The organism is Tenacibaculum sp. ZH5_bin.1 (assembly GCF_042865525.1).
In the GTDB taxonomy this organism is placed as follows: Bacteria; Bacteroidota; Bacteroidia; order Flavobacteriales; family Flavobacteriaceae; genus Polaribacter; species Polaribacter mesophilus.
On record NZ_JBEGIO010000005.1, the window covers coordinates 1 to 57,671 of the forward strand.

The 57,671-nt window shown below is 31.4% G+C and carries 49 protein-coding genes and 1 pseudogene (1 of these 50 running past the window's edge); 29 read left to right on the forward strand and 21 right to left on the reverse strand.

The genetic code is table 11. The features are described from left to right. Together ABHQ57_RS12650 and ABHQ57_RS12655 are read right to left on the reverse strand one after the other, a co-directional pair. A pseudogene (locus ABHQ57_RS12650) lies at nucleotides 1-3,209 on the reverse strand (hypothetical protein); the annotation flags it as partial. A gap of 43 nt (nucleotides 3,210-3,252) precedes the next feature. Next, nucleotides 3,253-3,729 (reverse strand): hypothetical protein, encoded by a 477-nt coding sequence (locus ABHQ57_RS12655; RefSeq protein WP_073183544.1) that lies wholly within the window; start codon nucleotides 3,727-3,729, stop codon nucleotides 3,253-3,255. A gap of 373 nt (nucleotides 3,730-4,102) precedes the next feature. On the opposite strand from ABHQ57_RS12655, the gene mnmE reads away from it, so the two are divergent. Next, nucleotides 4,103-5,497, forward strand: coding sequence for a tRNA uridine-5-carboxymethylaminomethyl(34) synthesis GTPase MnmE (mnmE, locus tag ABHQ57_RS12660; protein ID WP_167713720.1), 1,395 nt, complete (start codon nucleotides 4,103-4,105; stop codon nucleotides 5,495-5,497). A gap of 30 nt (nucleotides 5,498-5,527) precedes the next feature. Here mnmE and ABHQ57_RS12665 read toward each other — a convergent pair whose 3' ends face one another. Beyond that, entirely contained in the window at nucleotides 5,528-6,367 is an 840-nt protein-coding gene (locus ABHQ57_RS12665; RefSeq protein WP_159491276.1) for an AraC family transcriptional regulator, read from the reverse strand. 99 nt (nucleotides 6,368-6,466) lie between these two features. Here ABHQ57_RS12665 and ABHQ57_RS12670 point away from each other — a divergent pair, with 99 nt between their 5' ends. The 5 genes from ABHQ57_RS12670 to ABHQ57_RS12690 all read left to right on the forward strand — a co-directional run bounded on the left by ABHQ57_RS12670 (nucleotide 6,467) and on the right by ABHQ57_RS12690 (nucleotide 9,780). Further along, the gene (locus ABHQ57_RS12670; protein ID WP_167713719.1) at nucleotides 6,467-7,450 is read left to right on the forward strand and encodes a polysaccharide deacetylase family protein; all 984 of its coding nucleotides are present in this window, start codon (nucleotides 6,467-6,469) and stop codon (nucleotides 7,448-7,450) included. A 10-nt stretch (nucleotides 7,451-7,460) separates the two neighbouring features. Continuing rightward, nucleotides 7,461-7,625 carry a hypothetical protein gene (locus ABHQ57_RS12675; RefSeq protein WP_167713718.1) on the forward strand — a complete coding sequence of 55 codons (165 nt, stop codon included), beginning with the start codon at nucleotides 7,461-7,463 and terminating at the stop codon, nucleotides 7,623-7,625. Between the two features lie 9 nt (nucleotides 7,626-7,634). Then, nucleotides 7,635-8,147: a GNAT family N-acetyltransferase gene (locus ABHQ57_RS12680; RefSeq protein ID WP_167713717.1), complete on the forward strand. Its 513-nt coding sequence runs from the start codon at nucleotides 7,635-7,637 to the stop codon at nucleotides 8,145-8,147. Between the two features lie 10 nt (nucleotides 8,148-8,157). Beyond that, nucleotides 8,158-8,544, forward strand: coding sequence for a cupin domain-containing protein (locus tag ABHQ57_RS12685; protein WP_167713716.1), 387 nt, complete (start codon nucleotides 8,158-8,160; stop codon nucleotides 8,542-8,544). A gap of 99 nt (nucleotides 8,545-8,643) precedes the next feature. Further along, on the forward strand, nucleotides 8,644-9,780 hold the full coding sequence (locus tag ABHQ57_RS12690) for an alkene reductase (protein ID WP_167713715.1): 1,137 nt from the start codon (nucleotides 8,644-8,646) through the stop codon (nucleotides 9,778-9,780). A gap of 111 nt (nucleotides 9,781-9,891) precedes the next feature. On the opposite strand, the gene ABHQ57_RS12695 is transcribed toward ABHQ57_RS12690, so the two are convergent. Beyond that, entirely contained in the window at nucleotides 9,892-10,359 is a 468-nt protein-coding gene (locus tag ABHQ57_RS12695) for a 2Fe-2S iron-sulfur cluster-binding protein (protein WP_159616550.1), read from the reverse strand. A gap of 101 nt (nucleotides 10,360-10,460) precedes the next feature. Here ABHQ57_RS12695 and ABHQ57_RS12700 point away from each other — a divergent pair, with 101 nt between their 5' ends. The 5 genes from ABHQ57_RS12700 (at nucleotide 10,461) to ABHQ57_RS12720 (ending at nucleotide 13,987) form a co-directional block, all read left to right on the forward strand. Further along, entirely contained in the window at nucleotides 10,461-11,093 is a 633-nt protein-coding gene (locus tag ABHQ57_RS12700) for a hypothetical protein (RefSeq protein ID WP_167713714.1), read from the forward strand. Nucleotides 11,094-11,126: 33 nt separating this feature from the next. Then, nucleotides 11,127-11,924: a hypothetical protein gene (locus ABHQ57_RS12705; RefSeq protein WP_167713713.1), complete on the forward strand. Its 798-nt coding sequence runs from the start codon at nucleotides 11,127-11,129 to the stop codon at nucleotides 11,922-11,924. A gap of 24 nt (nucleotides 11,925-11,948) precedes the next feature. After that, on the forward strand, nucleotides 11,949-12,944 hold the full coding sequence (locus ABHQ57_RS12710; protein ID WP_167713712.1) for a metal-dependent hydrolase: 996 nt from the start codon (nucleotides 11,949-11,951) through the stop codon (nucleotides 12,942-12,944). A gap of 63 nt (nucleotides 12,945-13,007) precedes the next feature. Next, the gene (locus ABHQ57_RS12715) at nucleotides 13,008-13,559 is read left to right on the forward strand and encodes a hypothetical protein (RefSeq protein WP_047789155.1); all 552 of its coding nucleotides are present in this window, start codon (nucleotides 13,008-13,010) and stop codon (nucleotides 13,557-13,559) included. Beyond that, complete coding sequence (locus tag ABHQ57_RS12720) at nucleotides 13,559-13,987, forward strand: hypothetical protein (RefSeq protein WP_047788954.1); 429 nt, start codon at nucleotides 13,559-13,561, stop codon at nucleotides 13,985-13,987. The genes ABHQ57_RS12715 and ABHQ57_RS12720 overlap by 1 nt, the downstream gene beginning before the upstream one ends. 2 nt (nucleotides 13,988-13,989) lie before the next feature. Here the strand turns inward: ABHQ57_RS12720 and manA are convergent, their stop codons facing one another. Continuing rightward, nucleotides 13,990-15,216: a mannose-6-phosphate isomerase, class I gene (gene manA, locus ABHQ57_RS12725; protein WP_159491294.1), complete on the reverse strand. Its 1,227-nt coding sequence runs from the start codon at nucleotides 15,214-15,216 to the stop codon at nucleotides 13,990-13,992. 49 nt (nucleotides 15,217-15,265) lie between these two features. After that, on the reverse strand, nucleotides 15,266-16,474 hold the full coding sequence (locus ABHQ57_RS12730) for a response regulator (protein ID WP_073183557.1): 1,209 nt from the start codon (nucleotides 16,472-16,474) through the stop codon (nucleotides 15,266-15,268). A gap of 180 nt (nucleotides 16,475-16,654) precedes the next feature. Between ABHQ57_RS12730 and ABHQ57_RS12735 the strand changes: the two genes are divergently transcribed. The 3 genes from ABHQ57_RS12735 to ABHQ57_RS12745 are packed head-to-tail and all read left to right on the forward strand — an operon-like array spanning nucleotide 16,655 to nucleotide 22,469. After that, entirely contained in the window at nucleotides 16,655-19,744 is a 3,090-nt protein-coding gene (locus ABHQ57_RS12735; protein ID WP_167713710.1) for a hypothetical protein, read from the forward strand. Between the two features lie 2 nt (nucleotides 19,745-19,746). Beyond that, nucleotides 19,747-20,958, forward strand: coding sequence for an Ig-like domain-containing protein (locus ABHQ57_RS12740; protein ID WP_047788958.1), 1,212 nt, complete (start codon nucleotides 19,747-19,749; stop codon nucleotides 20,956-20,958). After that, complete coding sequence (locus tag ABHQ57_RS12745; RefSeq protein ID WP_167713709.1) at nucleotides 20,952-22,469, forward strand: cellulase family glycosylhydrolase; 1,518 nt, start codon at nucleotides 20,952-20,954, stop codon at nucleotides 22,467-22,469. Before ABHQ57_RS12740 ends, ABHQ57_RS12745 begins: the two co-directional genes overlap by 7 nt. Here ABHQ57_RS12745 and ABHQ57_RS12750 read toward each other — a convergent pair. From ABHQ57_RS12750 to ABHQ57_RS12760, 3 genes are all read right to left on the reverse strand, one after another. After that, entirely contained in the window at nucleotides 22,459-23,676 is a 1,218-nt protein-coding gene (locus tag ABHQ57_RS12750; protein ID WP_047788960.1) for a glycosyltransferase, read from the reverse strand. The genes ABHQ57_RS12745 and ABHQ57_RS12750 overlap by 11 nt on opposite strands. A 96-nt stretch (nucleotides 23,677-23,772) precedes the next feature. After that, nucleotides 23,773-25,029, reverse strand: coding sequence for an oligosaccharide flippase family protein (locus tag ABHQ57_RS12755; RefSeq protein WP_167713708.1), 1,257 nt, complete (start codon nucleotides 25,027-25,029; stop codon nucleotides 23,773-23,775). A gap of 19 nt (nucleotides 25,030-25,048) precedes the next feature. Further along, entirely contained in the window at nucleotides 25,049-25,327 is a 279-nt protein-coding gene (locus ABHQ57_RS12760) for an STAS domain-containing protein (protein ID WP_159491304.1), read from the reverse strand. A gap of 206 nt (nucleotides 25,328-25,533) precedes the next feature. Between ABHQ57_RS12760 and ABHQ57_RS12765 the strand changes: the two genes are divergently transcribed. Next, the gene (locus ABHQ57_RS12765; protein ID WP_389863881.1) at nucleotides 25,534-27,540 is read left to right on the forward strand and encodes a tetratricopeptide repeat protein; all 2,007 of its coding nucleotides are present in this window, start codon (nucleotides 25,534-25,536) and stop codon (nucleotides 27,538-27,540) included. A gap of 4 nt (nucleotides 27,541-27,544) precedes the next feature. Here the strand turns inward: ABHQ57_RS12765 and ABHQ57_RS12770 are convergent, their stop codons facing one another. From ABHQ57_RS12770 to ABHQ57_RS12795, 6 genes are all read right to left on the reverse strand, one after another. Next, nucleotides 27,545-30,139 carry a T9SS type A sorting domain-containing protein gene (locus tag ABHQ57_RS12770; RefSeq protein ID WP_167713706.1) on the reverse strand — a complete coding sequence of 865 codons (2,595 nt, stop codon included), beginning with the start codon at nucleotides 30,137-30,139 and terminating at the stop codon, nucleotides 27,545-27,547. A gap of 114 nt (nucleotides 30,140-30,253) precedes the next feature. Next, on the reverse strand, nucleotides 30,254-30,961 hold the full coding sequence (locus ABHQ57_RS12775) for a LytTR family DNA-binding domain-containing protein (protein WP_047788965.1): 708 nt from the start codon (nucleotides 30,959-30,961) through the stop codon (nucleotides 30,254-30,256). Between the two features lie 5 nt (nucleotides 30,962-30,966). After that, a complete protein-coding gene (locus ABHQ57_RS12780) occupies nucleotides 30,967-31,284 on the reverse strand; it encodes an Hpt domain-containing protein (RefSeq protein WP_047788966.1) in 318 nt (105 codons plus the stop codon). Nucleotides 31,285-31,513: 229 nt separating this feature from the next. After that, nucleotides 31,514-33,604, reverse strand: a complete 2,091-nt coding sequence (locus ABHQ57_RS12785; RefSeq protein WP_389863884.1) for a PAS domain S-box protein — start codon at nucleotides 33,602-33,604, stop codon at nucleotides 31,514-31,516. Further along, nucleotides 33,604-34,143: a heme NO-binding domain-containing protein gene (locus tag ABHQ57_RS12790; RefSeq protein WP_047788968.1), complete on the reverse strand. Its 540-nt coding sequence runs from the start codon at nucleotides 34,141-34,143 to the stop codon at nucleotides 33,604-33,606. The genes ABHQ57_RS12785 and ABHQ57_RS12790 overlap by 1 nt, the downstream gene beginning before the upstream one ends. Further along, the gene (locus ABHQ57_RS12795) at nucleotides 34,143-34,553 is read right to left on the reverse strand and encodes a response regulator (protein WP_047788969.1); all 411 of its coding nucleotides are present in this window, start codon (nucleotides 34,551-34,553) and stop codon (nucleotides 34,143-34,145) included. The genes ABHQ57_RS12790 and ABHQ57_RS12795 overlap by 1 nt, the downstream gene beginning before the upstream one ends. A 258-nt stretch (nucleotides 34,554-34,811) precedes the next feature. Here ABHQ57_RS12795 and ABHQ57_RS12800 point away from each other — a divergent pair, with 258 nt between their 5' ends. From ABHQ57_RS12800 to ABHQ57_RS12810, 3 genes are read left to right on the forward strand one after another with little or no spacing between them, the layout of a single operon-like run. Then, nucleotides 34,812-37,160 carry an FdhF/YdeP family oxidoreductase gene (locus ABHQ57_RS12800; RefSeq protein WP_389863887.1) on the forward strand — a complete coding sequence of 783 codons (2,349 nt, stop codon included), beginning with the start codon at nucleotides 34,812-34,814 and terminating at the stop codon, nucleotides 37,158-37,160. 47 nt (nucleotides 37,161-37,207) lie between these two features. Beyond that, nucleotides 37,208-37,567 carry a hypothetical protein gene (locus tag ABHQ57_RS12805; RefSeq protein ID WP_073183572.1) on the forward strand — a complete coding sequence of 120 codons (360 nt, stop codon included), beginning with the start codon at nucleotides 37,208-37,210 and terminating at the stop codon, nucleotides 37,565-37,567. 6 nt (nucleotides 37,568-37,573) lie between these two features. Then, the gene (locus ABHQ57_RS12810; protein WP_159491314.1) at nucleotides 37,574-37,939 is read left to right on the forward strand and encodes a YchJ family protein; all 366 of its coding nucleotides are present in this window, start codon (nucleotides 37,574-37,576) and stop codon (nucleotides 37,937-37,939) included. Nucleotides 37,940-38,054: 115 nt separating this feature from the next. Here ABHQ57_RS12810 and ilvA read toward each other — a convergent pair whose 3' ends face one another. The 6 genes from ilvA to ABHQ57_RS12840 all read right to left on the reverse strand — a co-directional run bounded on the left by ilvA (nucleotide 38,055) and on the right by ABHQ57_RS12840 (nucleotide 45,852). Beyond that, nucleotides 38,055-39,320, reverse strand: coding sequence for a threonine ammonia-lyase IlvA (ilvA, locus tag ABHQ57_RS12815; RefSeq protein ID WP_253680023.1), 1,266 nt, complete (start codon nucleotides 39,318-39,320; stop codon nucleotides 38,055-38,057). A 4-nt stretch (nucleotides 39,321-39,324) separates the two neighbouring features. Then, nucleotides 39,325-40,827 (reverse strand): ketol-acid reductoisomerase, encoded by a 1,503-nt coding sequence (ilvC, locus tag ABHQ57_RS12820; RefSeq protein WP_389863891.1) that lies wholly within the window; start codon nucleotides 40,825-40,827, stop codon nucleotides 39,325-39,327. Nucleotides 40,828-40,851: 24 nt separating this feature from the next. Further along, nucleotides 40,852-41,379: an acetolactate synthase small subunit gene (gene ilvN / locus ABHQ57_RS12825; protein ID WP_047788975.1), complete on the reverse strand. Its 528-nt coding sequence runs from the start codon at nucleotides 41,377-41,379 to the stop codon at nucleotides 40,852-40,854. A gap of 6 nt (nucleotides 41,380-41,385) precedes the next feature. Continuing rightward, on the reverse strand, nucleotides 41,386-43,119 hold the full coding sequence (ilvB, locus tag ABHQ57_RS12830; protein WP_389863894.1) for a biosynthetic-type acetolactate synthase large subunit: 1,734 nt from the start codon (nucleotides 43,117-43,119) through the stop codon (nucleotides 41,386-41,388). Between the two features lie 167 nt (nucleotides 43,120-43,286). Further along, complete coding sequence (ilvD, locus tag ABHQ57_RS12835; RefSeq protein ID WP_167713700.1) at nucleotides 43,287-44,963, reverse strand: dihydroxy-acid dehydratase; 1,677 nt, start codon at nucleotides 44,961-44,963, stop codon at nucleotides 43,287-43,289. 1 nt (nucleotide 44,964) lies between these two features. Next, nucleotides 44,965-45,852, reverse strand: coding sequence for a branched-chain amino acid transaminase (locus tag ABHQ57_RS12840; RefSeq protein ID WP_167713699.1), 888 nt, complete (start codon nucleotides 45,850-45,852; stop codon nucleotides 44,965-44,967). 903 nt (nucleotides 45,853-46,755) lie between these two features. On the opposite strand from ABHQ57_RS12840, the gene ABHQ57_RS12845 reads away from it, so the two are divergent. The 11 genes from ABHQ57_RS12845 to ABHQ57_RS12895 form a co-directional block, all read left to right on the forward strand. After that, the gene (locus ABHQ57_RS12845) at nucleotides 46,756-47,367 is read left to right on the forward strand and encodes a GNAT family N-acetyltransferase (protein ID WP_167713698.1); all 612 of its coding nucleotides are present in this window, start codon (nucleotides 46,756-46,758) and stop codon (nucleotides 47,365-47,367) included. Further along, nucleotides 47,364-48,542 (forward strand): argininosuccinate synthase, encoded by a 1,179-nt coding sequence (locus ABHQ57_RS12850; protein ID WP_167713697.1) that lies wholly within the window; start codon nucleotides 47,364-47,366, stop codon nucleotides 48,540-48,542. Before ABHQ57_RS12845 ends, ABHQ57_RS12850 begins: the two co-directional genes overlap by 4 nt. A 139-nt stretch (nucleotides 48,543-48,681) precedes the next feature. Then, the gene (gene argC / locus ABHQ57_RS12855; protein ID WP_167713696.1) at nucleotides 48,682-49,659 is read left to right on the forward strand and encodes an N-acetyl-gamma-glutamyl-phosphate reductase; all 978 of its coding nucleotides are present in this window, start codon (nucleotides 48,682-48,684) and stop codon (nucleotides 49,657-49,659) included. A 10-nt stretch (nucleotides 49,660-49,669) separates the two neighbouring features. Beyond that, nucleotides 49,670-50,467, forward strand: a complete 798-nt coding sequence (proC, locus tag ABHQ57_RS12860; RefSeq protein WP_167713695.1) for a pyrroline-5-carboxylate reductase — start codon at nucleotides 49,670-49,672, stop codon at nucleotides 50,465-50,467. Continuing rightward, nucleotides 50,467-51,594, forward strand: a complete 1,128-nt coding sequence (locus ABHQ57_RS12865; RefSeq protein WP_167713694.1) for an aspartate aminotransferase family protein — start codon at nucleotides 50,467-50,469, stop codon at nucleotides 51,592-51,594. Before proC ends, ABHQ57_RS12865 begins: the two co-directional genes overlap by 1 nt. Then, entirely contained in the window at nucleotides 51,591-52,529 is a 939-nt protein-coding gene (locus ABHQ57_RS12870; RefSeq protein WP_167713693.1) for an acetylornithine carbamoyltransferase, read from the forward strand. Before ABHQ57_RS12865 ends, ABHQ57_RS12870 begins: the two co-directional genes overlap by 4 nt. A 142-nt stretch (nucleotides 52,530-52,671) precedes the next feature. Further along, nucleotides 52,672-53,451 (forward strand): acetylglutamate kinase, encoded by a 780-nt coding sequence (gene argB / locus ABHQ57_RS12875; protein WP_167713692.1) that lies wholly within the window; start codon nucleotides 52,672-52,674, stop codon nucleotides 53,449-53,451. Further along, nucleotides 53,448-54,506 carry a M20 family metallo-hydrolase gene (locus ABHQ57_RS12880; RefSeq protein WP_167713691.1) on the forward strand — a complete coding sequence of 353 codons (1,059 nt, stop codon included), beginning with the start codon at nucleotides 53,448-53,450 and terminating at the stop codon, nucleotides 54,504-54,506. The genes argB and ABHQ57_RS12880 overlap by 4 nt, the downstream gene beginning before the upstream one ends. Before the next feature lie 424 nt (nucleotides 54,507-54,930). Next, nucleotides 54,931-56,202 (forward strand): argininosuccinate lyase, encoded by a 1,272-nt coding sequence (gene argH / locus ABHQ57_RS12885; RefSeq protein ID WP_167713690.1) that lies wholly within the window; start codon nucleotides 54,931-54,933, stop codon nucleotides 56,200-56,202. A 194-nt stretch (nucleotides 56,203-56,396) separates the two neighbouring features. Further along, nucleotides 56,397-56,852, forward strand: coding sequence for a hypothetical protein (locus ABHQ57_RS12890; RefSeq protein ID WP_167713689.1), 456 nt, complete (start codon nucleotides 56,397-56,399; stop codon nucleotides 56,850-56,852). Nucleotides 56,853-57,067: 215 nt separating this feature from the next. Beyond that, nucleotides 57,068-57,671 carry the 5' portion of a hypothetical protein gene (locus tag ABHQ57_RS12895; protein ID WP_073183611.1) on the forward strand. It continues 374 nt past the right edge of the window, so only the first 604 of its 978 coding nucleotides appear in the window; it begins with the start codon at nucleotides 57,068-57,070; its stop codon lies off the right edge, out of view.

Genomic DNA, 57,671 nt, shown 5'->3' on the forward strand with positions numbered 1-57,671 from the left:
TGGGTATGACTTACCGTGTTACCACAGTTGTCGGTTGATTCCCATTGGCGTACAATCTCTCCACAGCCGTCTACTACGGTATTGCTTACTTCAGTAAAGACTACATCTACTACGCTATCGCAATTATCTGTTGCTGTGATGGTTGGTACTGATGGGATGGCTTCACAGTCGACACTTACATCAGCAGGTTCTGCTGATAATACAGGCGCAGTGGTATCGGTTACTGTAATGGTTTGGGTATGACTTACCGTGTTACCACAGTTGTCGGTTGATTCCCAATGGCGTACAATCTCTCCACAACCGTCTACTACTGTATTGCTTACTTCAGTGAATACTACATCTACTACGCTATCACAATTATCGGTTGCTGTGATGGTTGGTACTGATGGGATGGCTTCACAGTCGACACTTACATCAACTGGTGTTGCTGATAATACGGGCGCAGTGGTATCGGTTACTGTAATGGTTTGGGTATGGCTTACCGTGTTACCACAGTTATCGGTTGATTCCCATTGGCGTACAATTTCTCCACAGCCGTCTACTACCGTATTGCTTACTTCAGTGAATACTACGTCAACTACGCTATCACAGTTATCGGTTGCTGTGATGGTTGGTACTGATGGGATAGCTTCACAGTCGACACTTACATCGGCTGGTGTTGCTGATAATACGGGGTCAGTGGTATCGGTTACTGTAATGGTTTGGGTATGACTTACGGTGTTACCACAGTTGTCGGTTGATTCCCATTGACGTACAATCTCTCCACAGCCGTCTACTACTGTATTGTTTACTTCGGTAAAGACTACGTCTACTACGCTATCGCAATTATCGGTTGCTGTGATGGTTGGTACTGATGGGATGGCTTCACAGTCGACACTTACATCGGCTGGTGTTGCTGATAATACGGGTGCAGTGGTATCGGTTACTGTAATGGTTTGGGTATGACTTACGGTGTTGCCACAGTTATCGGTTGATTCCCATTGACGTACAATTTCTCCACAGCCGTCTACTACTGTATTGCTTACTTCGGTAAAGATTACGTCTACTACAGTATCACAGTTATCGGTTGCTGTGATGGTTGGTACTGATGGGATGGCTTCACAGTCGACACTTACATCGGCTGGTGTTGCTGATAATACAGGTGCTGTGGTATCGGTTACTGTAATGGTTTGGGTATGACTTACGGTGTTGCCACAGTTATCGGTTGATTCCCATTGACGTACAATTTCTCCACAGCCGTCTACTACTGTATTGTTTACTTCGGTAAAGACTACGTCTACTACGCTATCGCAATTATCGGTTGCTGTGATGGTTGGTACTGATGGGATGGCTTCACAGTCGACACTTACATCGGCTGGTGTTGCTGATAATACGGGTGCAGTGGTATCGGTTACTGTAATGGTTTGGGTAAATTGTCCACTTGTTCTTCCACAACTATCTGTAAATGTCCAAATATTAGTATATGTTCCTATAACAGGACAATTAGTTGTTGAAGCCTCAAAACTTCCAGGTATTTTGGTTATTGTTAAATCACAACTTGCTTCTGGGGTAAGTAATTGCGCCGTAGCTAGGGCAGCACTATCTTCACAAGACACTGTTCTATCTAATGAATCAACTGTAGTTGTCCAATTAGCCTCGTCAGGTTGGTTAATACTTATCTCATTAGGTAAATTATCTCCTATACCACAAGAATCAACTGATTTAGAACTTAAAGTTGTTTGTGTACTATTATTTTCTTCTCCTGCATAAGTTGCTATTAATTGCATTTGAAATTTATCGGAACACATTTCTTCTAGAAAATAACACTGTTCTTTTACTTTCACCTGAAAACTTAAACTATATGGTGTACCTCCAACATCTGTAATTCCATCAATAGCATCAAAGGTTAATAATCTAGTTGTTGTATTATAGCTATAAGTAACCCCAAAAGGTAACCCTATTATTGGTTCTATTAAATCTACTTCTTGAGGTATTGTTGTTTCTATTGTTAAGTCTTTTACATTGTCATTACCATTGTTTTCTATATTGACTGAAAAACTAACAGTGTCTTCTACACTACTAGTATTTGTTGAGCTTGATAATATTAATGGCGCTAAATCTGGTTTCCAAACATCTACAGACAATCCTATTAAAAAGAGTCCGTATGTTTCTTGGTTTGATGTTAATCTTATTGTCGCAGAAGTTTGATTGTTAGCTATTATACTATTTCCTGGATTACTAAGAGCAAATACATCTGCATCAAATCCTAAAGTATTAGTACTAGCTGGATTTCTATCTATAAAGTTACTTCCATTTTTAGCTATTCTACTATTAAAAAAATTACTTGAACTCCTTAAACTATATGATAAATCTACCCAATTGTTACTAGTATTTTTTATTTGCAACCTGTCTCCTGATAAATCTCTATCTCCTTCTAAGGCACCTATTACTACATCTACATCTACATCTCCTGTTGGTACTGTTTGAAAACCACTAAATCCAATTTCAAAATTATTAACACTACTTGTAACATGTGCGTAACCATCAAAAAGCGATATATTTTTTGCTGGTAAAGTAGGGCTTTCATATACAAATACTATTTGCCAACCTCCAGAAGTTCCTGTATTTCCTCCACCATGTGAAGTCAAACTTCCTTCCTTTGCCCTAACATTAGCTACTTGATAAGTTCCATAGGGTGTTGCCAAAGCTTTTACTTCACTTGTGATATCCTTAAAACAAATGTATGGATCATTAACAAAGTGACCTATCTCGTCTCTTCCTCTATAAATAACATCATCAGCAGTTATAGTTGTATAACCTAAACTTCCTGGTAATTGCAATTTTACTTTATTATAATCCCAATTGGGTTCATCTGAAGAATTGTCTTCCTCTTTATCAGCTGCTGCCCAGTATAAATATGCTTTCTTTATACTTAAACAACTAACTGTTGGCTCTGGGTTAGATAAGTTTGCGCTACTTGAATTGAATGTACTTGCATCACTATCTATATCAACAAAAACGTTATTACTAAAGTCATGGTTTCCGTCGCTTCCTATATAGCTCGTTGTTTTATTTCTTGATAAAACATTATTTGCTATTAATGTTACATTTCCTTTAACTGCTTCTGAAAATCTAGGTTGGAATCCTTTTTTTATTTGGGCTTCTAATTTTCCGCCAGCAACGAGAAAAACCACTATAAAAAATAAAGTAAAACTAGTAATTTTTTTCATGTCCTCTAAGTTTTTCTAATAACAACAATCTTATGCTAATCGTCTAATTGTCATTACTCTGATTTGGTATATATGTTTTTATATTAATCTTGCTAGAGGGAGCTTTTTTCTGTAATGACACTTGCTCTTGAAGGTCATTTACCAGGAGTTCTATACAATTCCAACTTCCTAATTTGATATTGTATGGTTTAGTTATTTTTAAATAAAGTATTTTACTTCTTTTAGATAGTACTTTTAATGCTTTTATAAGAGGTTTCTTTTTTTCATCTAATAATGAATACTCTAATATCGTTTCTATTTTTTCTTGATTTTTGCACGGTACATTGTTTATGGAAAAACGATATTCTTTTTCTACTATGCTATTATTGCTAATCTTTAGTTTATGCACATGCACTCTTTCATAATCTGGTTTATCACTATAGGAAACTACCGATAACTCTGTTAAATTTTGTGAACAAAGACTTAAACCGCTACCTAAAAAGAATAAATACAGTAGTTTTTGAATAATATTTTTTCTCATATTATTTGTTTTTATAATTATTATACTACATATACAAGCAATAAAAGTTGTATATCTAACTTTAAAAGTGGGGGTAACTGTAATTTTGGGGGCAGGGTAATTAAGAGGTACGCATTTCAGAGTATTATATAAGTATAACACATAAAGAATGTACAATAAGATTTTTCGAGGAAGCCAATACTAAATGGAATAGTATTATTTTTGAGGGATTAACGTTTTTTAAGTTCTAAAAAACAGTTATACCAAAAGTAGCATTTATTTTCAGGTTTAAAAAATGAAAAGTTAAAAAAGGGGTTTTTCCCCATACTTGTTTAGTAAAAATATGTTGTTGATATTTTATAATACTTCATACTAAATTAGGTAATTTTGCGATATGATACAAAACGATACAATTATTGCTTTAGCAACACCAGCAGGGGTTGGTGCTATTGCTATTATTAGACTTTCTGGAGAAAATTCTATAAAAATTGTGGATTCATTTTTCTCTTCTGTAAAGAAAAATAAATCATTATTAAATCAAAAATCTCATACCTTACATTTAGGTCATATTGTGAATAATGGAGTTGTTATTGATCAAGTTTTAGTATCTATTTTTAAAAATCCGCACTCATATACAGGTGAAGATGTAGTAGAAATTTCGTGTCATGGTTCTAGTTTTATTCAACAAGAAATCATTCAACTTTTCTTACAAAATGGTTGTAGAATGGCTGATAACGGTGAGTTTACAATGCGTGCCTTTTTAAATGGTAAAATGGATTTATCGCAAGCGGAAGCTGTGGCTGATGTGATTGCTTCAAACTCTGCTGCTTCTCATCAAATGGCAATTCAGCAAATGCGTGGAGGAATTACCAATGAACTAAAAGAATTAAGAGGACAACTACTTGATTTTGCTGCTTTAATTGAGTTAGAACTCGATTTTTCTGGTGAAGACGTAGAGTTTGCTGATAGAACCAAGTTTAAAGAATTAGTAGCTAAAATATCGGCAGTTTTAAAACGTTTAATAGATTCTTTTGCCTTTGGGAATGCTATGAAAAATGGAATACCTGTAGCTATTATTGGTGAACCAAATGTTGGAAAGTCTACTCTATTAAATGCTTTGCTTAATGAAGAAAAGGCTATCGTATCTGATATTGCTGGTACAACTCGTGATGCTATTGAAGATGAATTAATTATTGATGGTGTTGTTTTTCGTTTTATCGATACCGCTGGAATTAGAGAAACTGAAGATGTTGTTGAAAACATCGGTATCAAAAAAGCATATGAAAAAGCAGATAACGCACAATTAATTATATTTTTAATTGACTCCAATAAGTATATACATTCTAAAGACTTATTCTTAGAGGAAATTGAGACTATAAAGCAACGTTTTCCTAACAAACGTTTATTGGTAATCGCCAATAAAATAGACACCTTGTCATGCCACGATTCATCTATTTTACAATCAGAAATTGAAAATTTAATTTTACTTTCTGCAAAACAAAATATTGGAGTTGACGAGTTAAAACAAGAACTTATTTCATTAGTCAATACTGGAGCTTTGAGTAATAATGAAACAATTGTTACTAACTCTCGTCATTTTGAAGCGTTGACTTTAGCTTTGGAAAGTATCAATTCTGTTAAAAATGGTATTGAGTTAGATATTTCTTCTGATTTATTTGCCATAGATATTCGTGAGTGCTTACGTCATTTAGGAAATATTACTGGTGAATATGATGTAGATAAGGATATTTTAGGTCACATTTTCGGAAACTTCTGTATTGGGAAGTAAGAAACGAAACTCTTCAACAAAATATTGAATTTAAATATATTCGCTCGGATTTTTACCCGTGTACTTTTTAAATGTTTTATTAAAATGACTTGAGTCTGTAAAACCTGTTTTCTCAGCAATTTCACCTATGCTTAAACTACTTTGTTTTAACAAGCTTTCTGCCATTTTTATTTTGGTTTCCATTATATAACGCTGTAAGGATATACCTGTATGTTTCTTTACAAAAATACCAACATAGTTTGGTGACAAATGAAACGTTTCTGCAATAACATCAACCTTTATAAGTTCTTTATTTTGTACATTTTGTCGTATATACGTCAATATTAAATCTGCCTTATTCTTATCGTAAACATGTCCACTATTTTTTAATGTAGACTTTAAGTTTCTCGACAATATAATTAACAAAGCTCCAAACAATTCAGATAATACATTACGACTGTAAGTTAACGGACTATGCAATTCACTTTTTATCAAATGATAAAGTCTAAAAAGTTGCTCTTTATCTGTTTCGCAACTAATTACACTTTTAGCTACAATGTTTCGATGAAAAATTACTGCCTCTAAATTCTTTCTCCAATAAGTACTTGTAGAAAATGTAGCCTTTTCTAAAAACATCTGTTCTGTAAATTTTAGCACTCCAAATTTTGTTGGCTCACCAATAATAAACTCATGTTCATCCTTTGGAGTTAAAAAAAATAAATCTCCCTCTTTATAATCAATAACACTTTCGTTTAAAACATGTTTTCCGCTTCCTTTTAAAACAAAAGTCAACTCAAAAAAATGGTGCTTATGTCTTGGGTAGCCCCACTCCTTCTCTGCATCAAACTCAAATACATCTAAGTTCTTGGTAATATAAAAACGTTGTGTCATTAGAATGTTTTTATACAAATATACAATGTATTCATACAACAGCATAACTTAAAATAGCTGCTAATTTTGCAGTCACAACAGTTAATTAAACAATATAAAATGAAAAATAATAGCATTATAGCATTGGTTATCATAGCGGTAAGCTTAACATTAAATGCTTGTAAAAAAGAGCAAAAGAATACACGTAAAATAAGTTCTACTTCAACAAAAACTGTAGCAAAAAAAAGCTATTGGCCTAACGGAGCACAATTAGTCATTTCTTTTTCAATGCAGTTTGAAACAGGAGGACAACCTGAAGGAGCTGAAAGTCCTTTTTCAGGAAACTCATTACCTAAAGGAAATCCTGATTTGCCTGCTGAAAGCTGGTTTCGCTATGGAGCAAGAGAAGGAATGTGGCGAATGATGGATTTATGGGATAAACACAATATAAAAGTAACCTCTCATGTTGTAGGCGAAGCTGCAATAAAATACCCTGAAATAGCTAAGGCTATGGCTAGTAAAGGACATGAAATAGCTGCTCACGGAATTGCTTGGGACGATCAGTGGAATTTAAGTTACGAAGAAGAACTTGCCTTTGTTAAAAAAGGAATTGACACAGTAGAAGCAATTACAGGAAAAAGAGGTCGTGGATACAATGCTAACTGGTTACGCCGAAGCCCCAACACTCTTAAGGTTTTACAAGAACTTGACTTTTTATATCATATTGATGATGTAAGTCGTGATGAGCCTTTCATTACTAAAGTAAGAGGTAAAAACTTTGTTGTAATGCCTTATACGTTGCGTAACAACGACATTGTAAATATTGCTGGTAAAAACTGGTCGCCAGATCAATTCTTATTCCAACTAAAAACAGAATTCAATCAACTTTATAAAGAAGGAGTCTCTAAAAGAAGAATGATGAGTGTGAGTTTACACGATAGAATTGGAGGTGCTCCAGCAGTAGTTAATGTTGTAAATCAATTCATTGAATATGCAAAACAACATGAAGGTGTAGTGTTTATGCGTAAAGATGATATTGCTAAAATGGTAATAAACGATCCTAATACACCAATTGATAACGCCGAATTAAAATTTAACAAATAAGAATACCAACATGAAACATGCAATCTATTTATACCTTCTACTTAGTACACTAACAATTATTAATGCGCAAAACAAATTACCTTTCCAGTTAGAAAAAGATTGGGAATTAAAAGGCTTCAAGAATACTGAAAGTGCAGTTTTTGATAAAACAAACCAAGTAACATTCCGTAAATAATCAAAATAAATGAGTTCACAATATCAAACTGAGAGGTTAATCATACGACCGACAAATACTGAAGATACCGACTTTATTTTCAACTTATTTAATACTCCAAAATGGATTGAAAACATTGGAGATAGAAACATAACTTCTACTACTCATGCAAAGCAATATATTGAAACAGTTATGCTTAAACAACTCAAGCAATTAGGATACTCTAGCTATACTGTAATTAGACAATCTGATAATGAAAAAATAGGAACTGTGGGACTTTATGATCGTGAAGGAGTTGATGGAATTGATTTTGGCTTTGCTTTTTTACCCCAATTTGAAGGTAAAGGATATGCCTTTGAAAGTGCTTCAAAAATAAAAGAAGTAGCTATAAATGAATTCAGAATTCAAAACCTAGTGGCTATTACACGTCCTAGTAATACTGGCTCTCAAAAGTTACTCAATAAATTAGGTTTCATCTTTAAAAAAGACATCATTCTTCCTAAGCATGAGTTTAAAGAATGGTTATTATATGCTATAAACTAATACCTTCCTTATGAAAGTAGAAACAATAAACACAGCTGGTAATTGGTCTGTACATTGGACAGAATCCTTAAAAAAGTCTATTCAATTAGGAGCTAATAGTCATAAAATTGGACAACAATTATTATTAGAAAATAAACATGTTAAAATATGGCATATTGAATTGGAACCCGGAAAAAGTCTTCCGTTTCATAAACATGATAAACCTTATTTTTATGTTTGTCATACAAGGGGTAACTCTCGTTCTTATTTTTCTAATGGTTCTATAATTGAAACATCCTATAAACCTAATGATATTAAGTACTTTAATAACTTAAGCACTAAAAACTACTTTATACATAATCTAGAAAACATAGGTACTACCACCCTACATTTTACAACTGTAGAGTTTGTGGAATAAGACAATGTATTTTCACAAGTAAAACATGAAATTATACAACAAAAACATCTTCAAACCGTAGTAAATTTATACTATTAAACAATTAAAACTTTGTAAATCATGGCTTTTAAAAAGTTATATCAACACTATAATAAAAATGGCTTGACATTAAAAAATAGATTTTTAATGGCTCCCATGACACGTTCTAGAAGCTCACAGCCTGGTGATATTCCTAATGAACTAATGGCTGAATATTACGGACAGAGAACTTCAGCAGGAATAATTATATCTGAAGCTACTCAAGTTTCATTGCAAGGAAAAGGCTACGCTAAAACACCCGGAATTTACACACAAGAACAAGTTGAAGGTTGGAAATTAATTACTGATGAAGTCCATAAAAAAGGAAGTAAAATATTTTTACAACTATGGCATGTTGGTCGCGTATCTAGTTCTAAAGTAAACGGATTACAACCTATTGCTCCTTCTAAAAAGACAGCCAAAGACACCAATGTTTATATTTTTAATGGAGCCCCTAATGGTGATGCTACTTTTGTTACTGTAGAAGAACCTAGGGCAATGACAAAAGCAGACATTAATCAAGTAATTGAAGAATTTAAAACAGGAGCTAAAAATGCTATTGAAGCAGGTTTTGATGGTGTTGAAATTCACGGAGCCAATGGATACTTAATTGACCAATTTTTAAGAAGTAATTCTAACCAACGAACCGACGAATATGGGGGAACTAAAGATAATAGAGTTCGATTACTAACCGAAATCACTCAAGCAGTTGCTCAGGAAATTGGTCATGAAAAAACCGGAGTTCGCCTCTCCCCTTTTATTAGTTTTAAAGACATGAACGATCCTGAAATATTAGACACTATAATGATTGCGACTCAAGAACTTGAAAACATTGGAATTACTTATTTACATCTATGTGAAGCAGATTGGGATGATGCTCCTGAAATTCCTAATGAATTTAGAGAGAACCTACGTAAAACATTTAGCAAAACTATTATTGCTACAGGAAATAAAACACCTGAACAAGGAGAAGATTTATTAGAAAAAGGACTGGTTGATTTAATTGGGTTTGGACGCAATTTTTTAACGAACCCCGATTATCCGATAAGAGTAAAACTAAATGCTCCATTAAACAAAATTACTAATACTAATACGTTATTTGGTGGTGGGGATGCTAGAGGATATACAGATTATCCTTTTTTAAAACAAGGAAGCATGGATACTATTGAAGAAAAATAAAGCCTGAAGCTACCAGCTCCCTAGCCTGGAGTTGGGGCTTACCCAAAACTTTATAAGTAGTAATTATACACAATACTTTGTTTTCTATTTGTTCGAAACTATTGTATAAAATTATTCAAAAACAATTTCTATATCTTGTGTTAAGGGAAGACTTTGACAACTTAAAATATATCCTTCTTTAACATCTTCTTCAGATAAAGTAAGATTCTTTTTCATAAAAACTTCTCCTTTGTTCAATTTACACATACAGCTAGAACATACTCCTCCTTCACATGAATATGGAGGATTATAATTATTATCTAACATGGCGCGTAATATAGTTTTACCCTTTGGAATATGTATGTTTATTTCTTCTCCATCTAAACTAGCAGTTAAATGAGCATTATCGATGACTTCTGTAGTTTCTTCTAATCTTCCTCCTCCAAAGCTTTCAATAAGAATTCGAGTATCTGGAACATCCATACTCTGTAATACTTTTTGAGTATTTTCTATCATAGTACCAGATCCACAGATAAAATATTCTGCATTCTGCGCATAGGGAGAAATTATATTACTTTCTGTATCTGGAAGTAGATTCATTTTTTTTCAAATTTACAACGGTTAACTACGCTTATAAAACAGATTACTTTCTACTTACACTTGTTTATACTTTTACAAGCAATTAAATTAAAAAACAAAAGATGGGATTATACATTACTAGCGGAGCACTTGCTAGCTTTAAAGAAATGGATGAAGAAGCTTTTAAACATTATTCTTCAGTATTTAAAGATGTTAACAAACTACTAGAATTAAATGGGCTTACACCTTACGAAGAACCAACTGAATTAGAAGGTGGTTCTTTAGAACTTGGTGGGTTTTCTTACGATTTTATTCATCACTTAAGGCGTTTTTATGCTTATTGTGCCGAATATGAAGATTGGACTCCTATTCCATTTAGCCCTAACAGTGAGCCTTGTGAAGATTCTATTATAGATGATCATGCATCAGGCCTTACTTGTCATCTTATATGTCATTCAGATTGTACAGGTTTTTATGTTCCTGTAGATTTTATCGATATTGTTTTTGATAATGATGAAATTCCTATTGATGGTGCAATGATTGGTTCGTCATACACTCTATTTAAGGAATTAAAATTTATAGCAAATAAGCTTAATATTCAACTAGATGAAGACGATACTATTGTAAATATTGAAGCTGTAAATAAATCAATAAACGCAGAAGAAGATTTTTGGAAAGAAAAACTAGTTTGGTGTGAGTTGTTCAAAGCTGCAAAACATAGTATTCACAACAAAGCAGCTATAGTTTTTCATTAAAAACATCAACAATTAATAAAACACATCTCATAAATGGAAAGAGAGATTATAATACAGTTACAAGAAAAAAAATATCAATCTTTAGGTAAACTTACCACAAGTAAAATTATTGATCTTTTTATTGAAAGCGAAAACGAAGCTTTACTCCATAAATTTCAAGGTCAATTTTATCCGTATCGTCATTATGATATTAATGCAACACTAACAAAAGCTTTAAAAGGAATAGACAAGCAAAAAATTATTGATGCTTATTTTCACGCCTCTAGATTAGGTATTATTACAAAAGTAAAAGAAAACAATTACCCTCTTTTCTTAAAAGGAATTGAAAAAACACTATCGTCTCTTGGTGAGGGATATAATATTAATGTTTTAAGACCTAGTACGGTATATGTACTCTTTGGAGTGAACTCACTAAATGATATAGAAAACCTATACAATACAAAGTATAGCGAGTTTTTAGAAAACTTAAAATTTGTTATCAAGGTGAACTCATATACTAGCTATCCTAGTTTACGAAAAAAACTAAAAGCATCTCTTTTTTTAGAGAATGAAATACTCTTAAAAAGAGCTCAAAAAATAACGCCTTTCTTTAATGAGTTCAATTTTGAAACAGCGGGAGCTTTAGTATTACTATTAACAGACCCTTCAATAAAATCGAAGCAAGTTCTTTTAGAGTGTCATAAAAGAGAGTTATCTAGAGAAACTGTTTGGGTTCTTGGTAGTTTTTATAAAGATTTTAAAACTTCCGAAGCAAACAAGTTACTTCTTAACGATTTATACAATAAATATCCTACAAAATGGATTAACGAATATTATAACACTATTTACTAACCGTTTTATAAGTATTTTTGCCTAATGGATTCACTCACACAAATTGTTCTTGGGGCAGCTGTTGGAGAAGCTGTATTAGGTAAAAAAGTAGGAAACAAAGCAATGCTTTATGGTGCCATCGCTGGTACTATTCCAGACTTAGATGTTTATGTTGGTAAGCTTTTTGACACTGTTACTGCTCTAGAAATACACAGAGGTTTTACACATTCTGTATTTTTTGCAATTGTTTTCGGGTGGATTTTTGGTTGGCTTATCTCTTTATATGAAAAAAATGCCTCCACTAAAGAATGGGCTCTACTTATGTTTTGGGGATTTATAACACATCCAATTCTAGACGCACATACCACTTGGGGAACTCAACTTTTTTGGCCACTCGATTTGCGGTTAGCTTTTAAAAATATATTTGTTATTGACCCTTTATACACATTACCTTTCTTAGTATTTCTACTAATGGCAATGTTTCAACGTAAAGGGACAGCTAAAAGAACAAAGTATAACAATTTAGGACTAATTATTAGTAGCTCTTACATGGCAATTACTCTTGTTATTAAAGGAATCACTTATACTAAATTTTCACACGCTTTAAAAGAACAAGGGATTTCTTATAAAGAAATAGAAACCAAACCTACGCCTTTTAACACCATTTTATGGTCTGCAAATGTTGAAACAGATGATGCTTATCTAATAGGTTATTATTCTTTTTTTGATACTAAACCAATTGAATTTTATTCCTACCCTAAAAATCATCATTTATTAGACGATTATAAAAATAATGTTTCAATAAAACGACTTATTAAAATTACCAAAGGTTGGTATACAATTTCAGAAAAGAATAATTTAATTTATTTAAATGATTTACGCTTTGGGTTATTAAGCGTAGCTCCTAATTTTCAGCAGTTTGCTTTTAGCTTTCAAATAACAAAAAAGCAAAATAAAATAGTTATAAACGAAGTACCTAGAAATCGTGAAAAAGCTAAACAATTATTAACAGATCTTTGGGTTAGAATTCAAGGAAATTAATTGATAAATCATAGTTTATACCGTAAATTTGCCATTATATTATAATTGCAGAATAACTCTGGTTTGAGACAAAAATATTTTCACTTTTTTTCTATCATTTTTTTAGTTCTTACTCAATTTGCATTTATTACTGCATTATTGTTTGAGCATAAAAATACTTTTACAATACTATCGTTAACAACACTTATTACTACACTTATAATTTATAGTTACATAAAGTTTTTTAAAATTAAAAGAGTAGATTTTGAGCCATTCTATGTAATAATTTTTGTTATAATTGGAGCTATACTTACAAGTTACTTACATCTTTTCACTAAATTAAATTCTGTTTTTGCAGCAACACTTATTGGTACAGTTGCTTCTTTTTTACCTGATTTAAATAAAAAGTCGAAGGTTTTACAAAATATTCCCAATGCTATGTATTGTGGTTGTTTTGTAGGAATGTCACAAAAAAACGTTGCTATTGATTATAGCCTTATAATTATTGCAGGTATCATAGCGGGTATTTTTTTTATACTCTCTAAAAACCTTTTTAATGGAGTTGGTGGTAAACTGGGTACTCTTGCCTTTGGTAGTGTAGTTATTTCATCGTTATTTCTTTTAATTCTTTCATAGTGCTTACCACCATATCAATATATTTAACAAGCATACTTGGGGCTTTTTTAACGTTTTTAGTAAGTACAAAATACAAACAGGGTCCTGTAAGAGCTTCTGCTCTACTCACTCTTTTTGTTGCTAGTACATGTTCTCTTTTTTCTGAGTTATTTTCTGAAGATATAGCCAATCAAATTCCTTGGGTATTTTTTGGTGCTTCTTTTGTTGGTATGACCTCTAGTAAACTTACTCGTAACTATACTTCAATTATTTTTGCAGGAATTGTTTTTGGATTTATCTATACGGTTAGTCCTACTTTTTTTAATGGTTATGGAGGCGCATTAGGTACAGCCGCTTGTATTTCTATATTAGTTGTTATTGGAATGAACAATCTTATCCGACTTTTAAAAGCTTCAAAAAAGAAAAAAGGCTTATTGAAAAAACTTTAATTTTAATAAGGTACTTTTGCCTTGTAAATTGTTGCTTTCTTTTTAGAAGTTATTTTATAAATACTTCCTGCTTTTAAGAGGGCTGATTGTCCCTTTTTTAAATTTAAAACAGATTTTGTTTCTACTATTTCTATCTCTCCATCAATGACTATTAAAATTTCTACTGATCTAGATTTTGCCTTGTATACTTGACTTTCTGCAATATTAATTTTACTCAATTCAAAATCTTTTGCTTCTGTCTCATACACTCTTTCTAAATTATCTTTTTTCAAACAACCATACAAAACTTCTGGATTTGTTTCTTCAAAAACAATATTCTTCAATAGCTCAGCAACATCTACATGTTTTTTTGTTAAACCTCCTCTTAAAACATTATCTGAATTAGCCATTAATTCTATATTTTGACCTTCTAAATAAGCATGGGGTACTCCCTCTTTTTGGAAAACAGCTTCTCCTTTATTTAATTTCATTATGTTAAAAAAGTATATAGAAAAAATTCCTCTATCTAGTTTTTTATTATTTGTAGATTCATCAACAACTTTTGCTGCCCAAAAGTCAGGACTATTTTTATCTAATTTTTTGTTCTTATATAATGGAGTAATTCTGTCTATTAAAGGTTTTAATATTTCATATACTTCTTCATTTGATTTTTCCATCACATTTTTATATAATCCAAAATATCCTTCTTCTTTAAATATATTAACTAACTTTTTAAATTCTGGTGTTTCTTCTAATCTTGTTATTAATTTACTTTTGGGTAAGAAACCGTGTAATAACCAAAATTCACTCAAAGCAACCATAATTTCCGGCTTGTGATTATCATCTTTATAGTTTCTGTAAGGTGCTGTTAATGGAATTCCTAAAATATTTTCTTCCTTAAATCCTTTTTCTGCATTTTTTTTTGAAGGATGAACCTGAATTGACAATGTCTTTTTTACATCTAACACTTTAAATAAAAAAGGTAATCTTCCGTATTTTCTTGCTACTCTTTTACCTAAACATTTTTTTAAGTTTCTTTTTAAAAAATTATCTAAAGTTTGATTTCCAACAGATGTTTTTATTATAGATGGAGCTTTTCTGTGTGCTCCTAACCAGTACTCTGCTATTTTTTTTCCGTCGTTTTTTCTTTTTAACAACTTTGTGATATAATTATCACCTCCCCAATCATAATTTTGAATCTGCCCTGTAAGCGCTAATAAATTAAATGTTTGTGTAGCTTCATTAATCATATCTTAATATTTTAATAGTTACTTGCTAAATCTTTTTATTTATACTTGCTTAGTTATTCAAGGTTATTGAAAATTCTTCCATTTTCATTTTACCAATTAGCGTTGAGTCTTTCTTTTTTTTTACTCTGTAATTCCATGCTATTTGACCTAATTGACCTATTATTTTTATAGAATCTTTCATAGAAAGCTTAGACCCGTCTGCATGTATCCATCTTTTTAAAGGTTTTTCACACATCATTTCTCTTGCTTTTTCAATTTTAAAATGCTTTTTAATTCTTAAAAAAATCTCTACATCAAATAACCATTTTGTAATAAACTTTTCTTTAAATGCGATATCAATTACATCTCTATGAAAAATTTTAGCTCCACATTGTGTATCTTTAAAATCCATTGATAATATTTTTCTTATAATAAAATTAATGGTAAGACTAATTATTTTTCTAGCAGATTCTTTTGTTATATTAGCTCCCATTCTAGTAATTCTTGATCCACTAACTATTTTAAAGTTAGATTTTTCAATTGTAGAAACTAAGTCATCAAAATCTAACAAGTCTGTAGATAAGTCTGCATCTAAAAAACCTATATAATCTAAATCTTTAAAGTTTGCCATGTGTAGCATTCCTTGTCTAACAGCCTCTGCTTTACCTCCATTTTTTTCGCAATTGTATATTGTTATAAAATCTTCTCTTCCATTTCTCAAATTATTTAGCACGTCTAAAGTTTTATCTGTACTTCCATCATTTACAAAACATAAGTGATACCCTGAATTCTCGTCAATAAAACTGGTAAACTCTTTACTTAGTAGTCTTTTCTCCTCATTGTAACAAGGTATTACTACCCCAACACATCTTTCTTTAATGATAAGATTATTTTGTTTTTCTATACTTACTATATTTTCAGGAGCCCCTATTAGCCTTTTCACTCTAACACAAATTTCATTTAAGCTTAATGGCTTTTTCATGTAATCATCAATTCCTAAATCAAAACCTTTAGTTATCATTTTATCATCTGTATTTCCTGATAATACAATTACTGATGTAGACGGTTTTTTAGAGTTTCTTATATAATCTATAACCTCCATACCCGATATTGTTGGCATATTCATGTCTACTATAACTAAGTCTGGTTGAAATGAATCATACAATTTCATACCTTCAAAAGCATTCGTTTCAGTTTTTACATCATAACCTAACTCTAACAATCTCTTCTTTAGGGGGATTAATATTAGCTTTTGATCATCTATAGCTAGTATTTTCATAATTAAATTTTTAACAGTTATTTGATCCAAAAATAGCTATGTATCTTTTTTTTAATGACTTACAACACTTAAAGGGATGTTTTCTTTAGACGAATGGTAGTTTACTTTAGTTAAACAAAAAATATTATATCTTTAAATCGTTTATATTTACAATAACAAAAGCTAACTATATAAATTTCAATGAGAAAGGAATCAAACAAACTTTTAATATTAGCGCTTCTTTTGGGTATAGCTTTTCATGGTTCTTTTATCTTTTTTACCTTAGAAAACACATATGATGCTCTAATACATTTGTTTTTTGCAGAGCATTATGCAAGTAATTGGTTTGAGCCTTGGAACTACAAATGGTATACTGGATTTACGGTAATGAGCTACCCACCTCTGGTACATCAATCAATTGCTGCTTTGTCGTATATAGGAGGGTTAAAATTTGGGCTTTTTACTGTAGCTATAATAGGCGTTATACTTTTTATTTCTGGTGCATATCGTTTTTCTCTACTTATAACTGCTAATAAAAAAATAGCTGGTTATGCAGCAATTACAGCTGCTCTTTCTTCTTCTTTTTTAGAAACACTACATATTTTTGGACAATTACCCAGTATTATTGGTGTTTCTGTTTTAATGCATGCTTTACCCGAGATTTATTTGTGGTTAAAAACAAAAAAATATAAATATTTACTTACATCTCTTTCTTTAATTTCAGTTACTGTAACCTCGCATCATGTTACTCCTATTTTTGGAATGGTATTTTTTATTTTACCTTTAATAGGAATGGTTATTATGGATGTTTGTTTTGATGAAGTTAAATCGTATAAGAAAATTACATTTAAATTATTCTTAGTTAAATTTAAATCTCAGTTTAAGTATAATATCCTTTTTATAATTTTAGCTCTAGTAATCATAGTAGGGTGCTTACTACCTTACTGGATTAACTCTAAAAAAAATCCTATTACACAAATTCCAATACCACATGGTTCTAGAGATAATTTTCTAGAAGTTACATCTTCTGGTTTGGTTTTTTTTATGATTCCTTGGGGAATACTTTTAGTTTTTCTTCCTTATTTTTTTTATAGATATTTTAGTAAGCGTTTTTTATTTATTGGTATTTCTTTTACTATGCTTTTTATTTTAGGAACAGGAGGTACTACCCCAGTTCCTTTAAAACTTTTGGGCGAAAATGCTTTTAATATTTTAACCTTAGATAGGTTTACCCTATGGGCTTCTATTATGGCAATACCACTTTTGGGAGAAATAACCTATCACTTTATACATGGTGATTTAAAAAACGTTATTCATAAAAAATTAGGAAGAATTTACCACCGTTTACTTGCAGGATTAATAGCCTCTTTATTTTTATTTACTATTATTTTTACAATGAGTCTTGGCTATTTTAGACCATCACAGCCTCAAAAAATAAAAATGTTGCCTATTATTAACTTTCTAAACCAAGATCAACACGACCAATGGCGTTATCTTACACTTGGTTTTGGAGATCAAATGGCATGGTTATCTGCTCAAACAAACGCTATGACTGTAGATGGAAATTATCATTCTGCAAGACGTTTACCAGAACTTACAACAAGGCCTATAGAACGACTTGAAAATTCAAAATTCAAAGGTATTGCCGGTATTGGATCGCTTCAACAATTTTTAACAACTCCAGAAAAGTATAATTTAAAATATATTTTTTCTAATGATAAATTTTATGATCCCATCTTATATTTCTGTGGTTGGCAAAGATTATCTCCTTTAGAAAACGGTATAATAGTTTGGGAAAAATTAAACATTCCACCTCTCTCTTCTATTTTACCAAAAGAAGATGTAGCTATATGGCAAAAATTACTTTGGGGAACAGTTCCTTTTCTAACTGTTATTTTCGCTTTACTTTTAAATGTCAAGAGTTTATTTAACAAGCACATAAAAATGAGAAAGAATACTTACTTGCTATGTATTGAAGCCTATAAAAATTACTCTGGATTTACAAAAAAAGTATTACCCTTTGCTCATATATGGTTACTGTTTTTAACTGTTATTTCTTTTTTTGGTATGTATAAATTTTATCTTGAAAACAATACACAGCAATCGCCCGAAAACCTTGTAATATCTTATTATGATGCTTTAGATTTTAAACAATTTGAAAAAGCTTACAACCTTATTAATCCAAAAAGTAATATTTCAATAGCACAATATATGTTAGAAGTCTCTGTTACTGATGGTTTATTAAGCTCTTATGCTAAACTAGACGCTTTAAATACTGTTGTTACTAAAAAAACAGATAGCTTAGCTACTATAACTGTGCATACAAAATGGATTACACCTTTAGAAAAAATTAATAAAACAGATTATAAAACGGCTATTAAACTAAACGGTAAATGGTTTTTACAACCTGATGTAATTGATTTTGATTTACCTCCTGATCAACTTTACTCAAATAATAAAACAGGATATTTTAATCAAGGAAGAAAAAGAATTACAACTGAACAAACTCACCATGAAGATGTTTTAAAACAACCTGTTTTAGAAATCGTTACAGCTAAGCTCGTGAAATTTGATAATCATTATGCTATCATTGGTGAAATACAAAACATAGATAATGTACCTGCAGATGTTGTTATTAAAGGTACTTTATATAATGATTCGAATAAAAAATTAGCTACTTATAATGCAAAGTATCATATAAAACATAAACTAATGCCTAAAGAGATTAGTTCTTTTAGGATTAATTTTGAAGGTATAGCCTGGTCCAAAACACTTGATTCCATACCAAAAACATTTAATCCTGATGAGTTTACACCTATTGAGTTTGAAGAGCAACCTACTAAATTCAATTTACAAGCAGCTGGAAATGTTTCTAATTCTGATTTATATAAAGACCTTGCCTTAAGTGAGCTTATTATAGAAGAAAAAAATATAAAAGGAACATTGTTTAACAGTGGAATTCAAGAGATTACCGTACCTCAATTAATCATTACATACTATAATAAAGATAAAAAAATAGCTTGGGTAGATCACTTATTTATTAAAAGTGGCATTAGACAACAACGCAAAAAACATTTTAATTATAAATTGTTAGAAGATAAAAAAATCATATTTATTAATGATGATATGCAAAATTGTTTTGTTAATGGACTTCCCAACGAAGAAATCTCTAACAAATTGATTCCAAATAGGGTTAAAAATCACGCTTTTTCAGAATTGCAAAAAATTTCACACCCTAAATATAAATATGTAAAAATTGAAATGAATAACTTTATAGGAAATCCAAAGTAACGATGTTTAAAAAGAAGTTTTTTTTTAGTATCACATGCTTATTTATTAGTTGTGTAAACGCACAATACAATGAAAGTAATAATACAACTTTAAAGTTATTATCCACAAAAAAAGAGTTTTTAGCAGGAACTTTAATTCAACTAAAGTTTAATACTCATAAATCTACAAAATACAAACTATATTGCGCTAATAGTTATGGTAGCACTATAATTACCCCCTCTAAAAAAGATTCTTTAATCTTTGATATTCCAATGTTTTTAAGCAAAAAAAAAGGTATCATTAACTGGTCACTCATTAATACTGAAAAAGTACTTTCTGGTAAGATTACTATAATTGCACAAAATAAACCTACATTTATAGAAACCTACTTAGGTCCCCCTAGTATAGAAGCAGGTGGAAAAGATTATGCAATGATTGTTACCATACCAACAGATATATTGGACAATCCTCTTAAAAAAAACACCCCTATTACAATAAATCAACAATTTTTAACAGATACCCAAAAAGAAAAAGTATTTACTAAAAACTTAATCGCATACAAAAACATATACTCTCCTACAAAAAGCGGTAGAGTTTTAATTTCTTCAAACTGTTTTAAATTACACTCTAAGGAATATGATATTAATATAATGCCTGCAATTCCTGTTAATTTTAACGTTTTTGCTAAAAGACATCACAAGTATGCAGATGGAAATCAAATTACAACCTTATATACATCACAATTAAAAGACACTAATGATAATATTATAAGTGATGGTAGTTTTGTAGATTTTTTTATTACTAATAGTAAAGGAAATGTATTGAAAACATCAGGTACTACTATCAACGGTATTGCTACTGCAAAAATAGTTCATCCAGATTATGAAGATCAATGGTCTGTAAAAGCTTATGTTATTGGAATTGCTGAAAGTGATAGGATAATATTAGATTATAAAAAGGCTATTAAAAATTATATAGTTTCTTTTACTGAAAAGAATCGAACTATTAGTATAGGACCATTACAAAGTTTTATGGGGCAAATGATACCTGATGGATTAAAGGTTAAAGTTTCACTATACCAAAACAACATCTTGATACAAGAATTCATCAAAGAAACACAAAATGGTTATGTATATTTTAACTTAAACCCTAATATTTTACCAAAAGGGATATATAAAATAACTACTGACGCTGCTGGTATTTACAAAGAATTTAAAAACATAGAACTATGGTAGGTATAGATAAAAACATAATGCGTTCATCTTTAATAATATTTTACATTATTATTATTTCTATGCTCCTTTTTTTAATTAGCTCTTTATACAGTTACCTTAACACAGGTGCTGATAGAAGTAAAATATTACACACCGAATTAAAAGATATTCGTAATTACATACCTAAAATAACCTGGGTAAAAGATGGAAATGAAGGTAGAATTATGGATACACAAACCTTAACTGAAATTGAAAAAGATTATTTAGATGGTTGGTATGTTAAACATATTGCTTATAAATCTAATCTTACTACAGGTATAAACGATTATTACACTAAAAATGCTCGTAAAAATATACAGAATATCATTAAATATAACGATTCCCTAAACATTACAATAGACGCTACAACTCTAAAGCATAATCCTGATATTGTTTTTTTTAGTGAAGACGGACAATTAGCTGTTTTAGAAGATAAAAATGTTTTAGAGTATAAAAGAATAATTAAAAATAAATATAATATTCATGAAACTACAGAGTTTTCAAACTATAAAGCCATTTTGTTACTTGAAGATGGTTTTTGGCGTATAAGACATTTAGTTAAAGAAGGTTCATCTTCTTTTCAAGAAGATTTAAAGAAAACAAATCTAGAATATACTAATATTAAAGGTATTAATTATTACCCTCAAGCTACTCCATGGAGCATGTTTGGTGATAATTTTGAATTAAAAATTATTGAAGAAGACTTTAATATTATAAAAAGAGTAAATTTAAATACTATTAGGATATTTGTTCCTTATGACGATTTCGGGAAGGAAAATGTGGATGAAAACAAATTAAAAAAACTCAATTTACTATTAAATTTAGCTGATAAAAAAGGAATAAAGGTAATTGTTACTCTGTTTGATTTTTATGGAAATTACGATGTGCTAGATTGGACTTTTACCTTCAAACATGCTGAGAAAATTGTTTCAAAATTTAAAAACCATAATGCCATTTTAGCATGGGATTTAAAAAATGAACCTAATTTAGATTTTAAATCCAGAGGGAAAGAAAACGTTATTCCTTGGTTAGAACATTTATTATACTTGGTTAAATCCATTGATACAAAACACCCTGTAACTATTGGCTGGTCAAACACTGAAAGTGCTCACCTTTTAAGTGATAAATTAGATTTTATTTCTTTCCATTATTATGATAATTTAGAAATGTTTGAGAAAAAGTATAAAAAGTTAAAATCTAATTTGCCTAACAAACCCATTGTTTTAGGAGAGTTTGGTATGTCTTCATATAGTGGTATATGGAATTTTTTTGAGGGGTCTGAAAAAAAACAAGCTGAATATTTTAAAAACATGCAGCATATTTTAACAACAAACAATATTCCTTTTCTTTCTTGGACTTTATACGATTTTAGTAAAATACCAAAGGGCGTTGTAGGTAAACGCCCTTGGAGAGTAAACCCACAAAAAAAATTCGGGTTTATTAAAAATAATGGGGAAAAGAAACCTTCTTTTAAATATATTTCTAAACAGTAGAATTGGTTACTAAGTTTTTTGATGTTATTTTTTTTGTTTCTATAATTTTAGAAAACTCTTCAAGATATAAACTTGCTATTCTTTCCATAGGATATTTTGTTGCCGCCTTATAATTTGTTTTACCTAATTCTACCCTATAATTTTCATCTATTACGATTGCTTCTATTGCTTTAGCTAAACTTGTTACACTTTCTGGTTCGAAGAATTCACCTTTATAACCTTCATCTTTTACAAGCAATGCTAAATCTCCTAAATTAGGCATTACAACTGCTTTTCCATAACTTCCAGCTTGATGTAAAACTCCAGAACTGCCTGTTGTAGAGGTATAAGGAAAAACTACTACAGCACTTTCTTTAAATAAATTTTCTACTTCATTTTCTTCTACATATCCTGTGAAAACAATCTGAGATACATTTTTATATTTTTCCTTTACTCCTTCTAAATACCCTTTTACATTCGGATTATCAGTACCAGCTATAACTATTTCTAAATTCAATCCTGTTGTACTTCTCACTACTTCAACTGCTTCAATCATAGCCTCTACTTTTTTGTAAGTTCCAAATTTTCCAAAAGTCATTATTTTCATGGGACCTTTTGGCAACTCGTAACATGGTTTTTTTGGAATTTCAAATGTACCATGAGGTATTAACTTTACATTCTTAACTTTATATTTTTCTTTTAAAATCACTGCATATTTTTCAATAGTTACAGCTACAGTATCTGATTGTAAAATTAACCTTGTTAAACAAGTACCAATAAAGTTATAAGTTTTTTGTAAAAGCTTATTAGAAGTAAAACCTGCGCTCTTTAAATCTACCTGCTCTAAAATATTATGTAACAAAGTTATTGTTGGTATTTTTTTTAGTTTACAAACCAGTGGTAAAGTTAAGCCTAAAGCTGCAGGAATTTTCTTGTCTCCAAACTTCATAAATTGTAGGTTAAATAATATAGCATCTGGCTTTACTTGATTAATAGCTTTAGTTACTGTTATAATATTAAATAAACTATTAAATTTCCAACATTCTTTTACTGTTACTTTGCAGCCATTTTCAATAAAACTAACATCTTTTATTTCTTTGGTTGTATCTGTTAACAATATAAGCTCCGTTACTTCTTGTTTTTGTCTAAAGTTTTTAACTAAATGATATGCATATTCATTTAACGTTACTTTACTTGGTGGATATGCTGTTACAATTGCTAGTCTCATGGTTAGTATTGTTTAATTTACATTTCAAAGATCCTACAAAACAACAAGTTAAGCCCTTTTTTTAGTTGAAATACAGATATCTGTAGTTTAATGGTATTAATGTTTAGATGTTGTTGGTTTTTTAGTATCTCTTAAAAGAAAATAACTTAATTGTAAACTTAATAATAGTGTCATTGCTAAAATTTGCATATTTACCACTTGACCTAATGTGTTATGATACAAGACTATAAAGATAATTTGTAGTAACCCAAAAATACCAGATGCTACGACTGGTATGTATTTATCTAAAGATAGATAATAGTATGCAAAAACGTTAGATATTGCAAAAACTCCCGTAGCAAGTGCGTACTTCCATAATAAAGGAGCTATAGCTATATAATCTTTCCCAAATAATATTAATACAACTTCTTTAGGAAAAAGAGAGCATACAGCAACTAATACTACAATTAGCAATGAAATATAACCTACATTTTTTAATAAAATTGAACGTGTGGGTTTGCCTTCCTTTTTTAATTGTACTACTTTTGGTAACAATAACATTACAAACATCCACGTTACAAAATAAACCACCCTACCTATTAAAGCTAGTGAAGCATATAAACCTGCATCATAAGTCTCAAAATAATGTTTTACCAATAAAATATCACTATTGTTAATAATTATTTGAGTAAGCTCATAAAAAACAGTAATTAAAAAAAAGCTACGTATCATTTTTCTTTGAGATACACTTAATTTAATTTCTTTTATTGGTTTTATCTTTTGAATCTTGAAAGGTATTAACCCAAATAAAAAAGAGCAAAAAATACCTATTGCAATAAGTATTGATGAATCTATTTCTAAAAAATATAATAATATTAGTGTAAACACCAGTCTACTTATCATTTCTAATTGATAAGTAACTGCTAAAGCTCCAAATTTTTTTTTACCCTGAAAAAAACCTCTATTAATACTCATTAAAAAGTATAATGGAACCCCTACTCCAAAAATAACGAACATATTAGATGTTGTTGTTTTAAAAAAAAGTTGTAAGTCTTTAGAATAATAAACTATTGCTATACCTAAAACAACTCCAGATATGACAGCTATTCTATTCATCTTATAAATAAACGACTTAAGAATTTTTTGCTCAAATATCACAGAAAATTTTGCTGTAACTAATTGAAAAGTCATAGCGACAAAAGAAAACACTAATAAAAAAGTTATCATAATTGCTGCATCAGCAAACTTTTCTGGCCCAAGAATTCTACCTAGTAATAGGTTATAAATATAATTTCCTCCATTTACTAAAAGAGCACTTATCATAAATAAATGCTCTGAGTTAATTCTATAATTATTTTTTGTTATTGCTATCATACTGATTGCTATTTTGTTGTTAAGCTACTTGTGAAGAATAAAAATGATCATAAACTTCTTTGCATCCATACCCTACTACAGAGAACATTTTATGCTGTTTTAATGCAATTGCCATTAATGTTTTAATAGCATTCAAGCCTGTTACTCCAATCTCATTTACGTTATCAATGTTAATTACAACATTTTTACACTTTTCTATACAGTACTCAAAATGAATTATGAAAGATCTAACTGTTGTACTGTTAATTTTTCCGTTTAAATAAAAAGTTCCGTTGTTTTCTGAAATTTGTAAAGCCATGATTTAAAGTTTTTATAGGTTATTAACACTACAAATATCTCCTTAATATCCTCAAAAAAAACAGTTTATCGACGAAAAACAATTTACTTTCGATGAAAGATTAAATACTAATGCTTAACTTGCATTAACAAAAAAATAATATGAAACTTAAATATATTGCCCCTCTAATATTTTTTTTTATTAGTCTACATAGCCTTGCTCAAGACATGCAACAAGGTTACACATATTTAGAGACAGGTAAATACGATAAAGCTCTTGCATTTTTTAAAGAAATTCTTAAAACATACCCAAACAATAAAACTGCAAACTTATGTTATGGAAGAGCCGTTGGATTAAACGGAAATCCAACAAAAGCTGTTTTATTATTTGAAAATTTATTAAAAAAATTTCCTAATGATTTTGAAATTAAGATAAATTATGCAGAATCATTATTATGGGATAACAATTATACCTTTGCTAAAAAATATTATGAACAATTATTAAGAGAAGCTCCAAAAAACTTTACAGTACTTTTAGGTTATGCCAACACCTTATCAAACTTAAAAAAATACAAAGAAGCATTAATTTACATTAACAAAGCATTAATCATTTCCCCAAAAAATAATAATGCTTTATTATCTAAAAAATATATTCATTTAGGTTATGCTAATTTCTTAAAAAATAACCATAAATACACTATTGCTGAAAACTACTTAAAGAAAAACTTACATTTTTTTCCTAATGATAAAGAAACATTACTCAATTTAGCAGAACTATATCTTATTTCCAAACAATTAAAAAAAGCTGAAGAAACATACCTCGCTATTGGTAATAATCCCCAAAATTATTTAATTTCTTTAAATGGTTTATCACTCACAAATCATTTAAATTTTAAAGAAAAGGAGTCCTTAAAAATTAGTGAAAAAGCTATTAAAAATATACATATAACTACCGATGCTAAAACTATAAATCAAACAAAAGAAAGATATATACAAGCTTTGATTTGGAATCAAAAGTATAGTTTGGCTGAAAAAGAAATAAATAAACTGTTAGCTACAAAAGAAACTCCAGAAAACTGGATGCTTTCTTTAAGGGCTACCTTAAATATTTATAAGAGTAATTTTAAAAAAAGTCTTACTGACTATAATACTATTTTAAAAAAAGACACTGCTTCTTTTGACGGTAATCTTGGTAAGGCTAACACATTAAAAGCTCTTGGTTATTATAAAAAAGCTTACAATAGTGCATACAGAACTCTACAGATATATAACAACCAAAAAGATGCCTTAAATTTTATAAATAATTTAAATAAAACCTTTACTCCTTTTACAGAAACTAAAGTATTATACTCTTTTGATAATGGTAATAATAACGCTTATTCTTTTTTAACCAACGTTGAGTTTCCAGTAAATACTAAACTTAAATTTTCAGCTAATTATACCTACAGAACAACTAATAATTCTGATACCGAAGATGAGGCTACTTCCAATAACCTTTTACTAGGAGCTTCTTATCAACTTAAAAACAACATTACTCTCAATGGTAGTATTGGAATAACTTCTTCTACCACAAAGGTAAATTCTTACAAACAGTTACTTACAGATGTAAGCTTACACATAAAACCTTTTAAACTTCAAAATTTAAGTTTTGCTTACAAAAGAGAGGTTCAAAATTTTAATGCTGCTTTAATAGCAAGAGAAATTGTTCAAAATAATTTTGTTGTTAATTATAACTTAAATACTAACTTTAATTTGGGATGGTTTACACAATATTATTACACTTCACAAAATGATAATAATAAAAGAGATTTACTTTTTACATCTTTATACTACAATGTATTAAAGAGACCTTCTTTAAAGATAGGTCTTAACTATCAATATATTTCTTTTAAAAATCAAGTTCCAATACTGTATTTTAGTCCAAAAGAGTTTAACGCTTCTGAGCTCTTCTTAAATATAATTAAAAATGAAAATGATACTAAAACACATAAATGGTTTTATGAATTAACAGCAGCTGTAGGTTATCAATTTATTGAAAATAACGAAAAACAAAGTACTTACCGTCTTCAAGGTAAAATAGGTTATAAGTTAAATAGAAGAAGTTTTTTGAACGTTTTTGGAAATCAAAGTAATATTGCATCTACTACAGCTGCTGGTTTTGTTTTTTCTGAGATTGGAATTCGTTTTAAATGGTATTTATTCAAAAAACCTCTTTTTAACAGTCAATTATTTTAATTTTTTATTCTACTAATAATTTAACTGTTTTATACTTTTGTTTTGTTCCTATTATTTTACATAAATATATTCCTGTTTTAAGATCTCCTTTTATAAAAGAAACTATATTCTCTCCTATTTTAGCCTCAAAAGTTATAGTTTTTACTATCCTACCCATTGAGTTATATATATTAATATTAACCAACTCTTCATACTTTGAGTTAAAATAAATTTTAGATACTGTTTTTACAGGATTAGGTACTACTTTAACTTGATTAGTTTGTAAGTTAAAGTTTGACACCTCTAATTTACTATTTTTAGAAAAATAAACATCTTGTAAATTCATTTCTTTAACTACCATACTGCCATCATCTGAAGTCATTGTAAATGTTATTGTAGTTATATCGTTTAATAATAGTTCTTCTCCATTTTTTGACTTAAATTCTGAAAAAGGAATTTTAAACTCATTTAACTCATCAGTCAATAATATTGTTGTTTTAAATTGATTTTCCCATGATGTTATACTTTTTTTCAATAAAACTATTTCTACATTACCATTACCTCTTGCTTTAAAGTTAAAACTATTGTAGTCAGATAAATCTACAGCGCTAAAACGTGGAGTTAATGCTCTATATGCAGCAAAATAACTTTCTGTTGTTGCCTTTAAGTATATATTCCTCTCTATAGGGAAATCATCTTCACTAAATTTATTTTCATTTTGAAATACATTATAATCTACTATGGTTGTGTTTTCTTGTGAGTCATCAACCCCCCAAGGACCATCAGACATAAATAAATCATCTGGAGTAGCAATACCATCACCTATTCTGAAACCTATATCAAATAAATTTCCTGTTGGTACTTTTATATTTGTAATATAATTTTCTTCTAAATTTAATGGTTGACTTGCTTTATTAAAAGCACCTGTTTCTGTTCTTCTAAACCCTGAGTCAAAAGTTACTTTATCACTCTTATTTGTATTAATTATTTCTAGATCAAGTATTCCATTAACATATTTACCTTTTCTAACAAAAACTGTTGGTGCAGACGATAAATAATAAGCTGAAATTGGTTTTACTACTTCTAATAAATTAATTACTTCATCAGCAAGAAGATATAAATCATCTAACGAGTTTGACCATATTTGAAAATTATAAAAAGTAATATCTTTTTCATATTTATCTAAATTCCAATGGCTTTCTATAGAAAAATGGGTTTCATTATTTGTTGCTTTAGCTGATAAGCTTAACACAAACTCAACTGTATTATCAGCATTTCTTATTAGTGATTTTATAAACTGTTTTCCTTTAATTTCAATTGTTGATACTGAAACTAACTCTGCCCCTAGTAAACGATCACAGATATATTTTGAATGTTCATAAACTCCATTTTCGGTTTTCATTGCTAATATAGAAGCTACAGGAACATCGTTTTTCATATAATCTACTGAATAAATTTCTGTAGCATTTGTAATAGCCAACAGGTCTATTGGTGTTGATTCTATTACATTATCTTCCTTTATTACTTCTAAAGGGATGAAACTTTCTAACATAATTTCTCCTTTTGACCTCTTGCTATACTTTGCTGACTTTTTTAATTTTCTTGCACTTGCTCTATTAAATTTATAATTTACCTTGGTTCTATTGTAGTTCCTCTTATTAATTAATTCAGATAATCTTCCATTACTTTCCAATCCTCCTTCATTACCTCCAGATGTAGGAGCTAACATTACTCCACATACTCCAAAACCTGAACATGACGGATCTTGACAATCTACTAATCCATCTCCATCATCATCAATCCCATTATCACATATTTCTTGTGGCACTGGTGCAGTTGGGCATCTAGCACCATCGTTACTAGCACTTGATGGTCCAAAAGCAAATAAATTTGACTCAATATCGGTAGGCAGCTTTATATCTTGTACATTTTGAATTACGTAAATTGTTCCTGTTTGATTTGCTGATACGTAAAAACGCCCTGATAAATCAAAATATACTGCTCCATAAGTGTAATTTAGCCCTGAAAGAATTGGTACTACTCCTAGTGCTTCAACTTCATAAGTTCTTGGATTTATTCTGTATAAAATATTTGTTTTCTTTTCTACTGCGTATAAATTTCCATCTACCGCATTGAAGGCCCAATCGTGAATGTTGATATTTTGAGATAATGTTTCGGTTTCTAGGTGTTTTTCATATGTTGGCGAGTTAGGGTTTAAATCTATTTTGTAAAAAGTAGTCCCTCCTCCTTTTAAAAAATATACTCCCTCTGAGCTAATATCACCCACATACCTATTATTTGTTGGTAATTCATTTACATATAAAGTTGTTGTTGAAAAATCTTTTCCAATACGAACAATAGTTTTTTCTGGACTAGTTAAAGACCCCCAAATATATCCATCAGTTGGATTATAGGCTGCTGCATTTATGTTTCCTTGGGTAATATCTTCTTTAACTAAATAAGAATTTCCTGATGCTAAATCAATAGAATAAACATCGTTATACTGAAATAAATATGCATCGTACACACAATTAAAAGGCTCCTGTGCTATGCTTGAAAAAGAAAGTAATATTATTTTAATGTATAATATTTTTTTTAATAGTATAGTTTTGTTTTTCATAATATTTTGTGTTTGATATATCACAAAACTATGACTATTAACACTTTAAAAAGTTTACAACACGTTGTATTAGTTATTAGTATAGACGAAATGCATTTTTATTTAGATGGAATGCTACAGTAAATCTAAACGCTTCATTAACTCAGGTCTTTTTGATCTACTTACAGGAACAACATCTTTTTTTATTAAAACACTATTATCTTCTATATCTATAATTTTTTTTAAGTTAATTATATAAGAACGATGTACTTTTAAAAACAATGTATCAGGCAACTTTTCTTCTATTTTTTTTAGTGTGGAATGTACTATATAATTTTTTTCTTCTGTTTTTATATTTATATAATCTCCTTTAGCCTCTACTAAATATATTGAAGGTAAATCTATTTTAATAAGGCGCCTATCTATATTTATATAAAAATCATTTTTTACTTCAGTAGGTGAAGCTATTTTTTCTAATGGTTTTTCTATATTTTTCTTATGAGCTTTTTCTACTGATTTTTTCAAACGGTTAACATCCAATGGTTTCAATAGATAATCAATTATACATTCATACTCAAAAGCTTCAATTGCAAACTTAGGGTCAGATGTTGTAAGAATAACTAGGGGTGGTGATTTTAGGGTTTTTACAAAATCTAAACCAGTAAAATCAGGCATGTGAATATCTAAAAAAACAAGATCTACCTTGTGCCCTTCATTTAGAAATTTAATTGCTTGTAAAGCATTAGAAAACTCTCCTAATACATTTATAGTACTTATATCATCACACAAAGTTTTGATAATAGCTCTTGCTAACTTTTCATCATCAATAATAATACAATTCATAAAATTTAAATGGTTTTCAAATAATTTGTTATTATAACTAATATTTTTTCGAACTCATCAACTTTATCAATCTTATTATCTCTTAAATTATGTTCAAATTCATTAGCTAATTCATAACTTTTTTCAAGACCTAAAATACTAATTTTATGTTTAATTCTATGAACATTATCTTCCAATTTTTTACAATCTCTCTCCTCTAAGCTCTCGTAATAATCATTTTTTTCTTCTGGAAATTCAGTCTTTATTATATCTATCAATGTATTTTTTATTGACTCATCTCCTCTTGCTAACTCATTAACATAGTTTAAATTCGGGGTTTCCATACTTATTATTTTGGGGGCTTCTACTTTTTATAAAATCTAAAATAATAATTTTATATGAAAACTCATATTAATTTTCGTTTTATCGCAATACAAAAACCTGATTTAAAAACATATACATATATTTAAGTTAGCTACATCAGAGCAAGCTTATGAAGTATTTATAAAAAAAGTTCTTAATTTTCGACGCAAACATCGTAGTATTTATCCTAGTTGCGCTTAATGTAATATTTTATTTTTTTATGGTAAAGTAAAACGTTGTACCGATACCTAATTCACTTTCTAACCACATTGTTCCTCCATACAACTGTACTATTTTCTTTACAATAGAAAGTCCGATACCTGTTGACTCTTTACTTTCTTTTAAAGAATGAAATATTTTAAAAATACGATCATGGTATTTTTTTTCAATTCCAATTCCGTTATCTTGTACTGAAAACTGATAAAATGAAGGTTTTTCTGTAAAGCTTATGTTTATTATTCCTTTTTCTTTATCTGAAAATTTAATTGCATTACTTATTAAATTTTGAAAAAGTTGCTGGTATTTAATAGAGTCTCCTTTTACAGTAGGTAACTCTTCTAGGACATTTATAAAAATATTTTCAGGTATATATAGTGTTTGAATTAAGTTATTTATGATTATATTTAAATTTACTTCTTCTTTTTCTCTTACCTCTGAGCCTGCGCTAGAATACTCTAGAATACTAGAAATTAAATTCTCCATTGTTTCTAAAGTGTCTCCTATCAAATTAAAGTTTTGAAGGGTAGTATCATCTAATTTACCTTCATTATCTGTTTTTATCCAAGAAACTAAAGCATCAATACTTCTTAATGGAGATTTTAAATCATGAGAAACAACATGTGCGTATTCATTTAGCTCATTATTACTTTTCTCTAATTGTTTTAAAAGTTGTAAATTTTCTTTTTCAGCTTTTTCTCTCTCTCTTAAGTTTATAGCACTCTTTAATTGCATAGATACAAGACTTGCTATATTTTCTAATGTATGTAAGTTTTCTTCTCTGTAATAATTTTTTTCTTCGTGTTCAGAATCAATAACACCTATCACCTTACCTTCACTAATTATAGGAACTGCTATCTCAGAATATCTAACCTTTTCACCAACAACGTATCTATCATCTAAAGAAGTATCGTTTATAATTTCGCCTTTTCCTGTTTTTGCAACACTTCCAATAATACCTTCTCCAATTGATAAAACATCTTTAATTATCTCTCCTCTATCTAGTCCAAAACTATATGAAGCAATCTGTTCTAATGTGTTATTATCATTGTTTAACAAATATATTACACAGTCTTGAGAGTCTAAATATTCAGCTATTTTTTCAGTTACTTCCCAGGCTATTTCATAAATATCATCTTTTCCTAAAATAGATTTAGCCAATTCATTAATCATATCAATAATTAATGCTCTTTCTCTTTGTAATGTTATATCCTCTATGATAGCAACTTGAAATTTTGTTTGTCCTAGAGCATCATTTACAGAGTTTACATTAACTCTAGCCCATAAAATAGAACCATCTTTTCTTTTATATCGTTTATCTATCACATAATTATCTATTTCGTTTATTTCCATCTTACCTAAATGGTTCATAGACAACGAAACATCATCTTTAAAAGACACTTCTTTAATAGTTAATCCTGCAAACTCCTCTTTAGAATACCCTAAAAGTTCTTCTATAACTTTATTCGTTCTTATAACTTTACCGTCTTTGGCTAATGCTATTCCTAAAGATGAATTTTCAACAATTATATCTAACTCTCTCTTCTGCTCTTCAATTAACTCTGTTGCTCTCTTACTTTCTGAAATGTTTCTAATAATTCCTTGTGCAGCTATTTTTTCATTCTTTTTATTATAAATTATACTTGCATTAATTTGAACCCATTTTACCTTTTTATCCTTACTAATAATTCTGGAAGTGTAGTTTGAAAAAGTACCTATTTCGTACAGTTTACCAAACGACTCAAAAGCATATACTGTGTCTTCAGGATGTAGTAAAGATTTTACATTTAAATCTTCTTTTGATATATCATAGCCAAAAAGTTCTTTAGCAGCATCGTTCATTGTTAAGACATTCCCCTCTAGATCCATAACTAGGTAAGAGTCGTTAATATTTTCAAAAACTCCTTTTAGTTGTGAAGACTTCTCATTTAATAATTCCTCTAACTTTTCGTTTGTTTTTTTTAGTTTTTCAGAAATTAAAAATAATTCTCTAGATTTATCTTCTAATATTTTTTCAGCTATTTTTCTTGCTGCCTTTTCTCTTTTTAAAGCTCTTTTTAATATCTCTATTTCATTTTGACTCATTAATTTTTATTGATAATAAATTTAACTTCTGTTCCGTCTTCTTTAATCTTTTCTAATATTATTGTTGCACTACTATTAAAATGTTCAAATGTTTTATTCATTAAACCTAATCCGAAATGATGCATTGCTCTATTGGACTTATAAATCATTACTAATGATGTGTCTGTTCTACTTTCAACTATAAAAGTGGGTAATTCTGCATCTGGATAAATTTTTCTCACCTCTACATGAATATGATTTTCTATTGAAGAAAGCATTTCTATGGGGTCATTAAAAGACTCTAAAAGTCCAGAATAACTTTCTTTCAAAACACTAAAAAAATGTTCCGCATAAATAAGTAACAAGTCATCTATAGAAACACCTGTATTCGAGCTTAGGTTTTCAAGTAATTGTAACATTTCAGAAAAACTATAGGTTCCTATAGAAGTATATATCCCATCAGATTCTAACTCTGATTGGGATATAATTTTATCTACCATTTCTAAACCAAATTTTTCTTCTACTAAATCTAAAAACTCTGTAAAAACAATTCCTTTCATTAATTATTTTTTAATTCATTAATAGCCCAATACGACAATGTTATATCTATTTTCGTAATATAATCTTCATACTTTAAAGGCTTTAAAATGTACCCTGAAATACCTATTTTATAACACTCTACAATGTCTTTTTTATTATTAGACGTTGTTAATACAATAACTGGTATGTGCCTAAAATCTTCATTTTTTTTAATTATTGACAAGAACTCAATACCACTTATTTTCGGCATATTCAAATCAAGCAAAATTATATCAGGATCAAATCCTTCATTTAACTTTTCCAGTGCTACATCGGCTGTCTTAGCCTCTATTATTTTATGCTTTAGCTTAAGTAATGAAACTGTCCTATCCATTTTCATTACTTCAATAGTATTATCTTCTATTAAAAGGACATTAAGATTTTTCTTCATTTTGTTTTCTGATATATTTATTAACTATACCAATATTAATGCAAATTCTTAACACTCCATCTAAAAATAGACTACTTATACCTAACTATCGATGAATGAACAAAAAGTATCGATGAACATTTTGAACAATTTTCATACAATATATAAAAAAAATAATACTGTTACAAATTAAGCATTTCTCTTTAGTCTTTTTTTGTTAGTTTTATAAAGACTTATAATGAAACGCTTTTTATTCATAACAACAGTCTATTTATAATTATGGAAAATCAAAATAAAAAAGACAAAAGCAAACAACCTTCTGCAGAACCTCCTTATAAACTATTAAGTTTAAGAACTGGTGCTCCGAAAGATTGGGCTGCGGGTATTCCCGGAGTTACTAACGCTATAAAAAGTTTAATTAAAGATAAAACTCTAACGCGAGGAGGAAAAGCTTTATTTAAAATGAATCAGTTTAATGGTTTTGACTGTCCTAGTTGTGGCTGGCCTGATCCAGATGATGAACGATCACCTATTGCTGAATATTGCGAAAACGGAGTTAAAGCTTTAGCAGAAGAAGCTACTAATAAAAAAATTACTGCTTCCTTCTTTAAACAAAACTCTATTGAAGAATTAACCAACTTGAGTGACTATGAAATAGGTGGTTTAGGGCGACTTTCTGAACCAATGTACTTGCCTAAAAATGGTACACATTATGAACCTATTAGCTGGGACAATGCTTTTGCTAAAATTGCTGAGCACTTAAATAAATTAGAATCTCCAAATAATGCTGCTTTTTATACTTCTGGAAGAACAAGTAACGAAGCTTCTTTTGTATATCAACTTTTTGTACGTGAATTTGGAACAAATAACTTTCCTGATTGTTCCAATATGTGTCACGAAACCTCTGGTTTCACCCTTGCCTCAGTTACAGGGATAGGAAAAGGAACAGCCACTTTAAAAGACTTCTACGATACTGATATCATTATGATTATTGGTCAAAATCCAGGAACGAATTCTCCACGAATGTTAAGCGCTTTAGAAAAAGGGAAAAAGAATGGAGCTAAAATTATTGCTGTTAATCCTCTTCCCGAAGCTGGTTTAATGGGCTTCCGAGATCCTCAAAAAATAAGTGGTGTTTTAGGAAAAGGTATCCAACTTGCCGATTTACACCTTCCCGTTAAAATTAATGGAGATTTAGCACTGCTAAAAGCTATCGAACGCTTACTATTTCATTTTGAAAAAGAAACCCCAGGTAAAGTTTTCGATCAAGAATTTATCAAAAATAAAACAGTTGGTTATAACAATTTAATTAAGCAAATTGAAAATTATGACGTAGATGAATTAGCAAGTATATCTGGTGTTCTAAAAAAAGATATTCAAAAAGCTGCTGAAATGTTAGCTTATAAAAACCGAATTATCTTTTGTTGGGGAATGGGGCTTACGCAACAACCTAACGGAGTTGATATTTTAAAAGAAGTTCTGAACCTCTTATTCTTAAAAGGAAGTATTGGTAAACCCGGAGCGGGTTCTTGTCCTGTAAGAGGTCATAGTAATGTACAAGGAAACAGAACAATGTTAATTAATAATCATCCTTCCCAAAAACAATTAGATAAACTTAACGAAGTTTTTGGTTTTAACCCGCCAAGAGAGAACGGTTACGATGTAGTTGATACTATAAAAGCAATGAATGAAGGAAAAGTTAAAGTACACTTTAGTATGGGAGGTAATTTCTTGTCTGCTACTCCTGACACCACCTATACTGCAAACGGATTAAGACAACTAGACTTATCTGTTTCTGTTTCTACTAAACTTAATAGAACCCATTTAATTCATGGAAAAGAAGCTTTAATTTTGCCTACTATTTCTAAAAGTGAAATTGATATGATTAATGGTGAGCATCAGTATACAAGTGCTGAAAATGCCATGGGAATCGTAGAGTGGTCTAAAGGAGTATTAAAACCAATATCTGACAAACTTATCAACGAAACTCATATTGTTTGCCGTATTGCAAAAGCTACTTTAGGAAGTAAAAGTGTGGTTGATTGGAATCGTTATATGAATAGTTATGATGCTGTGAGAGATGATATTGAGAAATGTATTCCAGGTTTTCACAATTACAATGTTCGTGTAAAACAAAAAGGCGGATTTTACTTACCTAATGCGGCTCGTGAAGGACGGTTTAAAACTAAAGAGTTTGGAGATCGTGTTCCATTTTCTATAACCACATTGCCTAAAAACACATTGGCTGATGATGAGTATTTAATGGCTACGGTAAGAACTCATGATCAGTTCAATACTACTATTTATGGATTAGATGATCGTTATCGCGGAGTTTATAATGAGCGTCGTGTAATTTTTATGAATAAAAAAGATATTGAAAAAGCAGGATTTAATGCAGGTGATAAAGTAGACTTGTACAATTATGATGACAATACAGAGCGTATTGCTCCACTATTTATTATAGTTGAATATCCTATTCCTGAAAAAAACACGGTTACTTATTTTCCGGAAACTAATGTTTTAGTGTCAATTCACAATACTGTTAAAGGTAGTAATATGCCTGCCTCAAAGCATGTAAAAATTAAAATAAAAAAACACAATACTGCTCTTATTAACCAAGAAAAGTAGTTACTTATCATAAACTATCTTAATTTTGCTTAATTATTGAACATTAAATGACAGTAGAAGATTTAGTAGGAACTTATGATATTATAGGCAGTAATCAAGATGAAAGTGATAACACCTACAAAGGCACACTCTCTTTAACTCTTGATAAAGACAACAGAATTATTGCCAAATGGCTTATTAACAAGCAACAAGAACAATTTGGTACTGGTTTCTTTAAAAAAAACATTTTAGTTATTAACTTTAATTACAGAGGCGATGATAACACTATATATAAAGGAGTCGCTGTGTACTCTTGCCTTTCTAAAAATATCTTAGAAGGATTTTGGTCTGAAAAACACGGAAATCCCTTATTTCTAGGAGAAGAACGCTGTTTTAGAATACAAGAACAGCCCGAGTTAATCAATTAAATAAATATGCAGTGTCCATGTAACCCTAATAAAAAATACAGTGATTGCTGTCAAAAAGCACATCAAAATATTCATTCAGCTACCTCAGCTGAAGCTCTAATGCGTTCAAGATATAGTGCTTTTGTTTTAGCAGATATTAATTACCTACAAAAAAGTCACCACAGCAGCACCAGACCTTCTAAGCGAGAAAAGAAAGATATTTTAGCTTGGACAAAAGCTGTTAATTGGATAAAACTAGAAGTGCTACGTACAACAGAAACTACAGTTGAATTCAAAGCTTTTTTTATGGAAAATAGTAGTATCGATGTGATTCACGAAAACTCTATTTTTTGTAAAGAAAATGACCATTGGGTATATCTTGGTCAAAAATAAGACTGTCAAAAACGTCATTTCAACCAAAGGGAGAAATCTTTTGTTTGTTACTCGTTTTTGAGAGATTCCTCCTCTTCCCTTGTTCGAAATGACACCTTAGACAGTTTTATCTATTTTACACCAAGAACTCAAATAAATTCGGTTTATCGTTTAGGTATTCACCATAAAAATTTCGCTGTTTCATCCGATGAATTAACGGTTGTAAATCTTCTTTTTTCTCTAGTTCTATACCAACAACAGCAGGACCGTTTTCTCTGTTCGTTTTTTTAGAATATTCAAAAAAAGTAATATCGTCATTCTCTCCCAATACCTCTGCTACAAATTCTTTTAAAGCTCCTGCACGCTGAGGAAAACGAACAATAAAATAATGTTTCAATTTACTGTACAGTAATGCACGTTCTTTTATTTCGGCGGTACGAGTAATATCATTGTTACTTCCGCTAACAACACACACTACATTTTTACCTTTTAATTCTTCTTTATAAAAATCAAGTGCACTAATAGTCAAAGCTCCAGCTGGCTCAACCACTATTGCTTCTTTGTTATACATTTCTAAGATAGTCTTACATACTTTTCCTTCAGGAACAGTAATCATATTCGATAAGTTGTCTCTACAAATTTTATAGGTCAACGCTCCTACTTGTTGTACTGCTGCACCATCAACAAACTTATCGATGTTTTCTAACACAACATTTTTGTTTGCTTCTAACGATTTTTTCATAGAAGGTGCTCCTGCTGGCTCTACTCCTATAATTTTTGTTTTTGGAGATAATAACTTAAAAACACTTGATAAACCAGAAGCCAATCCACCTCCTCCAACAGGTACAAAAACATAGTCTATTGGTTGTTCAAATTGTTCTAAAACTTCTAAACCAACTGTGGCTTGCCCTTCAATAATTTTTTCATCATCAAATGGATGTACAAATGTCTTTTGCAAACTATCACATAAAAGTTTTGCAGCCTTGTAAGCATCATCAAATGTATCTCCTATCAATCGAATATCCACAAAATCACCACCGAACATTTTTACCTGCTCTACCTTTTGTTTAGGTGTTGGTGCAGGCATATAAATAGTTCCATAGATTTCTTTTTTTCTACATGCTAAGGCTACTCCCTGTGCATGATTTCCTGCACTAGCACACACAATTCCATTAGTTAGTTCCTCTTCTGTTAATGAACTTATCTTATTATAAGCTCCTCTAATTTTATAGGAACGGACCTGTTGTAAATCTTCTCTTTTTAATAAAATAGTAGCATTGAATTGCTGGGATAAATTAAAATTTTCTTGCAAAGGTGTAACTGCTACGACTTCTTGTAAAGTCGTAGCAGCTTGTTGTATTGCAGATAATTTAGGAAAATAGGTTTCTTTTTGAACTTCCATACGATTATGCTAAAACGGGTTCTTCTTTGCTTACATTGGTTTTTATTACCTTCATAGCCGTCATTGCTTCACGCAATTCTGCTCCTACTTTTTCAATAGGATGATTACGAATTGCTCTATTCACTTTAATTAATTCTAGATTATCTACTTCGTTGGTAGCACTGTACTCTTTTCCAATAACATCAGTATTTATCGATTTCATAAAATCAATCAATATTGGTTTTGCTGCATGGTCAAATAAGTAGCATCCGTATTCAGCAGTATCAGAAATAATACGGTTCATTTCAAACAACTTCTTACGTGCTACCGTATTGGCTATTAATGGTAATTCGTGTAACGATTCATAGTATGCTGATGCCGAAATAATTCCTGATTTCACCATCGTTTCAAAAGCTAACTCAACTCCAGCTTTAACAAAAGCAACTAATAAAGTTCCTTTATCAAAATAGGCTTGTTCTGAGATTTCTTCAGAAGTAGCTGCTGTTTTCTCAAATTGCGTTTCTCCTGTAGCTGCTCTCCATGTTAATAGATTTACATCATCTTTTGCCCAATCTTCCATCATGGTTTTTGAAAAATGTCCTGACATGATATCATCCATGTGTTTATTAAACAACGGAGCTAACACTTCTTTCAATTCTTCAGAAAGTTGGTAAGCTTTAATTTTTGCAGGATTTGATAAACGATCCATCATATTGGTAATCCCTCCGTGCTTTAATGCTTCTGTAATCGTTTCCCATCCGTATTGAATTAACTTAGATGCATAGGTAGGTTCTACTCCTTCTTCAACCATTTTATTAAAAGACAAAATTGATCCTGTTTGTAACACTCCACACAAGATGGTTTGTTCACCCATTAAGTCTGATTTTACCTCAGCAACAAACGACGATTCCAATACTCCTGCTCTGTGTCCGCCTGTAGCATACGCATAAGCTTTTGCTTGGGCCAATCCTTTGTTTTCTGGGTCGTTTTCAGGGTGTACCGCAATTAAAGTTGGTACTCCAAAACCTCTTAAATATTCTTCTCTTACTTCTGTTCCGGGGCACTTTGGCGCCACCATAATTACGGTTAAATCTTTACGCACTTGCATGCCTTCTTCAACAATATTAAATCCGTGAGAATATGATAACGTCGCTCCTGATTTCATCAATGGCATTACCGCATTTACCACTTGTGTATGTTGTTTATCGGGTGTTAAATTACATACTAAATCAGCAATAGGAATTAATTCTTCGTATGTTCCTACTTCAAAACCGTGTTCGGTTGCGTTTTTGAATGACTGACGTTGCTCTTTAATGGCTGCTTCACGTAAAGCATACGAAATATCTAACCCTGAATCACGCATGTTTAATCCTTGATTCAATCCTTGTGCTCCACATCCTACAATTACCACTTTTTTTCCTTCTAATGCTGTGATTCCTTCTGAAAACTCTTCAGCATTCATAAATCTACATTTTCCTAATTGTTCTAACTGCTCTCTTAATGATAATTGGTTGAAATAATTTTTCATTTCTATTGTATTTGTGTTGTTTGTTTATTGCTGTATTAATTGTAATAGTTGCGATACTGGCATTTCTTCTTTAGTAACCGCAATTCTTCCTGAACGAACAAATTGCTTTATACCATGTTTATCTAATATGTGATAGAGTTCTTCTACTTCTTCTTTACGTCCTGATTTTTCCAAAACAAAAAAGCTTTTATTTACATTAATGACTCTTGATTTACTTTGGTTGATAATAGTTTGAATTTCATCATTATCCGTTAACAAATCGGTACTTAGTTTGAATAAACACGATTCTTGATAAATCGTTTCTTCATCGGTATGATAAAAAGCTTTGATTACCTCTACTTGCTTTTCTATTTGACCAATTATTTTTTTCATTTGTTCCTCTGTAATCTTAACCAAAAGTGTAATTCTCGACACACTTTTAATTTCTGAAGAAGAGCTGTTGATACTCTCAATATTGATATGTCTTCGTTGAAATATTGCTGATATTCTATTTAACAACCCTACGTTATTTTCAGTATATATTGAAATTGTATAAGTGTTTTTTGTACTCATATTTTCTTATTTTAATCGAACATCAGATACTGACGCTCCTGTTGGAATCATTGGAAATACATTATCTTCCTTTTCTACACAAACCTCTAAGAAATAAGCCTCTTTACTTGCCATCATTTCTACTACAGCACTTGCTAATTCTTCTCTTTTAGTTACTCTGTTAGCTGCTAGATGATAACCTTTTGCAATTGCTACAAAATCTGGATTTGTCATTATGGTAGAAGCGTATCGTTTATCAAAAAACAGCTGTTGCCACTGGCGTACCATACCTAAAAATTCATTATTTAATACTACTATTTTAACAGCTGCTTTAGTTTGTAAAATCGTTCCAAGTTCTTGTATGGTCATCTGGTAACCACCATCACCAATTACAGCAACTACCTCACGCTCTGGGGTTCCCATTTTAGCTCCAATTGCCGCAGGTAAAGCAAAACCCATAGTTCCTAATCCACCTGATGTAATATTACTTTTCGTTTGATTGAATTCTGCATAACGACTTGCTATCATTTGGTGTTGTCCAACATCAGTAACTACAATGGCTTTTCCTTCAGAAGCTTCATTTATTTGCTTGATAACCTCTCCCATTGTTAACCCTTCTTTCGTTGGAAACAAATCATTTTTTATCACGTTATCAAACTCTACAGCATCGAGGTTTCTAAATTCTTGTAACCATTCTTTGTGTGAGTTTTCTTCTAAAAGAGAAAGTGCTACCGTTAAGGTTTCTTTTACATTTCCTAAAACAGCTACATCTGTCTTTACATTTTTGTCAACTTCCGCAGGATCTATTTCAAAATGCACCACTTTAGCTTGTTTTGCATAACGGCTTAAATCCCCAGTAACACGATCGTCAAAACGCATCCCGATAGCAATTAATACATCACATTCATTCGTTAGTTTATTTGGACTGTAGTTACCATGCATTCCTACCATTCCAACATGTAATGGGTGTTTGGTTGGTAAAGCCGATAAACCTAACAACGTACTTGCCGATGGAATTCCTGCTTTCTCTATAAAAGCTTTGAATTCTTCTTCTGCCTCTCCTAGTATTACTCCTTGTCCCCAAACTATAAATGGTCTTTCCGCGTTATTAATCAACTCAACAGCTGCTTCAACACTTTGGATGTTCATCGTTGGAACAGGTTGATAACTTCGTACTGAAGTACATTTTTTATATTCAAAATCAAACTCTTCAAACTGTGCATTTTTAGTAATATCAACCAAAACAGGTCCTGGTCTTCCTGAACGGGCGATGTAAAATGCTTTTGCCATTACTTCGGGGATCTCACTTGCTTTGGTTATCTGATAATTCCACTTCGTTACTGGAGTTGAAATACCTACGATATCTGTTTCTTGAAAAGCATCAGACCCTAATAAGTGTGCTCCTACTTGTCCTGTAATACATACCATTGGCGTAGAATCTATCTGTGCATCGGCAATACCAGTAATTAGGTTAGTTGCTCCTGGACCCGAAGTTGCCATGGCAACTCCTACTTTACCTGTAGCTCGCGCATAGCCTTGTGCTGCATGAGTTGCTCCTTGCTCGTGACGTGTTAATACATGATGTAATTTATCTTGATATTTATACAGCTCATCATATACAGGCATAATAGCTCCTCCTGGATACCCATACAATAAATCGACTCCTTCTGCTAATAAACATCTTACTACAGCTTCTGCACCTGTAATGGTTACTTTTTGTGTGATTTCTTGTTCTGTTTGTTGTTTCGTTTTTGTTTCCATAAACTCAGCTTTATGCTTTTAGCTTTTAGCTATATGCTTAGTTATTTTTATTAAATTTTTAGTGCTACTATATGTAGTCTTGAATCTTAATTCTCTCGTCTTTATCTAAAAATCAAACACCTTTAGGCAAGCCTCAAGAAATTTATCTTCTGGCTATCGCCCTGCGATTAAAATTCGTCGGTTACACATCCGTTAGATGCTGATGCTACTGTTCTTGCATATTTATATAGCACTCCCCTTTTCACTTTTAAAGGTGGAGCTATCCATTCTTGTTTTCTTTTAGTTAACTCTTCTTCTGAAACTTCTAGATTAATCGTATTCGTTTCTGCATTGATAGTTATGGTATCTCCATCTTTTACCAAAGCTATTACACCTCCTTCTTGTGCTTCTGGTGTGATATGCCCTACTACAAATCCGTGCGTTCCTCCCGAGAAACGACCATCTGTAATTAGAGCAACATCTTTACCTAACCCTGCTCCCATAATAGCAGCTGTTGGCTTTAGCATTTCTGGCATTCCTGGTCCTCCTTTAGGTCCTTCATAACGAATTACTACAACATCTCCTTTTTCAACTTTTCCATCTCGTATCCCATCATTTGCTGCGTATTCGCCTTCAAAAACTTTTGCTTTTCCTGAAAAATACAATCCTTCCTTTCCTGTTATTTTCGCTACGGAACCTTCCTTAGCTAAGTTTCCGTAGAGCATTCGTAAATGTCCCGTAGCTTTGATAGGTTGTTCTGTTGGTTTAATTACTTCTTGCCCTTCCGTTAAACTTGGAACTGTTGCTAAATTTTCAGCTAAAGTTTTTCCTGTTACGGTTAAACAATCGCCATGTAACAGCCCTTTTTCTAACAAATACTTTAAAACTGCTGGTGTACCTCCTACTTTGTGTACATCTTCCATTAAGTATTTTCCACTAGGCTTTAAATCTGCTAAAAATGGCGTTTCGTCAGAAATACGTTGAAAATCTTCCAAAGTAAATTGCACGTCTGCTGCTTTTGCTATGGCTAAAAAGTGTAATACTGCATTGGTAGAACCTCCCATAACCGTTACCAACCGTACTGCATTTTCTAGAGACTTTTTCGTTACAATGTCTGATGGTTTGATATCTTTTTCTAGCAATACGCGTAGTGCTTCTCCTGCCTTGACACATTCTTGCTCTTTGTTATCACTAATCGCAGGGTTAGACGAGTTGTAAGGTAAACTCATACCCAAGGCTTCAATTGCTGACGCCATCGTATTTGCGGTGTACATTCCTCCACAAGCTCCAGCTCCTGGACATGCTTTTTCTATCACATTCTCATATTCCTTTTGAGTAATCGTTCCCGCAACTTTCTCTCCCCAAGCTTCAAAAGCAGATACCACATCTAATTTTTTTCCTTCATGACACCCTGAGGCAATGGTTCCTCCATATACTAAAACTGATGGACGATTTAAACGCAACATTGCCATTAAGGCTCCTGGCATGTTCTTATCACACCCCACTACGGTTACCAATCCGTCATATGACATCGCTTGCACTACCGTTTCCATAGAATCGGCAATGACATCACGAGATGGTAGTGAATAGCGCATCCCTGGTGTTCCCATAGAAATTCCATCAGAAACCCCTATGGTATTAAATATCAACCCAACTAAATTGGCATTTTCAGTTCCTTCTTTTACCAATTTTGCCAAATCGTTTAGATGCATATTACACGGATTTCCTTCATATCCTGTACTTGCAATTCCTACCAAGGGTTTTTCTAAGTCTGATTTCGACAAACCTATAGCATGCAACATAGCTTGTGCTGCTGGTTGCGTATCGTCTTGCGTTACTTGTTTACTAAATTTGTTTAGTTCCATCTTAGCTTGCTTTTCGTTTTTGACGTAAGCCTAATACTTCGTCTTTATATGTTTTCATTAGTTTTTGTCCGTATGTTTTTTCCCATGCTAGTGGAAACTCATAGTCGTCTAGCGATTGTAAGCCAACTACCTCGGCTGCAGTTCCTGTAAAAAAGCAAGCATCTGCGTTTTTTAATTCTTCTAAAGTGAAATGTTTTTCTTCAACAGAAATCCCTTCTTCTTTACATAAATCGATAACCGTAGCACGGGTAATTCCTGCCATGATATGACCTCTTGGAGGCGTGTATAACTTCCCATCTTTCTGCATAAAAACATTTGCTCCAGAACATTCAGCAACATTGCCATTCATATCTAATAACAATGCTTCATCATAACCGTTATTCTTTGCTTCGTTAGTTGATAATATTGAATTCGTATAGTGCCCTGTTACTTTTGCTTCTACAAAACATGACTTCGGATTCGGACGCTGAAACGATGATGTTTTTACTTTAAGTAATTTATCTCCCATGTACTTGCCCCACTCCCAACATTGTATTACTAAATTCGTCTCTTTAGAAGTTAACAAACTCATATCTGATCCTGTAGTGACTAACGGACGGATGTAAGCATCTTTTAGACCATTACGTTCTAACAATTCGTAAGTAATTTGAGTTAGTTGTTCTTCAGAATAATTCAATTTAATATTCATGACTTCTGCTCCATACTTAAGCCTTTTGTAATGCTCATATGACTTAAAAATTTTAGTTTCTTCGTTGGTATTGTATGCTCTTATACCTTCGAAAACCCCATTTCCATAGTGTAAACTTTGACTATACAAGTTAGCGCTTGCGTCTACGGCTTTGATAAACTCTCCGTTGTAATAGATTACTGTTTCTTCGTTGTAATACATTTTTTCAGTTGTTTTGCTGTTCAAAATTATTTTTCGCTTTTTAATTTACTTTCTTGTTTTGTAAGGCTTTGATGATTTTCACTGACTCCAAAAAACAAACAAAAAACTAAAAACCAAGCACTTAAAACCAAATCATTATGATATTCACGGAATAAAAAAAGCCTGTATCTAGAGTTAGATACAGGCTTCCTTATAGGCAATAACTATCTGTATCAACTCGGTGGAGAGCTAATAATGACAATAATAATTACCACGATGTTAAAAATTTGATTCATGTTTTTTGCAACTAAAAAAGGCTTCCTAAATTTAGGAAGCCTTCTTGATTAATTTATATGTTAAATATTAAATACCGCTTCCCTATCCTTGTGAAATAATCACAATGACAATAATAATAGAAATGATATTTAATATTTGTTTTTTCATCTGATATCACAAATATTTGAAATTATTTTTTAGTTATCCTAATATTTTTTTGATTTTTTTATTTCTACCCTTAAAAACACACCTCCTAACCCACTGTTTTACTTAACATTATAAAAGTTTTTATTTTTTATTTAGCATTTATCAAAATTTATTTTATAGATTTGTGCCGTTATGCAAACAAATAAAATATACAACTATATACCCAGTTTTTTAGTGCGGTCTTTCAACCGACGCTAGTCTTCCTTTTGTCCTAAACTGAGTATTGTATAATTTTATTTTCATTCTTTTGATTTCTATAATCTACATTTTTATATCGTTATTAACTCTTGTTATTGTTTTCAATAACATTACTGTTGTACGACCTATTTTTATCCGACGTCGCCCGTAAGGGTACTACTTCATTTTGGGAACCTAGGTGTGTCCGGTTCTTCTTTTTAAACCACCGATTTTTAACAAAATGTTTATCTAAAATCAATTTCAATGAGAGTTGTTATTGCTGATCAATCGCATAGTAAGTATGCTGAAATTATTTGTCAAACTATTGACGAAGCTGCTCTGGTTAGAGGCACAGGAATTGCCAAAAGAAAACCAGAATACATCATTACAAAACTAGAAAATGGTAACGCTGTTATTGCCTTAGATGGCGATCAATTTGCTGGTTTTTGTTATATCGAAGCCTGGAGTCATGGCAAATTTGTAGCCAATTCTGGGTTGATTGTTCACCCAAACTATAGAGGTATTGGTTTAGCCAAACAAATTAAGAAAGTAGTTTTTGAGCATTCTAAAGCTAAATTTCCTAATGCTAAGATATTTAGTATTACTACTGGTTTGGCGGTTATGAAACTGAATAGCGAACTAGGCTATAAACCTGTAACCTTTTCTGAACTCACAGAAGATCAGTCTTTTTGGAATGGATGTCAGACCTGTAAAAATTACGACGTGCTACAACGTACTCAACAAAAAATGTGTTTGTGTACTGGTATGCTATACGATCCTAACAAAAAAACTCAGAACATAAAAGTAAAAGAGAAAGTCTTTCAAAGGCTAAAAAGAATCAAGGAAAGCATCTTCCTAAAAAAAGATAAAAAATGAAAAAATTAGTAATTGCTTATAGTGGCGGATTAGATACTTCGTACTGTGCAGTAAGCTTATCAAAACAAGGATATGAAGTTCATGCAATTAGCGTGAATACTGGCGGATTTTCTTCCGAAGAAATTAAAAAGATTGAGCACAATGCTTACACCATGGGTGTGGCTACCTATAAAAATATCAATGCCGTAACTGATTATTACGATAAAGTAATTAAGTACTTAATTTTTGGTAACGTGTTAAAAAACAATACGTATCCACTTTCGGTAAGTGCCGAAAGAATTATACAAGCCATAGAAATAGTAAACTATGCTAAAAATATTGGTGCTAGCTTTATTGCGCATGGTAGCACAGGTGCTGGAAACGATCAGGTGAGGTTTGATATGATTTTTCAAACGATTGCTCCTGAAATTGAAATCATCACACCTATCAGAGATTTGCAACTTTCAAGACAAGAAGAAATTGAGTATTTAAAAAGTAACGGCATTGATTTGTCTTGGGAAAAAGCTAAATATTCTGTCAACAAAGGTTTATGGGGAACCAGTGTGGGAGGTGAAGAAACTTTAACTTCAGAACATCCGTTACCAGAACACGCCTACCCTTCTCAAGTAACAAAAACAGCACCTGAACAAGTAAAGCTTTCTTTTGTAAAGGGTGAATTAACGGCTATTAATGATGACGAAAAAGCTCCTGTGCAAAATATTGAACAATTGAATGCCTTAGCTTCTAAATTCGGAATTGGTAGAGACATTCATGTAGGTGATACTATTGTTGGAATTAAAGGAAGAGTTGGTTTTGAGGCTGCTGCTGCGTTAATCACAATTAAAGCACATCATTTGTTAGAGAAGCACACTTTAACTAAATGGCAATTACAACACAAAGAATATTTAGCAAGTTTTTATGGGATGCACTTACATGAGGGACAATATTTAGATTCTGTAATGCGAGATATAGAAGCTTTTTTAGAGAGTAGTCAGTCAAAAGTTACTGGAGATGTTTTTGTTACGCTAAAACCCTATCATTTTACCTTAGATGGAATTGATTCTCCACATGACTTAATGAACGCCAAATTTGGTAGCTACGGTGAGCTAAACAAAGGATGGACCGCTGAAGATGCAAAAGGTTTTATTAAAATCTTAGGAAATCAGAATAAAATATACCAACAGGTTAATCAGTAGACAGTAAACAGTGAGTGATTAACAATAAACAGATTGCCACGCTTCGCTCGAAATGACAAAAACGTCATCATGAGGAGTGATAACGACGTGATGATCTCATGAATGAAAACTCATTCTACTATTTAAAACAACAAACAATATGATACAAGTAGGAATCATCGGAGGTGCTGGTTATACAGCAGGAGAGTTAATTAGACTTTTATTACAACATCCAAAAGCGACTATTAATTTTGTGTATAGCACTTCTAATGCCGGTAATAAAATAGCGAATGTACATCAGGATTTGGTGGGGAGTACCGATTTAGTATTCACCAATAAAATCAATGCTTCAGTAGATGTGCTATTTTTATGCTTAGGACACGGAAATTCTAAACAGTTTTTGGAAACACATCTCTTTTCAGAACACACAAAAATTATTGATTTAGGAAATGATTTCAGACTAAAAGCAGATAGTAATTTTCAAGAAAAAGAGTTTGTGTATGGTTTACCTGAGTTTCAAAAAGAAACAATACAAAACGCTTCTTATATTGCAAATCCAGGTTGTTTTGCTACGGCTATTCAATTAGGATTGCTTCCACTGGCAGATGCAGGTTTATTACAAAATGATGTACATGTCAATGCGGTTACTGGTGCTACTGGAGCAGGTACTTCATTATCAGCAACCACGCATTTTACATGGAGAGATAATAATTTTTCGTACTACAAGCCTTTTACGCATCAGCATTTAGGAGAAATCAATCAGACCTTACACACACTTCAAACCAGTTTTAAATCAGAGGTTTTATTTCTTCCTAACAGAGGAGATTTTTCCAGAGGTATTCACGCAACGTTATACACAGATTTTGAAGGAAGTTTAGAAGAAGCTCAACAACTGTATTCAGACTACTATAAAGGTGCTGTTTTTACACACATAGCTGATAGTGAACTACATTTAAAACAGGTAGTAAACACCAATAAGTGTTTAATTCATTTGCATAAACACGGAGATAAACTTCTAATAACAAGCATCATAGACAACTTATTAAAAGGAGCTTCTGGGCAAGCAGTCCAGAATATGAACCTAATGTTTCGTTTTCAAGAGAATACAGGATTACAACTAAAAGCAACATATTTTTAAAATAAAAGACATGAAAATAGCAATTATAGGTACAGGTAACTTAGGAAAATCAATCGCTAAAGGATTGATACAAAACAAATCATTTTCTCAACTTTTCTTAACTAAAAGAAATATTGAAGAACTCAATGAATTTAAAGAAGTTTCCAACGTTTTCATTAGTTCTAATAACAAGGAAGCAATCACAGCATCTGATGTATTAATTTTTGCTGTACAACCAACACATTTAGAAGCTCTTTTAAAAGAAACTGCTCCCCTATTATCAGACAATCATATAGTGATTTCTACAGTTGCTGGTTTTTCTATTGAAAAAATGGAAGCGCTTATTGATTCAGATACTACTATTATCAGAGCCATGCCTAATACTGCTATTGCCGTTGGAAAATCGATGACTTGTATTAGTGGTAATACTCAAAAGAAGGAAGATTTAGAAATAGCTACAACTATTTTTAATCAACTAGGAACTTCAATGATTATTCCTGAAGATCAAATGCAAGCAGCCACTGTAATATGTGCTAGTGGAATTGCTTTTTGGATGCGCTTAATACGGGCAACTACACAAGCCGCTATTCAGTTAGGTTTCGATGCAAAAGAAGCACAAGAACTCGCTATGCATACTAGTGAAGGTGCTGCCAACCTACTCATAGCTACCCAAAATCATCCTGAAGAAGAAATCGATAAAGTTACCACTCCAAAAGGCTGTACCATTGAAGGTTTGAATGAAATGGAACACAAAGGATTAAGTGCAGCATTAATACAAGGAATGGTAGCCTCTTTTAACAAAATTAACACCATAAAAAAAGAAAACTAATGAGTTTATTTAACGTATATCCTCTATTTGATATAACCCCAGTAACCGCCAACGATGTATATGTATACGACGATAAAGGCGTAGAATATTTAGATCTATATGGCGGACATGCCGTAATTTCTATCGGGCACTCACACCCTGCCTATGTTAAAAACATTAGTGAACAAGTGAGCAAACTAGGCTTTTATAGCAACGCGATTCAGAATCCGTTACAGGTTGAATTGGCTGACCAACTAGAAAACATTTCTTGTTGTAAAGACTATCAACTATTCTTATGTAATTCTGGAGCTGAAGCCAATGAAAATGCTTTAAAACTAGCTTCTTTTCACACTGGTAAGCAGAAAATAATTGCTTTTAAGAATTCATTTCACGGACGTACTTCAGCTGCAGTAGCAGCAACTGACAATCCTAAGATTGTAGCGCCTATCAATGCGCAGCAAGAGGTTATTTTTTTAGAGTTTGAAGACTTGGAAGGTGTTGAAAAAGCTTTACAAGGCAACGATGTTTGTGCTATTATAATAGAAACCATTCAAGGTATTGGAGGATTAGACGAAGCTTCTACAACTTTTTACCAAGGATTAGAAAACCTATGTAAACAATACAACACGTTACTTATTGCTGATGAAATTCAGTGCGGATTTGGTAGAACAGGAGATTTCTTTGCTTTTCAAAAACATGGAATTACTCCACATATTATTTCCATGGCAAAAGGAATGGGGAACGGATTTCCTGTGGGTGGAATCTTAATCCATCCAAGTATTGAGGCTTCTTACGGTTTGTTAGGGACAACCTTTGGCGGTAATCACTTAGCCTGTGCTGCTTCCTTAGCTGTTCTTGAAACCATCCAAAAAGAACAATTGATGGAAAACGCACAGCAAATTGCTGCATATTTTATGGAACAAGCAGCTTCAATTCCACAAATAACAGCTGTAAAAGGAAGAGGTCTTATGTTAGGATTAGAATTCGATTCTCCTATTGCTGACCTAAGAAAAAACCTAATATTCAAGCATCATATTTTCACTGGAAGCGCTAAGAATCCGAACTTGTTAAGAATTCTTCCCCCGTTAACCATTCAAAAGCAACATATCGATGTGTTTTTTGAGTCTTTAAAAAAGGAACTGTCATGAAGAAATACACCAGCCTAAACGATATTGAAAACCTTTCAGAAACCATTCAAAAAGCAATTCAATTAAAAGAAAATCCCTATCAGTTTACTGATTTAGGACAACATAAAACCTTAGTCATGCTTTTTTTCAATGCTAGTTTACGTACAAGATTAAGCACCGAAAAAGCGGCTAAAAATTTAGGTATGGAGGTAAGCGTGTTAAACATTACCAATGCTTGGAACATGGAGTTTGAAGACGGTACTGTAATGAACTTAAGTACTTCAGAGCATATTAAAGAAGCTGCCATGGTAATTTCTCAGTATGCTGATATGATTGCAGTAAGAGCTTTTCCAACGTTGAAAGACAAAGAAAAAGACACCTCTGAAATTGTACTCAACAGTTTTATAAAATACGCTACGGTACCTGTTATCAATATGGAAAGCGCTACTGACCATCCACTGCAAGCCTTGGCAGATGCGATTACTATTACGGAAACTAAAAAAGTTGACAAACCTAAAGTTGTGTTGTCTTGGGCTCCTCACCCGAAAGCCTTACCACATTCGGTTGCCAATGCTTTTGTACACCTTATGCACAACATGGATGTAGAGTTTGTTATAACACATCCCAAAGGTTATGAGCTAGACCCGGAAATTACGAAAGGATTCCCTGTAGAATACAATCAAGAGAAAGCTTTTGAAAATGCCGACTTTATTTATGCCAAAAACTGGAGTTCTTTTAATGAGTATGGCAAAATTCTAAATGAAGACCCCAACTGGATGATTACCAAAGAAAAAATTGGAGATGCTAAGTTTATGCACTGTTTGCCTATTAGAAGAAATGTAGTAGCAGAAGATGCTGTTTTAGATGGTGAAAATTCTCTTGTGATTGAACAAGCCAACAACAGAACTTTTGCAGCTCAAATAGTATTAAAAGAGATTTTAACTCATTTAAGTTGAATTTAAATTTTGACTTGTCAGTTCGAGTGTCGACCGCAGGGAGATGTATCGAGAACTACTTGAAAACGTCTCGATACAATTTTTCTTCCTTTCAGTACGAAAAATCACTCGACGTGACATTAAATTAAAAGATAATTGACAAATGAAAACCATAAAGATTGTTAAAATAGGCGGAAACATTATTAATGATGAGACAGCCTTACATAGCTTCTTAGCTGATTTCGCTCAGTTAAAAGGACCTAAAGTATTGATACACGGTGGTGGAAAATTAGCTTCTGAATTGGCTAAACAGTTGAATATTCCTGTGACGATGATTGATGGCAGACGTGTAACCGATACGCAAACTTTAGATTTGATTACTATGGTATATGCAGGTAAAATCAACAAGCAAATTGTTGCGCAGTTACAAGCGCATAACGCCAACGCTATAGGTTTTACAGGAGCGGACGGAAATACTATTATATCAACCAAACGTCCTGCTGAACCTATAGATTACGGATTTGCAGGCGACGTTGTTACCGTGAATCCGCAAGTACTAACCATATTAATTAATAACGAAGTAACGCCTGTGTTTTGTGCCATTACGCACGATGCTAACGGACAGTTATTGAACACAAATGCAGACACCATAGCTTCAGAAATTGCTATAGGTCTCTCTGCTCATTTTAGTACAGAACTATATTACTGTTTTGAAAAATCAGGAGTGCTAAGTGATATAACCGATGACAACTCTATTATCGAACAAATCACTTCAGAATCCTATGCGCAATTAAAAGCTGATGGAGTCATATTTGAAGGAATGCTTCCTAAACTAGACAACTGCTTTCACGCCCTAAAAAATAACGTTCACAAAGTTCATATAGGTAGTACAACTATGCTATTTAACTCAAAAAACAAACACACCTCATTACAACTATCATGATACAAAGACTTACCACAAAAGCCATCAATCTGTTAAAAAACCTAATAGAAACACCTTCTTTTTCTTCGGAAGAAGATGCTACTGCCCTACTGCTAGAAAACTGGTTTAAAGAGTTTGATATTCCATATACTAGAACTCAGAACAACGTGTGGTCAGTAAATAAACATTTTGATGCTAACAAACCTACGTTATTACTCAACTCGCATCACGATACGGTAAAACCTAATAACGGCTATACCAAAGATCCGTTTAAAGCTATTGTAGAAGACGGTAAACTCTACGGATTAGGAAGTAACGATGCTGGTGGATGTTTGGTTTCGCTGTTAGCAACCTACACCCACTTCTACCAAAAAGAAAACTTGACTTACAACCTTGTTTTTGCAGGAACTGCCGAGGAAGAAAGCAGTGGTCCTAACGGTTTAAACGGATTACTAAAAACTTTACCAAACATTGATGTAGCCATCGTAGGAGAACCTACTTTAATGAATTTAGCTATTGCTGAAAAAGGCTTGGTAGTTTTTGATGCTGAGGTAAAAGGAACCCCAAGTCATGCCGCACACCCGAATCACGATAATGCTATTTATAACAGTATTGAAGTATTGCAGTGGTTTAAAGATGTTGTATTTGAAAAAACCTCGGAAACCTTGGGAGACGTAAAACTCACGGTAACACAAATCAATGCAGGAAAACAACACAATGCTGTTCCTTCCGAAGTAAAATTAGTGGTCGATGTTCGTGTAAACGATCAATATACCAATCAGGAAATTAGTGATTTTTTACAAGAACACGCACCTTGTAAGATACAACCAAGAAGTTTGAATTTGAATTCATCTTCAATACCAAAAGAACATCCATTAGTACAAGCAGGTATTACTTTAGGAAGAAAAACCTATGGTTCTCCTACCCTATCTGACCAAGCAGTATTAAGTTGTCCGTCGTTAAAATTAGGGCCTGGAGACAGCACACGTTCACACACCGCTGATGAGTTTATTTATCTTCAAGAAATTGAGGAAGGAATTGAGTTGTATATAAAATTATTAGAGAAAGTATTGTAGAAGAACAGAGAACCAAGAACAAAGACTTCCTAAAATCTTTATTCTAAGCCAACCGTCATTCCGAACGAGGTACGAGGAGGAACCTTAATAAAATGAGTAACAAACATACTTAAGATTTCTCCCACTGGTCGAAATGACAAAAAACAATAAAAAGAGTCAAGAACAAAGACTTATAGACAAGTCTTTGCTCTAACAGCGAAGCGGTCTATTCTCTTGGCTCTAAAAAACAATCGTCATTCCGAACGAAGAGAGAAACCGTAAGGTTCAGCGTAGCTAAATCTCATTAAAAAGAGTAACTCATAAGTTTGAGACCTCTCACATACGTTCAAGGTGACAAACAAACAATGAGAATTTTGTTAGTTATAGTGTTTAACACTCAATACTAACTTCTCAATACTCAATACTAATTAAAAAACATAAAAACATGAAACTTTGGGACAAAGGATTATCCATAGATAAAAAAATAGAACATTTCACTGTTGGAAACGATAGAGAAATAGACATACACATTGCACCGTATGATTTGCAAGCATCATTAGCGCATGCAAAAATGCTGGCTTCCATCGGTATTATTACTTCGGAAGAATTAGCACAAGTAACTGCTGGAATTACTACGCTACAACAACAAGTGGCAGAAGGTACTTTTATAATAGATGCTCAATTTGAAGACGTACATTCTAAAATTGAATTCGAATTGACTAAAATATGCGGTGAAGTTGGTAAGAAAATTCACACAGCACGTTCAAGAAACGATCAGGTTTTAGTAGCGTTACAATTGTATTATAAAGACAATCTTCAATCGATTTCAGATAAAACAAAAACACTATTTAATACATTATTACAGTTAGCAGAGCAATACAAAACTAAACTATTACCAGGCTATACTCACTTACAAGTGGCAATGCCTTCTTCTTTCGGATTATGGTTTTCTGCTTATGCTGAATTGCTAATTGATGATTTGTACATGGTTAATTCTGCACTAAAAACGGTAGATCAAAATCCCTTAGGCTCTGCGGCTGGTTATGGTAGTTCGTTTCCTATTGATAGAGAATTCACCACAAAAGAACTAGGGTTTGAAACCTTAAAATATAATGTGGTTGCTGCACAAATGAGCAGAGGAAAAAGTGAACGTACCCTTACCATGGCGTTGGGTAGCGTGAGTAATACACTAGCTCGTTTTGCCATGGATATCTGCCTGTATATGAGTCAGAATTTTGACTTTATCTCTTTTCCTGATGAATTAACTACAGGTAGTAGTATTATGCCGCATAAAAAGAATCCTGATGTATTTGAATTGATTAGAGGAAAGTGTAATAAGATTCAAGCGTTGTATACCGAAACCTTATTAATCACCAACAATTTACCAAGTGGATATCATAGAGATTATCAGTTATTAAAAGAAAATATCATCAATGCTTTTGAAGAGTTAAAAGATGTGTTAGATATTTTTGACTATGCTATTCAGCAAGTTATTGTAAAAGATATTGACTTACAGGATGAGAAATACAAATATCTATTTACAGTAGACAATATGAATACCTTGGTAGAAAATGGTATGAGTTTTAGAGAAGCTTATCAAAAAATTGGTGGCGAAGTTGTCAACGGTACATATACACCCGATACTTCTAAAAAACATACACATGTGGGTAGTATTGATAATTTGTGTTTGGGTAAGATACGAGAGAAGCTTGGTTAGTGGTTAGTCACTCCAAACGAGGCTCGAGGAGGAATCTTTACAACTAGATTTGAGTTAATAGTTTTTCATGCAATAATCAGCTTAAAAAACGAAACTAAAATATAAATTCATCTCTATTAAAGAACATATATAAAAAATTATTAGTTTTAGACTAAAAAAATCGTTGCACGTTTGCTACTTCTGAAAACTAATAAATGAATAAAACATTAAAAATAAGTTTAATAATTGTACTACTAATAGTTACTGTACTCTCATTTTTATTATGGCGATTTCTTGGAAAACCTTATTGGAAAATAAACCTTATTGGAACTGAATATATAGAGAACTCTGAGGAACTGAGATATGTTAATGAACAACTTAAAGATAACCTATATTTAATTAAAAAATATAAACATTCAAAAGATGCCATGTTAATTGGTTTTGGTGGCGGTGGAAGTAAAACTGAGGATTATTATTCTTACGGTATTGCCGATAAAAACAAAAACATTCTATTGAAACCAAAATATCAATTTCTATATACTAAAACAAATTCACATAAAGAATTAATTATATATGGACTTCCGTATGTAGAAAAAGGAAATGAAAAAATGATGTTTTATAAAATTGTAAACGGACAACTAGAACTGATTAAAGAAGAAAGTAGTTGGTAACAATGTATAGTTTAATTATACTTTTTTAACCCTATATTTTGTATGTTTTTTATTTAATTTCACCTTGGTTAACGCTTAATAAAAGAGAGAAACAATTAGTTTGGAAAATAAACAACCTTTGTTTTTTCGTTGTACAAAATAAAAACACTTACAAATATCTTAAGAATCATTGTTAATCAACCAAATAAAACTCCTAATAAATAATAAATAGAAATATGGCAAGAATATATTACGATGAAAAAAAACTATACGGAAAACCATTTAAATCAACTACTCTTAACATCAATTCTTTCAAATACATATTTGAAAATACAATTATTGAAAAAAACTTTCCAAAAAAAATAGAGTTTACTAATTCAAAAAAAGAGATTTTTAAAACGTTACTTTTATATACAGACGATATTGAATATGATTCAAGTAAACGTAAAGTTTATATTCCAAATTCAATTATATTTTATGATTATGAAGATTATAACTTCCCTACAGAGTTTTATTTTATTGTTAGAATTGAAAACCAAATTGAAATAAGAAAATGCAATGGTGGTGAAGATATAAAATGGTTTCATATTCCAGATATGCATAAACCTGTATATGATTTAAGAATTATAACTAAAATAGAAGCTACTTTCTCAGAACTCATTAAACTCGTAGAAGAAAATTTAAAAAGAGAAAAAAACTCTAACAAAAAAGTAAACATAAAAAAAGAGCGTCCATCTATAAATAGTATTCAGCGAGAAGCATACAAAGAACTGACTGAAATATGTGTTTTAAACAAAAAAGAATGCGTTTTAAATCATATAAAAAACCTTAAAAACTATG

Coding starts and splice junctions, on each gene's coding strand:
- ABHQ57_RS12655 (WP_073183544.1), bottom strand. CDS start 3,729: ATGAGAAAAAATATTATTCAAAAACTACTGTATTTATTCTTTTTAGGT.
- mnmE (WP_167713720.1), top strand. CDS start 4,103: ATGATACAAAACGATACAATTATTGCTTTAGCAACACCAGCAGGGGTT.
- ABHQ57_RS12665 (WP_159491276.1), bottom strand. CDS start 6,367: ATGACACAACGTTTTTATATTACCAAGAACTTAGATGTATTTGAGTTT.
- ABHQ57_RS12670 (WP_167713719.1), top strand. CDS start 6,467: ATGAAAAATAATAGCATTATAGCATTGGTTATCATAGCGGTAAGCTTA.
- ABHQ57_RS12675 (WP_167713718.1), top strand. CDS start 7,461: ATGAAACATGCAATCTATTTATACCTTCTACTTAGTACACTAACAATT.
- ABHQ57_RS12680 (WP_167713717.1), top strand. CDS start 7,635: ATGAGTTCACAATATCAAACTGAGAGGTTAATCATACGACCGACAAAT.
- ABHQ57_RS12685 (WP_167713716.1), top strand. CDS start 8,158: ATGAAAGTAGAAACAATAAACACAGCTGGTAATTGGTCTGTACATTGG.
- ABHQ57_RS12690 (WP_167713715.1), top strand. CDS start 8,644: ATGGCTTTTAAAAAGTTATATCAACACTATAATAAAAATGGCTTGACA.
- ABHQ57_RS12695 (WP_159616550.1), bottom strand. CDS start 10,359: ATGAATCTACTTCCAGATACAGAAAGTAATATAATTTCTCCCTATGCG.
- ABHQ57_RS12700 (WP_167713714.1), top strand. CDS start 10,461: ATGGGATTATACATTACTAGCGGAGCACTTGCTAGCTTTAAAGAAATG.
- ABHQ57_RS12705 (WP_167713713.1), top strand. CDS start 11,127: ATGGAAAGAGAGATTATAATACAGTTACAAGAAAAAAAATATCAATCT.
- ABHQ57_RS12710 (WP_167713712.1), top strand. CDS start 11,949: ATGGATTCACTCACACAAATTGTTCTTGGGGCAGCTGTTGGAGAAGCT.
- manA (WP_159491294.1), bottom strand. CDS start 15,216: ATGATTAATGAAGCTACACAAACATTTAATTTATTAGCGCTTACAGGG.
- ABHQ57_RS12730 (WP_073183557.1), bottom strand. CDS start 16,474: ATGAAAATACTAGCTATAGATGATCAAAAGCTAATATTAATCCCCCTA.
- ABHQ57_RS12735 (WP_167713710.1), top strand. CDS start 16,655: ATGAGAAAGGAATCAAACAAACTTTTAATATTAGCGCTTCTTTTGGGT.
- ABHQ57_RS12740 (WP_047788958.1), top strand. CDS start 19,747: ATGTTTAAAAAGAAGTTTTTTTTTAGTATCACATGCTTATTTATTAGT.
- ABHQ57_RS12745 (WP_167713709.1), top strand. CDS start 20,952: ATGGTAGGTATAGATAAAAACATAATGCGTTCATCTTTAATAATATTT.
- ABHQ57_RS12750 (WP_047788960.1), bottom strand. CDS start 23,676: ATGAGACTAGCAATTGTAACAGCATATCCACCAAGTAAAGTAACGTTA.
- ABHQ57_RS12755 (WP_167713708.1), bottom strand. CDS start 25,029: ATGATAGCAATAACAAAAAATAATTATAGAATTAACTCAGAGCATTTA.
- ABHQ57_RS12760 (WP_159491304.1), bottom strand. CDS start 25,327: ATGGCTTTACAAATTTCAGAAAACAACGGAACTTTTTATTTAAACGGA.
- ABHQ57_RS12765 (WP_389863881.1), top strand. CDS start 25,534: ATGCAACAAGGTTACACATATTTAGAGACAGGTAAATACGATAAAGCT.
- ABHQ57_RS12770 (WP_167713706.1), bottom strand. CDS start 30,139: ATGAAAAACAAAACTATACTATTAAAAAAAATATTATACATTAAAATA.
- ABHQ57_RS12775 (WP_047788965.1), bottom strand. CDS start 30,961: ATGAATTGTATTATTATTGATGATGAAAAGTTAGCAAGAGCTATTATC.
- ABHQ57_RS12780 (WP_047788966.1), bottom strand. CDS start 31,284: ATGGAAACCCCGAATTTAAACTATGTTAATGAGTTAGCAAGAGGAGAT.
- ABHQ57_RS12785 (WP_389863884.1), bottom strand. CDS start 33,604: ATGAGTCAAAATGAAATAGAGATATTAAAAAGAGCTTTAAAAAGAGAA.
- ABHQ57_RS12790 (WP_047788968.1), bottom strand. CDS start 34,143: ATGAAAGGAATTGTTTTTACAGAGTTTTTAGATTTAGTAGAAGAAAAA.
- ABHQ57_RS12795 (WP_047788969.1), bottom strand. CDS start 34,553: ATGAAGAAAAATCTTAATGTCCTTTTAATAGAAGATAATACTATTGAA.
- ABHQ57_RS12800 (WP_389863887.1), top strand. CDS start 34,812: ATGGAAAATCAAAATAAAAAAGACAAAAGCAAACAACCTTCTGCAGAA.
- ABHQ57_RS12805 (WP_073183572.1), top strand. CDS start 37,208: ATGACAGTAGAAGATTTAGTAGGAACTTATGATATTATAGGCAGTAAT.
- ABHQ57_RS12810 (WP_159491314.1), top strand. CDS start 37,574: ATGCAGTGTCCATGTAACCCTAATAAAAAATACAGTGATTGCTGTCAA.
- ilvA (WP_253680023.1), bottom strand. CDS start 39,320: ATGGAAGTTCAAAAAGAAACCTATTTTCCTAAATTATCTGCAATACAA.
- ilvC (WP_389863891.1), bottom strand. CDS start 40,827: ATGAAAAATTATTTCAACCAATTATCATTAAGAGAGCAGTTAGAACAA.
- ilvN (WP_047788975.1), bottom strand. CDS start 41,379: ATGAGTACAAAAAACACTTATACAATTTCAATATATACTGAAAATAAC.
- ilvB (WP_389863894.1), bottom strand. CDS start 43,119: ATGGAAACAAAAACGAAACAACAAACAGAACAAGAAATCACACAAAAA.
- ilvD (WP_167713700.1), bottom strand. CDS start 44,963: ATGGAACTAAACAAATTTAGTAAACAAGTAACGCAAGACGATACGCAA.
- ABHQ57_RS12840 (WP_167713699.1), bottom strand. CDS start 45,852: ATGTATTACAACGAAGAAACAGTAATCTATTACAACGGAGAGTTTATC.
- ABHQ57_RS12845 (WP_167713698.1), top strand. CDS start 46,756: ATGAGAGTTGTTATTGCTGATCAATCGCATAGTAAGTATGCTGAAATT.
- ABHQ57_RS12850 (WP_167713697.1), top strand. CDS start 47,364: ATGAAAAAATTAGTAATTGCTTATAGTGGCGGATTAGATACTTCGTAC.
- argC (WP_167713696.1), top strand. CDS start 48,682: ATGATACAAGTAGGAATCATCGGAGGTGCTGGTTATACAGCAGGAGAG.
- proC (WP_167713695.1), top strand. CDS start 49,670: ATGAAAATAGCAATTATAGGTACAGGTAACTTAGGAAAATCAATCGCT.
- ABHQ57_RS12865 (WP_167713694.1), top strand. CDS start 50,467: ATGAGTTTATTTAACGTATATCCTCTATTTGATATAACCCCAGTAACC.
- ABHQ57_RS12870 (WP_167713693.1), top strand. CDS start 51,591: ATGAAGAAATACACCAGCCTAAACGATATTGAAAACCTTTCAGAAACC.
- argB (WP_167713692.1), top strand. CDS start 52,672: ATGAAAACCATAAAGATTGTTAAAATAGGCGGAAACATTATTAATGAT.
- ABHQ57_RS12880 (WP_167713691.1), top strand. CDS start 53,448: ATGATACAAAGACTTACCACAAAAGCCATCAATCTGTTAAAAAACCTA.
- argH (WP_167713690.1), top strand. CDS start 54,931: ATGAAACTTTGGGACAAAGGATTATCCATAGATAAAAAAATAGAACAT.
- ABHQ57_RS12890 (WP_167713689.1), top strand. CDS start 56,397: ATGAATAAAACATTAAAAATAAGTTTAATAATTGTACTACTAATAGTT.